Here is a 57,671-nt window from a genome sequence, read left to right as displayed (position 1 = left end):
CAAACTCACATGCTAAATTTAACCCCGATGCAGGTGGCCTATTGGGTCGGTCGAGAGGCGGATGGGATACTCGGAAAAGTTACGCCCCATCTTTACCTCGAGTTCGACGGGCAGGGATTTGACGCGCAAAAACTGGCCATTGCGGTCGAAAGGCTTTGCCGGCGTCACCCCATGCTGAGCCTCAGGATCGATGCGGAAGGGTGCCAATCCGTCGACCCCTTCGGCCGGCCACTCCGCCTTGATGTCGAAGACCTGACCGCTCTCGATTCGGAGGCGCTTGAGCACTGGCTCGAGGCAAAACGGCGGGACTGGAGCCATCGGCAGACCGATTTGCGTAATGCCTCGCCGGCGGCGATCTCGCTCAGCCTGCTGCCGCAGGGACACAGCCGGTTGCATGTGGATACCGACATGCTGGCGATTGATCCCGCCAGCATTCGGATCGTGATGGAGGATCTCGCCCGGCTTTACGAAGAGGCCGAAGGCAAAGACGAAGCCGCGCTTTCTGAAGGGGAGGCACCATCCTTTTTCGACTGGGTGGAGCGTCTTTCCTCCGATCCGGAGCAGAGGACCTTGCGTGATAGGGACCGATCGTGGTGGCGGCAGCATATTGCGGATATTCCCGATGCGCCGCCGCTGCCATTTTTGCCGGAAGACGCCACCCGCGCCGTTCACACGGATCGCTTTGCCACCACGCTTTCAGCGGCCGAACGAGGCAGTCTGGAACAGGCGGCGCGGCGTTGCTCGGTGACGACATCGGCCCTGCTGCTCGGCATTTTCGCCGTGGCGCTGTCGCAGGCGACACAGGCGCAAAAGTTCAGGCTGTCCGTGCCGGCTTTCTGGCGCGCGCCGCTGGTGGAAGGGGTGGATGGCATCGTCGGCGAATTTTCCAATGTGCTGGTGCTCGGCGTCGATATCAGGCCGGATGAAAGCCTCGAAGCGCTGCTCCGGCGGCTGTTTAACGAGATGAGCGACCTTCTTGCCCATCAATCCTATCCGGGCGTCAGCGTCATGCGTGACCTCTCCCGTCTGCGTGGCGGTTTGCAGAACTCGCCAGTCGTTTTTACCGCCGGTGTCGATCTGGCGGGAGGCGAGCTGTTTTCGGAAAAGGTTGGGCGGGTGTTCGGCCCCATGGTCCACACCGTCTCGCAAGGGCCGGGGGTCGCGCTGGATGCGCAGGTCGCGGCGCTCGATGGGGGTCTGCTGATCAACTGGGATGTGCGGCTCGATGCGCTGCCGGAAAGCTGGTTGCGCGCCCTGTTTGAAGCCTACACAGGCCTTCTTCGCCAGCTGGCGGATAGTCCCGATCTCGTTTCCGAAAGCGTAGAGCGATTTGGCGCACAGCAGCCGAAACCGGCAGCCGAGGCGAAAGGAAAACCGATGGAACGTCCTCTCTCACCCCTGCAACAGGCCTATCTTCTTGGTCGCGGCACCCATCTGCCTCTCAGCGGCGTGGCGATGCAGGAGTTTCGCGAATATCGCGGCAGCATCGACCCGACCCTGCTTCAATCACGTCTCGCAGCAATGGTGGAGCGACATGAGAGCCTGCGCACCCGCATCGATGAGCGACGTCTGGTGCAGGCCGTCAGCGACGAGTTGAAGATCAACCTTGATATTGTTGATCTTTCCGCTTTGTCTTCTATCGAGGCGGAAGCGCGGATGAACGCCGTGCGACGGGATTTTTCCCATGCCCATTTCGATCTTGCCGCCTCTCCCTGGCAGGTTACGCTCTTCCGCCTGCCGGATGTCGATCCGGCGGCGCAAAAAGTCGCGGTCTTCCTGCGTTTCGATGCGCTTATCCTAGACGGACGGGCCATCGCCAGTCTGGCGGCGGAACTTTTCGACGGCGTTCTGCCCTTGGAGACCGCCGCTGTGGCAGCCACGCCGCAGGCGGATATCGCGGCGGCTCGGGCAGAGGACGCCGCCTATTGGACGGAAAAGCTGAAAACTGCTGAAGTGCCGTCGCAGCTGCCGTGGAAAGCTCCGCTCGAAACCATCGCCGTCTCGCGTCACAGCCGTCGGAGCCTGACCGTTGAAAAACAGCGCTTTGCCGCCTTTTCGCGCATCGGCGCGAAAGAACGGCTGTTCAAGAATTCGGCGCTGACGGCGGTGATCCTCGATGTGCTGTCGCGCTGGTTGAATGAAGGTGCCCTCGTTGTCGGCATTCCTGTCGCCCCGCAGGTGGAAGGGGCCTTTGCCAATCGTTCGAGCTTCATTGCAGTCGAATGGAATGCGGCAAAAGGTGACTTTGCCGAGCGGGCCGCGGGGCTGCAAACGGATGTGCTGGAAGGCCTGAACCACCTTGCCTTTTCCGGCATCGATCTCAACCGCGTGCTTCTTAATGCCAATGCGGGCGGGCTCGCTTTGCCGGTGGTCATCACCAACGGCCTGAGCTGGCCGACGCTGTCGCCCGAATCGGCCATGCGCTGGACGGGCGGACTTACCCAGACGCCGCAGGTGGCGCTGGATTTCCGCTTTTCGCAAAATCCGCAGGGTGATCTCCTTCTCGATATCGACTATGCCGAAGAGGCGATCGATGCCGCGATGGTCGGGAATATTCTCGCGGCCATCGAGCGCACGATTGCCGCGATCACGGATAACGGCGTTTATGCTTTTAATGCACGGGATATTGTCGACCTGTCCCATTATCGGCTGAACGGCGACGAGCGGAGTTTCGTCTGCCCGCCATTTCTGGAACGGATCGCCGCGCATCTTTTCGAGGGTGATCCGTCGCGCACCGCGCTCGTCAGCGGTAAGCGGCGCATCTCTTACGGTGAACTCGGTGAGATGGTGGCCGGTGCGATGGCAGGCCTCAAGGCCCGTAATATAGGTCGAGGAGATGTGGTGGCGGTGTGCCTGCCGCGCAGCCCTGAACATACGGCCATCACGCTTGCCGCGGCACTGACAGGCGCCATCTGGGTGCCTGTTGATGCCGGCTCGCCGGAAGACCGGCTGCGCTATCTGCTGACCAATTGCCGCCCGGCCATCATCGTTGCCCGCAGCGTTCCGCAGGGCTTCGAGGCCGTCGATCCGGAGGTGCTTCTCGCCACGCCCGCACCGGCGGGAACGCCTGTTGCCATGGAGGAACTGGGGGCGCTGTCCCGCAGCGAAGAGCCGGCTTATTACCTCTACACGTCAGGCACCACCGGCAAGCCGAAATGCGTCGTGCTTTCCAACCGCGCCACCGCCAATGTCATTGGCAGTACGCTTGCGGAATGGGCGGTGACGGAAAAGGACGTGTTCATTTCGGTCACGCCGCTGCACCACGACATGTCGGTCTTCGATGTTCTCGGCGCGCTGGTCGCGGGCGCGACGCTGGTGCTGCCGGAACCGGGCGAAGAAAAGGATGCGGTGCGCTGGAACGAACTGGTGACCGAACATGGCGTGACACTCTGGTGCTCCGTGCCGGCCATCCTTGAAATGCTACTGTCCTGCCGCCGTGGCGACCAGCTTACCTCACTCCGGCTCGTGGCGCAGGGCGGCGACTACATCAAGCCTGTCATCATCGAGGACCTGCGTCGGCTGAAGCCCGATCTGCGGCTGATATCGCTCGGCGGCCCGACTGAAACGACGATCTGGAGCATCTGGCACGAGATCGTTGCGGAGGATGTCGCGTCCATCCCCTATGGCCATCCTCTTCCGGCCAATCGTTATTTCATCCTCAACGATCAGGGCCAGCATTGCCCGGCCGGTGTCGTTGGCCGCATCCATACGGTCGGCGTGAATGTAGCGATCGGTTATCTGGAGGACGGTGCCGTCACCCAGACGGATTTTGTCATGGTGGATGATCCCGAAGGCAAGCCGGTGCGCGCCTTTCGTACCGGTGACCGGGGCCGCTACCGGCCGGATGGCAAGATCATGTTTGCAAGCCGGGTCAATGGCTACGTCAAGGTGCGCGGTGTGCGTGTCTCGTTGCCGGATGTCGAAAACGAACTCATTCGCCATCCCGCCATCCAGCGGGTGCTGGTGGTGGACTATGGCATCGAGCAAAAGGGCGAGGCGGCCATTGGCGTGCTTTATGTCACCGCGCCCGGCCTTGAACTCTCCAGCGCTGATCTGCGCAATTTCGCCCGCGGCCATCTGCCGGAATCGCATGTGCCTGGCCGGTTCCTCAAGGTTGATGACCTGCCGCTTTCGGCCAATGGCAAGCCGGATCGCCGCCGGGCGCGGGAGTTGCTGATGGCTGCGGTGGGTGGCGTGGAACCGGTAAAAATCTCCGCACCTGCGGTTACCGCCGTCGATCAGGGCGACCGCCGGGTGCTGGATATCTATCTCGGCGTGCTGGGCAAAAAATCGGCGACGGTGGATGCAGGCAGCGACCTTCTCGCGCTTGGCCTCCTGCCATCGCATCTGAAGGCCGTTTCAGCGGAAATCCGCACCGCCTTCGGCGTTGAACTGACGCCGCAGCAGCTTCTGCGGTGCCGCAACGCCAGGCAGGTAACTTCGCTTCTGGCTGTGAAGGCGGCGTGATCCCAACCATTTCGGGCGGCGCCCGGCAACAGGAATAGTTCAAGGAAAAACAGATGGCGCATATCGATCCTGCCGGCGGCTGGCTTCCACTGACCCAGCCACAACTCGATTTCTGGGAGGAGTTCTCCTTCCACCCCGACGAGCCGGTTTCCACGGTCGCCCATTACATCGATCTTTCGGGGGCGGTGAACGAAAGCGCGCTCCTTCAGGCGATCACCCGCACGGTGCGCGAGTCCGAGGTTCTATCGATCCGTTTTCGCGTCGGTGAGGATGGCGAGACGCCGCAGCAATGCTGCGATGCCGGCTATGCCCCGGTGGTGGCGCTTGTCGATCTCCGCACGGACCCGGCGCCCTTTGAAGAGGCGCTGCGGCGCATGAACGCCGATGTGGAGGCGAGGCTGGACCTCAGAACCGACAGGCTTTCCGCGCAGCTGCTCTACCGCATCGCCGATGATCGTTATCTCTGGTACATCCGCGCCCATCACATCGTCGTGGATGGCTATGGGTTGACGCTGGTGGAGCAGCGTTGCGGCCAGCTTTACGGGCATTATTGCGGCAAGGGCGAAGCGGGACCGGATTTCCACCCCTTCGCCAGTTTCCTCGCCGAAGAGGACGCCTACAGGCAGAGCCGGCGTTTCGAAAAGGACCGCGATTTCTGGACGGCCTATCTTTCAGCATCCGCCGATCTGCCCGTGCTGGACAAGGATTGCGAAGATTACGGCGGCGGCGGCCTGCATGCCGATGCGGCCTTGCCGCAGGGTTTCAGCACACGGTTACAGCAGATAGCCGGCCGTCTGGAAATCGGCTGGCCTGATCTTCTGGTATTGCTGTCCGGACTTTATCTTCACCGGGTTTTGCCACGTCCGGACCGTGATGTGCTGACCTTGTGGCTGCCTTTCATGAGCCGCTGGGGCAGTGTCGGTGCGCATATGCCGGCCATGCTCGTCAATATCCTGCCCTTCCACCTCACGATCGAGCCGCAGGAAAGCGTCGGCGCATTTCTGGCGCGCAATGCCGCCAATCTGCGCCGCCAGCGCCTGCATGGCCGCTACCGCATCGAGCAGATCGCCGCCGACCGGGAAATACCGAAGGGCCGGCGCTTCTTCTTCTCGCCGCTCATCAATGTGCTGCCCTTCAGCGCGCCGGTCTTTGCCGGGCTCGGCGTCGCGCGGCACATTCTCGCCAATGGTCCCGGCGACGGCTTTAACCTCACCTTCCGTGGCGAAGATGACGGCAGCGACCTGAACCTGCATATCGATGCGGATTCGGCGCTGACGCAAGCGGAGGATTTCGCCCGTTACCGCGCGGAACTGCCATTGTTCCTCGATGCCATGCTGCGCGAAGAGGCGCTGACGCTTGTGGCGGCGGAGGCGTCTACGGCGTTCCGTCTGGCGGTCTGAGGGGAAGGCCGATAACGCTTCCCCTATACTCTACGTCATCCTCGGCCTTGTGCCGAGGATCTAATCACGTCCAATAAGTCGAGGCGTTGCAGATGCTCGGGACAGGCCCGAGCATGACGGAGGAGGGCTTTCAGGATTTTGCCAACAAATTGAACCCGGCTCCGCTAAGCGAAGCCGGGTTTTCCTTGCCCCAATTCCAGCTCAGGCGAGCGTTGTCAGCACGCGGCTCGAAGCGCCGGCTTCGGCAAAACGGCTGAAGACACCGCTGGTGGTGGTGCGAAGCCGCTCGACGTCGTTGGGTCCGTAACGGTCGGAACGGTAGCTCATCAGCACACGGATGGAGCGTTCACCGCCGATCATTTCTTCCATCACCTCGAATTGCAGCCCCAGCATGGATTCGTGTTTGTCGGGGTCGATCTGGCGAAACTCCACCGGTTTGCCATCTGCTCCGGCAAGCGTGCCATTCAGCTTGTTCCTGGCGTGAATCTGGATGAAGACCTCGAACAGATGGTCGCGGCCCGGCGTCATGCCCAGCGCTTCCTCGACGAGATCGATCGGGATTTCGCTGTGTTCCAGTGAGCCGTTGATGGTGTTCTTCACCGAAGAAATCAGCTCGCCAACGGTCATGTTCTCGCCGAAGCGCACGCGATGGGCGACGACCGTGGTGAAATAGCCGATAGTGTCGAAATAACCGCTATCCGTACGGCCCGAAGCCGAGGTGCCGACCACGAGATCGGTCAAGCCACCCAGATGGCGCAGCGATGCGGCGATTGCCGCATAGACCACGTTGAACAGCGAGGCGCTGTTCTGCTTGGCAATGGCGTAAAGTCCGTCGCTGACGTGCTTCTCGATCTTGAATTCGACCCAGCCGCCTGCCGGCGCCTCATCCTGCGATGCCTCGTGCGGGGTGCTATCCTGTCCGTTGAAGGCAAGGCCCTTCGGTGCATCCCGCAACATATCGGTCCAATAGGCAAGGTGGCCGGCGTTGATGCCTGAGGCGACCTGTTTTCTGGCAAATTCATGGAAGGGCGCAGGTTTGGTTGCAAAGATCGGGGCCTTGCCGGCCACTCTTGCCCGGTAGGCTTCGGTCAGTTCGTCCATCATCAGGTTCACCGACCATTCGTCCAGCACGATGTGGTGGAAGAGGAAGGACAGCACCTGCCGGCCGGTCTGTGCATCCCGCAGGAAGCGCAGCCGTATCGGCAATTCACGCGCAAGATCGAACCGCCAGCCGGCTTCCGAATGCCGGTCCACGCCTTGGCTTTCCTCGCTGGTCCAGAACCATTTATAGCCGGGCAGGTCATGCATTGGCACGATCTTCTGCAGCACCGTGTCGTTTTCGACGTAAAAATGGGTGCGCAGGCCGGGGTGGCGCTCGATGATGTCGAGGAAGGCGCATTCGAAAGCGTTTTCATCGACGGGATCGAGGAAGTCGAGTGCGAAGGGGATGTTGAATATCTCGCCGAAACCGAAGGCGGCATAGGCCTTCCAGAGCGACATCTGCGCCAGCGAAAGCGGCGCGGTCAGCGAGCCGTTTGCCGTTGCCTCGGCTTGCCCGGGCGCTGCGGTTTCCAGAAGCGTCGCCTGTGTGGCGAGCGAGGCGGCGGTGGGATAGCTGAACAGGTCGTTGAAGCGCAGCGCGATGCCGTGATTGCTGAGGAGACGCCCGATGATGCGGGTGGCGATCAGCGAATGACCGCCGAAATCGAAGAAATCGTCATCCGCTCCCATATCCGGTGCGGCGAGCGCTTCGCGGAATTCGGCAAGGATTGCCGCGGTAGTCCTGTCATTGCCGTGGCTGGCCGGCAGGTGAGCCGGCTGCTCCATTGCCTGGGGTGCGGTTTGGGGCAGGATGCCGGAAAAATCCGCGCCGCCTTCGAGATGGCTGACGAAACGCTCCAGCAGGAAGGCCGTCGCATGCGGAGATGTTTCCCTGCCGCCGGTCAGTTCAAGGCGGATATCGCCCGAAGCTGTCGGGCCGGCGGCCAGCGTGAGGCCAAGGCCGGATTGCAGCGAGGGCAGGGGCAGGTGTTCGAACTGGAGGCCATGCTCCGATACGGCCTGAACCGGCGCTGCCAGCGCATGCAGCGTGAAAGTGGCCGCTTCGCCATCATTGTCATTTCGCTGTTCCAGCCCCGCCAGCACGGCTTTTTCCGCCTGTTCGGGCGAGTGGCCGCGCGAAATCGATATCCGTGCGCCGGTCTCCGGCGAAAGCGGTGCGGTGGCGTCGGCGCCGGGCTGCCGGGGCAAACGCACCGTCACGGTCTCGGGACCGCCATTCGTTGACAGGAAAAGCGAAAACCGTGCGCCGGCACGGGCGAGAAGTGCGCTCATCGCGGTGGAACTGCTCAGGCCAAGCAGGGTGGCGGGAAGATCGACGCCATGGCTGTGGCTTGCCGGCCTTTCGGCCTTGTTCTGCCGCAGCGCCACGACGGTGGAGCCCGAGGCGGGCCGTTGCAGCCAGTGGAGCGGAAGCGGATCGACGCCGCCATTTTCGACCGTCCTCGGGGAAAGCGGCTTCGGTGCCTCACCGGCATAGGCGGCGGAAATGCCTTCCAGCAGGATCTGCGGCGAGAGGACTTCGCCGAGCAGGCCGTGGACCAGAAATGCCAGCAGGATTTCCCCTTCGCTCAAAAGCACGACGGCCTGAAAAGGCGGGTCGGTTTCGGCATCGAAGGGCCTTGCCTGCAGGTCGTGCAGCAGGGTGAGAGCCTCGTCCGCCGAGGGAACATGCAACAATTGCACGATGGATGCGGACGGGGCCTCGATGCTCTTGGCAAGAGTGCCATCCTCTCCGAAGGTAAAGCGTGCCCGAAGCGCGGGCCATGTCTCGCAGATCGTCTTCAGGGCCGCCGTCAGGCGCAACAGGTCGCATTCCTCGCCGATGCGATAGGCGAGAAGATGCCGGAAAACCTGATCGGGATCCTGAAACTGCCCGAACCAGACCCGCTCTTCGTATGGGCTCGGCGGAGCTGCGGCCTCTCTATCGAAGGTCTCGTCGATGCGACGTGCGAGCATACGTGTATTGTCTGCTGCCATGGTCCTCTCCTTGGAAATATTCGGGGTATCGCGCTCCAGCGCGAGAAGTGCTGTTTTGCGGGATCAATGTCCCGCACGTGACCGTTCGATCAGCGCCTGCCAGGCGGCGAGCGTGGGTTGCCGGGCCAGATCGTCATAATCGAGCCGAGCCCCGGCAAGCTGCGAAAGCGGCGGGATGAGGCGCATGAGGGCCAGTGAATGAAGCCCGTGGCCGAACAGATTGTCCCCCGGTTCGATATCGCGCACCTCATCTTCCAGAACCCCGGCAAGAAGGGTCTTGAGTTCCGTCATCATCGTTTCTGCCTGCAGCATGGCACCCGCCGTGATTGCCGGTTCATTCATCGAAGTGATCATGAACGCCGCTGGCGCCGCGTCGCCAGTAACCGGAAGCGCGTGTCCATTTGGGGTTTGCGCCGAACTCCCCGATCAGAAGGGCACGTACATCCTTTGCGGTTTTCGATTCGCAGGCGACCCAGCTGAAGAAATCACCATCAGGCAGATCGAGCTTGCGCAACGCGTCCGTCAATGCGTTGTGACCGGTCCCGTTTTCCGTCTTCTGCGTCACCCACACGATCGAGGCGTCAGCCTTCGTTACGATGTCCAGACGGTCGGCTTCCGTCTCGACCTCGATCAGCGCCACGGCGCGGGTCCCCCTGGGCATTTCCTCCAGCCGCCGCGCCAGCGCGGGAAGGCCGGTATCGTCGGCAATCAGCAGGTGCCAGTCATAGGTGAAAGGAACGGTGAAGGAACCGCGCGGACCGGCGATCCACGCCCGGTCGCCCACCTTTGCGGCTTTCGCCCAGTTGCTGGCGGGGCCGTCATGATGGGTGGCGAAATCGATGGCGAGTTCGCCCTTTTCGGCATCGAAACTGCGCGGTGTATAATCGCGCGCCAGCGGGCGCGGTGCGCCTTCCGGGAATTCAATGCCATTCGGCCCGATCACCGGCAGGCTCGGTTCTGTTTCGCCGGGCTGGGGGAAGAACATCTTGACGTGGTCATCGAAACCGAGGCTCGCAAAGCCCTCCAGTTCCGGTCCGGTCAGGACGATGCGGACCATGGACCGGCTGAGCTTTTCCACCCGCGCGACATCAAGGCAACGCAGCGTGACGGGGTAGCGATGGCGTTTGGGCGTACGGTCCGCAACCGTGGCGTCTAGGGTTTCTGGAGAGCTCATACTATTGTCTTTCCTGGGATTTTGCCGATGGAGCCGGCGGTCTCGCTGTCCCGGATCGGCATGCCGGACAATCGCGCATCGGGATTTTTCAGGCGAGCGATCCGGCATCGTTGCTTCAAGATGTGCGAACCATAACAGCCGGTTTCAGCTGCCGCAATATAACTTTCTTTAAAAACTCAAGTTTATGCCCGGCGCAGAAATGCGCCGGGATTTTCCGTTGTGGAGAAACTTAGCGGCGGCCCGCCCAGCTTTCGACAGCGTCCAGCGCATGCAGGGCACTCGGGATGGAGGGCGTCGTGACCCTGGTGGAATCGAGGAACACGATCCTGCCTTCGCGGGCGGGTTTCACGAAGCGCTCCCAGCCGGGAATGATCTTTTCCAGTGCCGCGCGCGTTCCATCCTCGCCGCGGGCCGGACTGTTATAGCTGTTCATCACCACCAGCAGATCGGGGTTGAGCTTGCCGAAAGCCTCGGCACCCAGCGGCATGGTAAGGGTTGAGCCAAGCCCGCCAGACGGAGCGGCGTTATCGATCTTCAACCTGATGTAACCGAGATCTTCCAGTGCCTGCACCGCGCCGGACATGTCGCCGACCGCATTGATCTGGTCGGTCAGCAGAATTGCCAGATACGTCTTGCCTTTGACATCCTCGCCCAGCGCCGTTTTGACGGCGGCGAGTTTGGTGTCATAGGCTTTCCGGCGCTCGGCGAAAATGTCGCTTCGTCCCACAAGGCCGGCAAGATTTTCTTCCACGTTGAAACCATAGGCATGGCCGGTGCTGACTTTTTGCAGATAGACGGGGGCCACGGTGGAAAGCTGTTCAGCCTTGCCGCCATCCATTTCCGTCGCCACGATCAGATCCGGTTGCAGCGCCCGCAGCTTTTCAAGGTCGATCTGGCCGACTGCGCCGAAACCACTGGGTTTCACATGGCCTTCGCCGAGAACCGTATCGATAAAATCGACGGCGGTGGCGAATTTGCCGTCGCTGTTGCGGCCATAGGCACCGACCACATTGGCGCCGAGATCCATCAGCGGCACGCCCAGGAGCGGTTCATGCATGACGACGATGCGCTGCGGCTTCTCCGGAACGGAAACGATGCGGCCGGCGGCGTCGGTCACGCTGCGCTCGGCGGCAAGGCTGGTTCCGGCCGCCAGAAAGGCGGCGATGAGGATGGCAATTCGCATGGCATTCCCTTTATTCGATGTCTTCAGTGACTGTTGGTTCTGCGCAGCGACTGCAGGCGCAGCGTGAGGATGAAAAGCGGCACGCCGATCAGCGTCAGCGCAAGGCCGATCGGCATCGGTGTGTCTGCTACAAGCCCGCGCGACAGCGTATCGGCGGTTACCACCAATATGCCGCCGGTGAGCCCCGACAGGAAAAGCCTGGCACGGCCGACGGCGGGCGAAACGAAGGTGGCGAGATGCGGGGCGATGACGCCGAGGAAGGTCAGCGGGCCAACCGCCGTAACGGAGGAGGCGCTGAGGATGACCGCGAAAACGATGACGAGCGGGCGCGAATGCCGGACGGTTTCGCCGAGCGCCATGGCCATTTCATTGCCGAGATCGAAGACGGCAAGCGCCCGTCCGATGAGGAAAATACCCACAAGGCTTGCGGCGAAGAGGGGCGCGAAAACGAGGATGGTCGACCAGCTTGCCTGAAACAGCGAACCCGCCATCCAGTCGGCCAGCGACAGCGAGGTTTCGGCCGGCGTGTAGAGCAGAAGCACCGAGGAAACGGAGGAAAGCGCCGATTCAATTGCGATGCCCATCAGCAATATGGCAAGGCCGCTCGAACGTTCACGCCCAACAAGCGCGATCAGGAGGAAGGCCACAGCCAGACCGCCGCCGACGGCCGCAAGCGCTACCATGGTTTTCGGCGCGGCCGGCACCAGCACCAGAAGCAGCATGATGGTGGTCATCGACCCCTGGCTCAGGCCGAAAAGGCCGGGATCGGCAAGCGGATTGCGAGCGACGGATTGCAGCATGGCGCCTGCCAGCGCCACACTCCAGCCGGCCATGAAACCGAGAAGGATGCGCGGCAGCCGCACCGTCCACAGCGCATAGGCCTGATCGTCATTAAGGTGCCCGCCGGCCAACCCGCGCAGGAGATCGGTGAGGCCCGTTTCGGTATTGCCGAGGCTGACGGACAGGGCGGCGAGCGCCAGCGCCAGTGCAAGCAAGGCAAGGCCGGCTTTGAGATTGCCGATGCCGATCTGCAGGCCGCTCGGCAGCCTGAGCACCGCTTTGCCGTCGGTGGCGAAATGCCGTTTCATGAAAGCCCCCTTCATGAAAGCCCCCTTGCCGAAGGCGAAAGATAAAAGCGCTTGACGATGACGATGAAGACGAGGCCGCCGAGCAGGTCCATGAACAGGCCGGTATTGACCACATAGGGTGCAAACAGGGTTTGCGCGCCAAGATCGGCCAGCACGCAAAGGCCCGCGCCGACCAGCGCGGAAGCCGGCAAAGCGAGCGTGAAATTCACGCCGACCAGCGGCCGGATCATATGCGGCACGATGAGGCCGACGAAACCGATCGGGCCGCAGATCGCCACGGCCGAGCCTGATGCCAGCATGGTGGCGAAGAGCGCGACCCGGGAAATATGCGTCACATTCACACCGGCGGAGGCGGCTTTTTCCGCGCCCAGCAGAACGAGCGTCAGCGGCCGTGCGACCGACAACAAGATCACCATCGCAATGGCGCCGATCCACCAGAAGTCGGTGAGCCGCTCGGCATAGACGTGATTGATATTGCCACCCACCCAGCTCAGGAATTCGGCGCGGCGTGTTGGGTTGGAAAGAAGCAGGGCGTTGGTGACGCCGATCAGCAGCATGGAAACCAGCGCGCCCGCAAGGATGAGCGACAGGCCGCGCGGATCGTTCGCCCGTCCGGCGAGACGCGCAACGAAAAAGCAGGCGATGAAACCGAAACCGGCACCCGCGAGTGCGGTAAGCCCCTGTATTTCGGGAGAGACATCAAACACCAGCGCGCCGGTGACCACAAAAAGCGTCGCACCGGCATTCAGCCCAAGGGTGGAGGGTGAGGCGAGGGGATTGCGGACAAGCCCCTGCAGCACGCAGCCGCTGACAGCCGTAGTCGCCCCCACATAGATTGCAATCAGCGAGCGCGGGATTTGCTGATAGAGAAGCACCGACTGCTCATAGGTTTCGGCCTCGCCGCGCCAGAGCGTTGCAAGTATTTCGGCAAGCGGCATGTCGCCGGTCATGACAAGCAGATTGATGGCGAGAATGGCGGCCAGCAGCAGTGCTGTGGCGAAAATCAGCGTTATTTTCGAGGTCATGCCGGAATGGCCTGTTCCTGCCGCTCCAGCTTGGGCACGCAGATGAGCCGACCCTGACGCGAGAAGATATCGGCTTCGAGATCGAAGACCTCGGCGACATTTTCGGGCGTGACGGTTTTTTGAACCGGCCCGGATGCCAGAACCCGCCCGGCTTTCAGCATGATGACATCATCGGCGAAAGTGGAGGCGAGGTTGAGATCGTGCAGCACGACGATCACGGTCTTGCCGTGCCTGTCGGTCAATTCGCGCACAAGGCCAAGAACGGCATATTGATATTTCATGTCGAGATGGTTGACCGGCTCGTCCATCAGGATCACGTCCGTATCCTGTGCCAGCACCATGGCGATGAAGGCGCGCTGCCGCTGCCCGCCGGACAGCGTGTTGACCTGCGCCTTCGCCTTGTCTTCCAGCCCGACGGTCTTCAGCGCGTCAGCGAAAAGCACCCGGTCGCGCTCTGTCGGGCCGCCGCCAAGCCCGTAACGGGCGTAACCGGCAAGCTCGATCAGCTCGCCAAGCGTCATATAGTCAGGGCAATGGCATTCCTGCGGCAGATAGGCGATACGGCGGGCGAGGTCCCGACGTGCGATCTCGCCGACTGAACGCTCACCAAGCCTTATCGCGCCTGATGACAAAGGCACGAAACCCATGATGGTCTTCAGCAGCGTCGACTTGCCGCAGCCATTGGGGCCGACCAGCGCCGTCACCCGGCCTGCTCGGAAACGGGCGGACAGTCCTCTCAAGACGGGAACATGTCCATAGCTGGCGTGAAGGTCCGTCGCGTCAAGCACCGGATACAACTCCTGTTATTCATGTGAGCATGCGTCGAGACGCCGCAATGGTATGGTAATACATTGATTTTAAACATCGAATTCGCAGAATTCAGGATTTGTTCCGGCGAGTGCGATGCTCTGATCTTGAAGCGACACTAAACTATAGTAAAACTCTCCACAAATCGAAATTTGCCGATTCAGCGCGCGGATTTCTTCCCGGTTATTTCAGTCGAGGTGCATCATGTCAGTCGCAGCCAAGCTCCATGTCGGCATGTCGCTGGCCCCAACCTGGCTCAGCGGCGAGGCGTGGCGGCGTGCGGACAGCGATATAAACGGGGTGTTTTCCAGCGATTATTTCGTCGATCTGGCGCAGCGCGCGGAGGCGGCGCATGTGGATTTCGTCTTCCGGCCCGATACGCTTTTCCTGCGCACCGAGGGGCTGGAAACCGGCGGCGGATTTGCCAGCATGGACCCGACCATGCTTCTCGCCGCAATTGCGCGGGAAACCAGCCATGTCGGCCTGTTGTCCACCGTATCGACCACATTTCTGCCGCCCTATGTGGTGGCCCGCCAGATTCAGTCGTTGAACTGGCTGAGCAACGGCCGCGCGGGGTGGAATATCGTCACGGCGCTGGAGGGGCACGAAAATTTCGGCCTTAAGGAAATGCCGTCGCCGCAGGAACGGTACGAGCGCGCCGCCGAATTCACACAGGTGGTGAAGGAACTGTGGGCAAGCTTTCCCCATGAGGCGCTGAAGCTCGACAGGGAAAACGGGCGGTTCGCCGATTCTTCGCTGGTGCGGCCGGTGGCTCACGAGGGCAGGCATTTCAGCGTCAAGGGCCCGCTTAACCTGCCGGCCCATGCCAGCCGCATTCCGCTGGTGCAGGCGGGCGCTTCTCCCGAGGGCCGTGATTTCGCCTCGTCGGTGGCGGACGCGGTTTTTGCCTCCACGCCGGATATGCAGGCGGCCATCGAGCTCAGGGCGGATTTGCGGCGGCGTGCCGAGGGGCATGGCCGCAACCCCGATAGCGTGAAGCTGATGCCGGGCCTCAGCCTCTATCTCGCCGACACCGGCAGGGAGGCGCTTGAACTCTTTGCGGAGACCCATTCCCGAGCCAACCGCGCCCGTGCCTTTGCCTCCATCCGCGATATGACCGGCCTTGATCTCGCCGACTGGCCGCTCACGCGGGTGGTGACAGCGTCTGACCTGCCGCCACCGCCGGAGACACCGAGAAGCCGCACCCACGCAAACCTGTTGCGACGGCTGATCGAGCGGGAGACGCTGAGCGTCGCGGATTTGCTGCGGCGTCCGGAGGTGATGGGATCCGGCCATTGGCAGATCATCGGCACGGTCGAGGATGCTGTCGAGACTATCCGCGAATGGGCGATGGCCGGTGCCATCGACGGTTTTGTTGCGGTGCCGGGTGGGTCGGTTGCCTCCATGCGGCTGGTGCTGGAGCGCCTGCTGCCAAGGCTTGCCGATGCCGGGCTGTTCCGCACGGCCTATTCCGGCCGCACCTTTGCGGAGCATCTGGCCGAATAAGCCTATGCTCCGCCGGATTCGGCTGTCGCCTTTTGGGCTGCTTCGATCAATCGGGAAAAATGCTGCTCCGTCTCGGCGGTGGCGACGAAGGATACGGTGGTGACGACACAACAGAGTTCGCCCTGCGCGTCGAAAACCGGTGCGGCCTTGCCAGTCAGGGCGGAGAACAGATGTTCATTGAGTTCCGCGCCACCGACCTCACGGATGGTTTCCAGAATGCCGGCTTCTGGCCGGGAGCCGCGAAAGGCGGCCGGTTGCAGCCTGCGCACGGCGGTTATCCTCTCCGGCGGAAGGTAAGCCTGAAAAACCAGCCCGCAGGCGCTGTTGTCCAGCGGCAGAACATCGCCCAGCGCCACGGTGCTGATGGAAAAACTGGCGCTTCTCGCCCATCGCACCACGGTCGGGCCGCGTTCGGTCCAGATCGCCACGCCGCAGCTGGCGCCGATCTCGGAGGCAAGCGCTTTCATCTGGCGTCCGGCGGTTTCGACCGGATTGATTCGCCTCAGCGCGCTGATACCGATCCCCAGCGCCGCAGGTCCGAGATCGTAACTGCCGCTTGCCGGGTCCTGTGTCACCAGCCCCTCGCGCACGAGGCTTTGCATGTAACGATGCGCGGTGGAGCGGCCGGTGCCGGCACGTTTGGCCAGTTCGCCAAGTGCCAGCGCCGTATCCGATCTGGCGAGGAGATTTAGAAAACGCGCCGCGATCGATACGGACTGGATGAGGGCCGAGCGCTTTTCGCCCTCGTTTTCCGGCAGGTCGTCCGCATCGTCATCCATGGTGCTCAAGCCGATTCCCCCCGTTCATGGCCTGACCATGCCTAACGCATCAGCCCACAAATCGGAATCGATTTCTGGCGGGAAAACGGGTGGTTCGGATGTGTTGCCTTTCACGCGGGGCAAAGGCGGTCGATAAACTTTGTTGTAAATATGGCACATCCCGCTGTGGAACCCTGTTTGTCCGCAATACGGAATGCATTCTCTATTGCGAAACAGATAACGCTTCCGTTACTTGAATATGACTTTAATACTCATGTTTATTAGGGGTGTGTGATGGGGTTTAGTTCTAACGGTCGTTTGATGAGCGGGGTCAGCGCTCTGACGCTGGCGACAATGTTTGTGACGCCGGTTCTCGGTCAGGATCAGCAGGCTGATGCGGCGGGCACCACCGTCTTGAAGCCGATTGTCGTGACCGGTGAAAAAGTGGCGCGCGACATGAAGAACACGGCATCGTCCGTGTCAGTCAAAACCGCTGAGGAAATCAAAAAGGAAAAGACCGGCGACCCGACCGTGTCGGAAGCGATCAAGGATATTCCGAACATCGTCTACACCGACAATGTCAGTGCACCCATCATTCGCGGACAGGATACGCAGGGGCCGAATACGGGCTCTATCGCCTTCTTCACCGGCACGGTGCCGCGCGCCACGATCAATGTCGATGGCCATTATCTCGGTTATAACGAGTTCATCTATGGTGCGAGTTCCATCTGGGACGTGGACAGCATCGAGGTCTTCCGTGGCCCGCAGACCACTTCTCAGGGTGCAAACGCCATTGCCGGCGCGATCCTCGTCAACACCAAGGACCCGACCTTTACGCCGGAAGCCAGCTATCAGGCGGAAATCGGCAACTATCACCAGAAGCGCGGTTCCTTCGCCTTTTCCGGTCCGCTGATCGAGGATGAGCTGGCGGCGCGCATGGCGATCGATTATTCCGGCCGCGATACCTTCATCGACTACATCAATTCCGCCTTCGCCCATGAGGGTACGGACCAGAACTTCAAGGAGTTCAACGGTCGCTTCAAGCTTCTGTGGGAACCGTCGGAAATCCCCGGTCTTTCGACCAAGCTGACCTATTCCTACAACGCCTCCAACCGGCCGAGCCAGGAAGCGGCGTCGCGTCCCTTCGAGGATCTCAACCACGTCACCACAACGATGCCGAATTTCAGCCAGTACACCAATACCGGCATTCTCGACATCAATTACGATTTCGAAAACGGCGTGAAACTGTTCAATCAGACACAGTTCTCCTCGTCCATCGCCAAACGCCGGGTCGGCATTGCGAATACGGGTGATGCCGATATCGACCTGAAGAACACCTCCCACGAGACGCGTGTGACATTCGGCGATCAGGAAGATGTGCTGAGCGGTGTCGCGGGTATTTATTACGCACATACGAAAGCCGACGAGATACTTTATCTGCGCGGAACCTCGCGCTTCAACGATACCAAGGACAATCTCGGTCTCTTCAGCGAGTTGAGCTATCGCCTGACCGACCAATGGACCCTGACGGGCGGCCTGCGTTACCAGCAGGACCAGATCCAGCGCTCCGGTTACCGGACGCTGAGTGCCACCAGCACCAGCTCGGTCGATTATGACGAAACCTTCTCGGAAATCCTGCCCAAGGCGTCGCTTGCCTATGCCATCAATGACGACTGGACGGTGGGCGGCCTGATCAGCCGCGGTTACAATCCCGGCGGCGTCGCATTCGACCTGACGACCAGCAAATGGCGCACCTTCGACAAGGAAACCATCTGGAACTATGAGCTCTTCACCCGCGCCAGCCTGCTGGACGATACGCTGACGGTGAACGGCAACCTGTTCTACATGGATATGAAGAATGCCCAGTTTAACGTGCCGGTCGTCGTCTCCACGGGCATCAGCGAATCCTACACGGTCAATGCCGAAGAGGCCCATGCTTACGGTCTGGAAATCAGCGCGGATTATCGGGTTCTCGACAATCTGACGCTGAAGGCCAGCGCCGGTCTGCTGAAGACGAAGATCGACGAGATTTCCAGCAATGCCGCCTATGTCGGCAAGGAATTCGCCAAGTCGCCGGGTTACAGCTTCACTGTCGGCGCAAGCTGGGACGTGACGGACAAGTTCACCGTCTCAGGCCAGGTGCGCCATCTCGACGGTTATTATTCCGACACGGATAACAAGGCCATTTATGCGATCGATCCCTATACGATCGCGGATGTGCGGGCGAGCTACAAGCTTCAGGACGAGCTTGAATTCTACGCCTACGTCAAGAACGTCTTCGACGAGCGCGCGCCGACGCTGATGAAGGAAAACCGCGGCATTGGCGGCATCGAGGCCAGCATGACCGAACCGCGCATGTTCGGCATCGGCGTGCGCGGCACGTTCTGAGCCGTCACCTGAGCTCGAAAAGAAAAAGGCCTTCGAAGCGATCTTCGGAGGCCTTTCTGTTTCAAGGGGTATTGCTCCCGATGATACGATTTGAGCTTGGCTCAGAGGGCTGGCTCACATTTGCCGGGGCGTCATGCACTCTCCCTCCGTCATTCCGGCTCAAGGCCGGAATGACGGTGAGAAGAAACGTCGCCGTTTGCTATGATCGACGCCATTCCCGCTCCGTCCACAAGCCTTAGAAGAACGCCTGAATGCCGGTCTGCGCCCGGCCGAGGATCAGCGCGTGGACGTCATGGGTGCCCTCATAGGTGTTGACCGTTTCAAGGTTCTGGGCGTGGCGCATGACGTGATATTCGATCTGGATGCCGTTGCCGCCATGCATGTCGCGGGCCTGACGGGCGATGTCCAGCGCCTTGCCGCAATTGTTGCGCTTGACGATGGAAATCATTTCCGGCGCCATTTTATGCTCGTCCATCAGCCGGCCGACGCGCAGCGATGCCTGAAGGCCAAGCGCGATTTCCGTCTGCATGTCGGCAAGCTTCTTCTGGTAAAGCTGCGTGCCGGCGAGCGGTTTGCCGAACTGCTTGCGGTCGAGGCCATATTGCCGGGCGCGGAACCAGCAATCTTCAGCGGCGCCCAGCACACCCCAGGAAATGCCGTAGCGGGCGCGGTTGAGGCAGCCGAACGGGCCTTTGAGGCCGGAAACATTCGGCAGCAGCGCGTCTTCGCCGACTTCGACACCATCCATGACGATTTCGCCTGTGATGGAGGCGCGCAGCGAAAGCTTGCCGCCGATCTTCGGGGCGGAGAGACCCTTCATGCCCTTTTCCAGCACGAAGCCCCTGATCTGGTTGTCATGCGCTTCCGATTTCGCCCAGACGACGAAGACATCGGCGATCGGCGCGTTGGAAATCCACATTTTCGAACCGCGCAGGCGATAACCGCCTTCGATCTTTTCCGCGCGGGTCTTCATGCCGCCGGGGTCGGAGCCGGCATCCGGCTCGGTAAGGCCGAAACAGCCGATCAGCTCGCCGGAAACGAGGCCGGGCAGGTATTTCTTCTTCTGCTCGTCCGAGCCGTAAGCGAAGATCGGGTGAATGACGAGCGAGGACTGCACGCTCATCATCGAGCGGTAACCGCTGTCGATCCGCTCCACCTCGCGGGCGACGAGACCATAGGCGACATAACTGGCATTGGCCGCGCCATATTCTTCCGGCAGGGTAACGCCGAGCAGGCCGGTGCGGCCCATCAGGCGGAACAGTTCCGGTTCGGTGGTCTCGGAAAGATAGGCTTCCTGAATGCGTGGCAGCAGTTCGGATTTGCCGAAGGCTTCGGCGCTGTCGCGGATCATCCGCTCGTCGTCGGTCAGTTGGTCTTCCAGCAGAAAAGGGTCCTGCCAATTGAATGCTGCGCGTTCGCTCACGTTTTCGCCTCCGGATTTGCTGGCCGGATTATTCGTATTCGAGCCGGATGGCACAAGCCATGTTTACTCATTTTTGCATTACATATAGTAATGGCTCATGACGTCTCTCAGCCGCAAACTCCTGCCCTCCACCAGCGCGCTCGCCGCCTTCGATTCCGTGGCGCGGCTCGGCAGTTTTTCCGCTGCCGCCGATGAGCTGGCGCTGACGCAGGGGGCGATCAGCCGGCAGGTTATGTCACTGGAAGAACAGCTTGGCGTGCGCCTCTTCGAGCGCGGTGCGCGCGGCGTGGCGCTGACGGCCGAAGGGCGGGTCTATGCGAAATCCATTGCTGCAGCCCTTGGCGAGATACGCTCCGCGTCCCTGCAGATCATGACCAAAACGCATGGCAATACGCTGAACCTCGCCATGCTGCCCACCTTCGGCACCCGCTGGCTTCTGCCGCGTATCCCGGATTTCGTGGCGAGCCACCCCGAAATCACCATCAATTTCGCCACCCGCATCGGCCAGTTCGACTTTGAGCGCGAGCAGCTGGATATGGCGATCCATATCGGCCAGGCCGACTGGCCGGGGGCGGAAAGCACATTCCTGATGCATGAAATGGTCGCGCCGGTGTGCAGCCCGCAATTCCTCAGCGCTCATCCCGTGGAAAAGGGAGAGGACATCGCCGCCCTGCCATTGCTCCACATGGCCTCGCGGCCGGGAGCGTGGGGCCACTGGTTCGAAAGCCTCGGCCTCTCGCTCGCCCTGCCGCAGGGCATGCGCTTCGAGCAGTTCTCCAGCGTGGCGCAGGCCTGCATCGCCGGGCTTGGCGTGGCGCTGATGCCGCTTTTCCTGATCGACAACGAGCTGAAATCGAAGCAACTGGTGAAAGCCTTCGATCATCAGGCCAAAAGCCCCAGTTCCTATTATGCCGTGGCGCCGCTTTCACGCGCCAACCATGTGCCGGTCGTGCTGTTTCGTGACTGGCTGGTGCGGCAGGTTGAGGCCTACAGGGCAGCCAACGCGCCAGCTGCGTAAAAATAATCGCTCGTTTTTCGGGCATTTAACGTTTGTGCCCAGCTTTTCGCCCCTTTTGCCACTCTCAGGACTCGACAGGGCGACCTAGCTCGATTATCGTGATTAAACGTTTAATCAGCCCTTCCGGACCATCATGGCGTCGTCACGGCCTGCCACCAATCTGAGCGCGATCGCAGCGGCACTCGGCGTGTCGGCGGCAACCGTGTCCAATGCGCTCTCCGGCAAGGGCCGTGTTTCGCCTGAGCTGGTGGAGCGCATCCGCAAGACGGCGAGCGAACTGGGTTATGTGCCGAGTTCGGCGGGCAGGGCGCTGCGCACCGGCAGGACCGGTGTTCTGGGGCTGGTTCTCCCCGATATCGCCAATCCGCTTTTCCCGCAGATCGCGCAGGCCATTGAAAAGGCGGCGGTCACCGCCGGTTACGGCGTGCTGATTGCCGACTCCCGCGGTGAGATCGCCATGCAGACGGACGCCATCAACCGGCTGATCGAGCGTGGCGTGGACGGCATGGTGATTGTTCCCCGGCGCGGCACCCGCATTTCCGATGTCGATTGTCCCGTCGCGGTGATCGACAGCCCCTCGACACCGGGCAATACTGTTGCCGCCGACCACTGGGACGGCGGCCGGCAGGTCGGCGAATATCTGGCGGGGCTTGGCCATCGCAAGGTGGTGCTGGTGGGCAAGAACCGCGATTCCAACGTTCAGAACGACCGTCTTGGCGGCATTCGCGATGGTCTCGGCAAGGCGTGCCTGACACAGACGGTGTGGATAGATGGCATTGAAAAGGCAGGTGGCGCGGGCTGCCGGCTTGGTCTTGCAGAGAAGGTTGCCGAAGGTTTCACCGCCTTTGCGGCCGTTTCCGACCTGCATGCGCTGCGCGTGCTCACCGAATTGCAGCGCGAGGGCATCGAGGTGCCGGAAGAGGCGAGCGTCACCGGTTTTGACGATCTCATCTTTTCCGCCGTGGTTACCCCGCCGCTGACGACCATGCGCATGGATATGGGCCGTATCGCCGATCTCGCGGTCGGCGCGCTGCTGCGCGCGATCGATGGCGCGGGCGAAAATGGCGTCGCCATCGACGTGACGGCGGATATTTCGAAAGTACCGATGGCGCTGATCATGCGCGGCTCCACCGGCAAGGCAAAGCATGATGCGATTGAAGCCAAAAACACGACAGCAGGAGAACTCACACCATGAAAAAGATCATTTTTGCATCGGGCACCGCCCTGATGCTGACGATGGGAGCGGCGCAGGCCCAGGACAAGACGCTGACGATTTCCGTCTACGCCTTCGCGCAGGATGAATTCAAGGAACTGGTCTATACGCCCTTTGAGCAGAAATGCGGCTGCAAGCTGGTGGTCGAGACCGGCAACAGCGTCGAGCGTCTGGCCAAGATGGAGGCCAACAAGGCCAATCCGGTGGTCGATCTCGCCATCGTCTCCATGGCCGATGCGCTTTCCGCCACCCGCAAGGATCTGATCCAGAAGATCGATGCTTCCAAGGTTCCGAATATCGAAAAGCTCTATGACATCGCCAAGGATCCGAATGGCGACGGCATGAGCGTCGGCGTCAATTTCTACGCCACGTCGATCGTTTACCGCACCGACAAGATGAAGATCGACAGCTGGGCAGATCTTTTGAAGGACGGCATTGTCGACCACGTCGCCTTCCCGAATGTCACCACCAATCAGGGCCCGCCGGCGCTTTATATGCTCGGCAAGGCCATCGGCAAGGACACGCCTGATCTTTCCGGCGCCATCGAGGCCGTGGGCGAAAAGAAGGACGATATCGTCACCTTCTACGTCAAATCCTCGCAGCTGGTGCAGCTCATGCAGCAGGAAGAAATCTGGGCGGCGCCGATTGGCCGCTTCTCCTGGGCGCCTTTCACCAAGCTTGACCTGCCGCTCGCCTGGGCAACGCCCAAGGAAGGCCAGACCGGCGGCATGAACGTGCTCGTGGTGCCGAAGGGCACCAAGAACGAGGATCTTGCGCTGCAATTCATGGATTTCTGGCTATCGACCGACGTCCAGAAGGCGCTGGCCGAAAAGCTGGTGGACAGCCCGACCAACAGCCAGGTCAAGGTATCCGACGAGGTGGCGAACAACATCACCTATGGTGATGAAACCGCCCGCAGCCTGCAGCTCATTCCATCCGACGTGACGCTCGATAATCGCGACAAGTGGCTGTCGGAGTGGAATTCCAAGGTCGGCCAGTAAGTCCTTCACCCTTTGGAATGGGGCATTGAACGTCCGTCAGGGCAGCTCCATTCCCGGAAAAGCGGTTCGGTCGTCCCCTGACCGCTTTTCCACCTTCCAATTTCGCAGGCCGGTGCATCCGGCTGCCTTAACAACCGGCCCTCAGGCCGCTCAGGGAATAAACCCATGTTTCAGAACCGGGCCGAAGCGCTGGCGCTTGCCTTGCCCGCCGCGATTTTTGCGGCGGCGGTCTTTCTTGTGCCGGTCTTCATGCTTCTGTCGGAGGGCTTTCGCACCACTGACGGCTGGACATTGTCCGCCTATGCCGATTTCTTCTCCGATCCGCTGAACCAGACGGTTTTCCTGCGCACGCTGAAGCTTGGCGCGCTCGTCACCGTCGTTTCGGCGGTGGTCGGCTATGCGGCGGCTTTCGCCATCGTCAACCTGTCGCCGGGCAAGAAGGGCCATGTGGTCAATCTCGTCGTGCTGCCGCTGATGATTTCGCCGGTCGCGAGAACCTATGCCTGGATCGTCATTCTCGGCAGAACCGGCATCATCAATCAGGCGCTGCAGGCGGTGGGCCTCAGCGACGCGCCGATCCGCATCCTGTTTTCCGAAACGGCCGTTTTCATCGGCCTTCTGCAACTGTTCCTGCCGCTGATGATCATCTCCCTCATCAGCGCGCTGGAAAACATGCCGAAGGATACGATCGCGGCTGCCCGCGTGCTCGGCGCAAGCTGGCTGCAGGTGTTCTGGAAAGTCATCCTGCCGCTCACCAAGGAAGGGCTGGTCGTCGGCGGCACGCTGGTCTTCACCGGTTCGCTGACGGCCTATATCACGCCGGCCATCCTCGGCGGTTCCAAGGTGCTGATGCTGGAAACCCTGCTTTACCAGCAGGTCACGGTTTCCAACAATTTCGTCGCCGCCAGCGTCATCGCCTTCATCCTGATCGTCATGAGCTTTGCCGCCAATATCCTGCTGAAGCGCATCGCCACCGCAAGGAACAAGAAATGACCCGGCAGCTCTTCATTCCGCTCACGCTTCTCCTCGTTGTCGGTTTCCTCATCGGGCCGTTCCTCATCATTGTTGCGGCCTCGTTTTCGGCCGGCGATACGCTCGCCTTTCCGCCGCAGGGCTTTTCGCTGAAATGGATCGCCAAGGTCTTCACCGTGGAAAGTTTTCGCGAGAGCTTTGCCATGTCGATGTTCCTTGCCATCGGCGGCACGTTCACGGCGCTCATCCTCGGCATTCCGGCTTCCTACGCCATGTCGCGCTACAAGCTGCCCTTTGCCGAAACGGTGCGGACCATCGTTTCCGCGCCCATCATCGTGCCCGGCATCATCGTCGGTCTGGCGCTGCTGCGTTACTTCGTGGTGCCGTTCGGCATCGGTATCACGCTTGCCCTGTTTCTTGCCCACACCGCGCTCATCCTGCCCTATGCGGTGCGGGTGGTGTCGGCCAGCCTCAACAATCTGCGCTCGGATATTGAGGAGGCTGCGGTGCTGCTCGGTTCGTCGCGGGTGGGGGCGTTTTTCCGGGTGGTGCTGCCGAATATTCGCGGCGGCATTCTCTCTGCCTTCATTCTCGGTTTCGTGACGAGCTTTAACCAGGTGCCGGTATCGCTGTTCCTGTCCGGTCCCGGCGTGCGCACGCTGCCCATCGACATGCTGGGTTATATGGAAATCGTTTTCGATCCTTCCGTGGCCGCACTTTCCTCGCTGCTCGCCTTCCTTTCCATCGGCATCGTCTTCATGGCCGAACGTTTTCTGGGGTTCTCCCGTTATGTCTGACGCAAATTACCTTTCGCTCAAAAAAGTCTCGCTCGCCTATGGCGGCAATGTTGCCGTCAAGGACCTCGATCTCGATATCCGCAAGGGAGAGCTGCTCGCGCTTCTCGGGCCTTCCGGCTGCGGCAAGACCACGACGATGCGCGCCATTGCCGGGCTGATGCCGGTGGCGGGTGGAAGCATCGATCTCGATGGCGCAGACATTACCCGGGTGGCCGCCAACAAGCGCGCCGTCGGGCTGGTGTTCCAGTCCTACGCGCTCTTCCCGCATCTGACGGTTTACGAAAACGTCGCCTTCGGCCTGAAACTCAAGGGCATGAGCGGCAAGCCGCTGGAGGACAAGGTCGCCTCCGGCCTGAAGTCTGTCGGATTGTCGAACTTCGCCTCGCGCAAGCCGGCGGAACTATCAGGCGGCCAGCAGCAGCGCGTGGCCCTGGCGCGTTCCATGGTCATGGAGCCCAAAGTGCTGCTGCTCGATGAGCCGCTTTCCAATCTCGATGCCCGCCTGCGCCTTGAAATGCGCACCGAATTGCAGCGCGTGCAGAAGGAAACCGGCGTGACGATGATCTTCGTCACCCACGACCAGATCGAGGCGCTCGCGCTCGCCGACCGCATTGTCGTCATGAAGGGCGGCAAGATTGAACAGATCGGCACGCCGGAGGAGATCTACAACGCGCCGGTTTCGTCCTTCGTGGCGGATTTCGTCGGCTTTGAAAACATCTTCGCGCTGGAAGGCGGCGCGTTGAAAACCGCAAACGGCACAACACCGCTTCCCGGACCAGTCCTTTCAGCATCCGGACTGGCCTGGCGGCCGCGCATGGTCACCCTCGGTTCAGGTCCTTTCCAGGGAACCGTGCGCGGCACCTCCTTTGCCGGCAACAGCCGCGAATATCTGCTGGATACGCCGCTTGGCCCCATCAAGGCGGAAACGGACGCCGCCCTGACCTCCCACGCGATCGGCGATACGCTTGCCTTTGATCTGCCGGTCGAAAAGGCGGCGAGCCTCAAGGTGTTCAACTGACCATGGGCGTGTGGATCGATACCGATATGGGCTTTGACGATATCGCCGCCATCATGGTGGTGCAATCGGCAGGCCTTGCCATCGACGGCATCTCGCTGGTCTTCGGCAATGCAACGCTTCAGGCGGTTTGCCGCAATGCCGCCGGAGCCGTCTCAGCCTTTGGCTGGTCGATGCCGATCCATCAGGGCCGCGCCATGCCGGTGCTCGGCGCGCTCGAAACCGCGCAATGTATTCTGGGCGATAGCGGCATTCCGACCGTTGGCCAAAGCCTGCCGGACGCGCCGGCCTTACCGAAAAGCGATGCCTTTGCCGCGCTCTGCAACTGGCTGGAGGGAGCAGGCGAGAAGCGCATACTCGCGCTTGGACCGCTTACCAATATCGCCGCACTCTGCCTCGCCCGGCCCGATCTTGCCGCAAAAATCTCCGATCTCACCTGGATGGGGGGCGGCGTGACCAGCGGCAACCATACCGCCTCGGCCGAATTCAACGCCTTTGCCGATCCGGAAGCGCTGGCCATCGTGCTTTCCCACGGACTGCCGCTGCGCATGGTCGATCTGGACGCCTGCCGCAAGGTTATGGCCTCGCCGGACGATGTGCTGCCGATCCGTAATGCCGGCGGCAACAATGCCGGGCTGATCGCCGATCTGCTGGAAGGCTTCATCGGCATTGCCACCAGCCGTGGCAGGGCGGCCATGGCGCTTTATGATCCCGTCGCCGCCATTGCCTTCACCTCCGGCCTCATTGGCTGGCGGCAGGCGCGGATTGATGTGGAGCTTCATTCCGCCTTGACCCGGGGCAGAACGGTGGTCGAGCTGCGTGCCGGCAAGGTTGAAGCCTTTAATGCGCATTTTGCCGAAACCGTTGAAGCGGAGGGCGCGAAGGCGGCTGTGCTGGAGGCATTGCGCCAGGAGGCTGCCCGATGAGCGCGAACCCCACGACACGCGAGCCTGCCGATCTCACCGATGATGCGCTGCGCATCCGTGCGGTTGCCGCCGCACGCGGCGATGCGCCTTTTGATGTTCTCGTCACCGGCGGAACGCTGGTCGATGTGGTGACGGGTGAGCTTCGCGCCGCCGATATCGGCATTGTCGGCCCGCTGATCGCCAGTGTGCACGAACCGGCAAGCCGCAGCGACACTGCGCGGACCATCGATGCGGCGGGCGCCTATGTCTCGCCCGGTCTCATCGATACGCACATGCATATCGAAAGTTCGATGGTCACACCGGCCGCCTATGCGGCGGCGGTGGTTGCCCGTGGCGTTACCACCATCGTCTGGGACCCGCATGAATTCGGCAATGTGCATGGTGTCGACGGTGTTCGATGGGCGGCGAAGGCCATCGAGAACCTGCCCCTGCGCGCCATTCTGCTTGCCCCTTCCTGCGTTCCTTCCGCACCGGGGCTGGAGCGCGGCGGGGCGGATTTCGACGCCGCCATTCTTGCCGATCTCCTGTCATGGCCCGAAATCGGCGGCATTGCGGAAATCATGAACATGCGTGGCGTCATCGAGCGCGATCCGCGTATGAGCGGCATCGTGCAGGCCGGGCTTGTCTCGGAAAAGCTGGTCTGTGGCCATGCACGCGGCCTGAAGGATGCCGATCTCAACGCTTTCATGGCGGCGGGCGTCTCTTCCGATCATGAACTGGTCTCGGGCGAAGACCTGATGGCGAAACTGCGGGCAGGAATGACCATCGAACTGCGCGGCTCGCACGATCACCTGCTGCCGGAATTCGTGGAGGCTCTGAACGCGCTCGGCCACCTGCCGCAGACGGTGACGCTGTGCACCGACGATGTGTTCCCTGACGATCTGTTGCAGGGCGGTGGGCTTGACGATGTGGTGCGCCGTCTTGTCCGTTATGGCCTGAAGCCAGAATGGGCGCTGCGCGCGGCAACGCTGAACGCCGCGCAAAGGCTCGGCCGTGCCGATCTCGGCCTCATCGCCGCCGGCCGTCGCGCCGATATTGTCGTCTTCGAGGATTTGAGCGGTTTTGCCGCCCGCCACGTTCTGGCCTCGGGCAGGGTGGTTGCGGAAGGCGGACAAATGCTCGTCGATGTTCCGGCCTGTGATGTGGCGGCGCTCGAAGGCTCGATGAAGCTGCCGCTGCGCGTAGCCGATGATTTCCGGGTTGCCTCCGAAGGCGTGAAGGTGCGCCTCGCCACCATCGACCGCCCGCGCTTCACGCAATGGGGTGAGGCGGAAGCCGAGGTGAAGAACGGTTTTGTCGTTCCGCCCGAAGGCGCGACGATGATTTCCGTCACCCATCGTCACGGCAGGGCCGGGCCGGTCACCAGAACCGGCTTCCTCACTGGCTGGGGAAACTGGAACGGCGCCTTTGCCACCACGGTCTCGCATGACAGTCACAACCTCACCGTTTTCGGCGGCAATGCCGAGGACATGGCACTCGCCGCCAATGCGGTGATCGCCACGGGCGGCGGCATGGCTGTCGCCTCAGAGGGCAAGGTTACCGCGCTGCTCCCGCTGCCGCTCTCCGGCCTTGTATCCGATGCGCCGCTTGAAGATGTCGCACGGGCTTTCGAGGAATTGCGCGAAGCCGTCGGCAAGGTGGTGGAATGGCAGCCGCCCTATCTCGTCTTCAAGGCCTGTTTCGGCGCCACGCTCGCCTGCAATATCGGCCCCCACCAGACGGATATGGGTATCGCCGACGTTCTGACGGGCAGGGTGATGGAAAGCCCGGTGATCGCCGTTCTCAAATAGCGGGCGGCCTGCCTCTCCGCGTCGCGGTTACTCGCCCTGCGGTAATGGCAGGCCTTGTGTTTCACGCGCGGCAGTGCGGGCTGCGACCACGAAGTTCTTCACCACGGGGGATGTCGTTCCGCGCCGGTAGGCGAGCGATATGGAAAGCCGTGGCGGCGGGCCGCTGGAGGGCAGCAGGACGATATTCTGCATTTTCACCTGCGCCACGGATTCCGGAACGAGGGAGACGCCGAGTTCGGCCGCGACCAGCGACAGGATGGAGACGATATGGGGTGCGGCCGGCCCCAGGCGGGGTGTGAAGCCGGCATCCTCGCAGGCCTTTATCGATGCATCGTGAAGGCTGGTCCCGATGCTGCGCGGGGTGAGGATAAACGGGTCGTCACGCAATTCCGGAAGGTCGATCATGGTGCCGCGCCGGGCGAGGGGATGCGACACAGGCAGCGCCACCAGAAGCGGTTCGTCGGCAAGCACTTCCTCGTATAGCGCCTCGGGATCGGACTGGGACGGTCGCAGAAGCGCCACGTCCAGCCGGTCTTCGAGCAGGGCCGGCGTCAGCAACAGGGCGTTTGCCTCCATCACCTGAAGCTCGACGTCGGGATATTTGTTTCTGTAGGCGCGTATGCATGCCGGGACGAGAGGGTTGAGCGCCGCCGTGCCGGTAACGCCTATTCTCAATATGCCGGTCTCGCCGGCCGCTGCCCTTCGCGCAAGCCTGACGCCTTCGCTCACCTGATGCGGAATATGGCTGACGGCGGTGCGAAAAGCCTGCCCCGCCGATGTCAGCTCCGCCCCATGTGCGAGACGCCGGAACAGCCGCACGCCGATTTCCTGCTCCAGAAGTTTTATCTGCTGGCTTAGCGGCGGCTGGGCGATGCCGAGCTGCTCCGCTGCCCGTGTGAAGCTGCCCTCACTGGCGATGGCCAGAAAATAACGGATGTGCCGCAGTTCCATGATATTAGATCCAGATATAACATTCGCGCATTCCATATATTAGAATGAAAGTCAGGGCTGCGCTATAGCTGGTGGCGAAAAGGACAAGCCGATGCGCCAGCTCAACAGACAGGATTTCACGCCACCGATCGTCATGACGGCGGACCCGCCTGACGTGCTCTGGATCAGACATGGAAGCCGCCAGTTTCGCAGGGCGAGTGCCGCGCTTTTTCTCGCCGGCTTTGCCAGCTTCTCGTTGATCTACTGCGTTCAGCCGCTTCTGCCGGAATTCCCGGCGGAATTCGGCATCAACCCTGCGACCGCGTCGCTCGCCCTGTCCCTGACGACGGGCACGCTTGCTTTCGCCATCCTTCTCAGCGGCGCTTTTGCGCAGCTTTTCACCCGCAGAAACCTGATGTTCGTGTCGATGATGATGGCCGCCATCGCCAATATCATTGCGGCGAGCACGCAGGGCTGGTTGTGGCTTCTTGCCGCCAGGGCGCTGGAAGGCTTCGTTCTCGGTGGCGTTCCGGCCGTCGCCATGGCCTATCTCGCAGAGGAGATCGAACCTTCCAGCCTCGGCAAGGCGATGGGGCTTTATGTCGGCGGAACGGCCTTCGGTTCCATGGCCGGGCGCGTCGGCATGGGGCTGGTTTCGGCTTACACCTCGTGGCAGGTGGCGATGTATGCGCTGGGTGCGGTCTGTGTTGTCGCAGCCATCGGCTTTCTCCTGCTGCTTCCGCCGTCACGCAACTTCCGGCCGCAGCATATGCCGGTGAAAACCCATTTGGGAATATGGGCGCAACATCTCAAGAACCCTGAGCTGCGGCGGTTCTATTTCGTCGGCGCGATGTTGACGAGCGTGTTCACCACCGTCTTCAACTATTGCGCCTTCCGTCTGGTGGCGCCGCCCTACGAGCTGGGCCGGACCGCTGTCAGCATGATTTTCCTTACCTTCGCCCTGGGGATCGTCGCATCCTCCTATGGCGGGGCGCTGGTCGACCGTTTCAGCCGGCGGATCATGCTGACCGTTGCCTTTTCGACAATTCTTGCCGGCATCCTGCTGACATTTGCGTCCAGCGTCATTCTCATCGTGGTTGGAATTGCGGCAATCACGGTCGGATTTTTTATTGGCCATTCGGCGGCAAGCAGCGGTGTCGGCGCCCATGCAGGTGCTGCCAAAAGCCACGCTTCCGCCCTCTACCTGCTGTTTTATTATTGTGGGGCAAGCATCACCGGCTGGGCCGGCGGCTGGTTCTGGATCCATGCCGGCTGGCCGGGCATCATGGCCATCACGGCCAGCTGCGCGTTTGCCGGCATCGTCGCCAGCCTTTATCGCTCTGGCGCACGGCCGGTCCGGACCGATTGAAGGCCAGGCGCGTTTAACCCATACGGTCGAGCGGGGCGTTACTCCGCCGCCAGCTCCTGCTCCACCAGCGTGCTCCAGAAAGCGACGCCCGGCACGATGGCCGCGTCGTTGAAGTCATAGGAGGTGTTGTGGTGCAGCGCGCCATCCACCGCCGGGCCGTTGCCGAGCCAGACATAGCAGCCGGGGGCTTCGCCCGCGAAGAAGGCGAAGTCGTCGCCGGCGGTCGAGGGCGGGAAGGTGGTGCGGGTTTTGTTGCCGAACACCGTTTTTGCGGCCCTCAGCGCCCGTTTTGTCGCCTCCGCTTCGTTGATGACGGGCGGAATGCGGCGGATGAATTCATAATCCGCCTCGATGCCGAACATCGCCGCCGTGCCCTTTGCCAGCCTGCCGATTTCGGCTTCCAGCTGGTCGCGCACATCGGGCGCATAGGCACGCGCCGTGCCGCCGATTTCGACGAGATCGGGAATGACGTTGAGCGCCTTCGGATCGCCCGCTTGCACTGAACAGGCGCTGACCACGGCGGGCTGCAGCGGATCGACCACGCGGCCGACGATGGTTTGCAGCGAAGCAAGGAAGGTGCCCGCCGCCGTCACCGGATCGCGGCCGAGATGCGGTTTGGCGCCATGGGTGCCGATGCCCCTGAAGGTGACGCGCCAGCTGTCGGACGAGGCGAGCTGCGGGCCTTCGACCACGGCCATTTCATCGATACCAAGCCCCGGCATATTGTGCAGCCCATAGACCGCATCGCAGGGGAACAGGTCGAACAGCCCGTCTTCCACCATCTTTTTCGCGCCGCCGCGGCCTTCTTCGGCCGGCTGGAAAATGAAATGCACGGTGCCGGAAAAATCGCGGGTCTTTGCGAGATAACGTGCGGCACCCAGCAACATGGCGGTGTGGCCATCATGGCCGCAGGCATGCATCTTGCCCGGAAATTTCGATTTATAGGGCCGGTCGGGAACCTCAGGCATGGCAAGCGCATCCATGTCGGCACGCAGGCCAATGCTGCGGGTGCCGTTGCCCACCTGCAGCGTGGCGACCACGCCGGTGCCGCCGAGACCGCGATGCACCTTCAGTCCCGCCCTTTCGAGGAGATCGGCGACGATGGCGCTGGTTCTTTCCTCTTCAAAGCCCAGTTCGGGATGCGCGTGCAGGTCGTGGCGAAGCTCCGTCAGGAATGGCAGGTCCTCACCGATCCGGTCCAGCAGTCTCATGGGCAGCTTGTCCTTGAATATGGGAAAAACCCGCGTCATAGGTGGGTTCATCCGAATGCCTGTTGCTTTTTTCTCTTCTAGAGCATTTCCAGCAAAAGTGTGTAGCGGTTTTGCGTTCGGAAATGCGTAAAACAAAGAGCTAGGATATTTCCGTGTTTCGGAGAAAACGGAAATATCCTAACGGAAAAAGCCAATGAAATGAACCCGCAGCGTCTCTGTGGTTGCTGAAATGACAAATCTGCCGAACGGGATTGGCGCGGCCGAAAACCGCCTCCGCCTAGCACCATCCCGGTTCTGAAAGGAAAAACCGATGCCATCACCCGCGTCGCCTGCCACCCCGTCTCCCGCCGCGCCGCACGAGTTCTGGCAGGAGATACATCCGCCCCGCACCTTTGAAACGGCAGGCCCGCATTCCACCTTCTTTCCGGCGGCACTGGATGACGGCCGGCAGATATGCCTGCCGATAAGGCCGCTGGCGGATGGCGAACATGCGCTGGCCTCGCTCATCGTCAATCAGGCCTCTTTTGAGGTGCTCGAGGCGCTGGCGGCCGATCTTGCCGCAAAGCTTCTTCCCTTCAAACCGGATGTCGTCATCGGCCTGCCGACGCTGGGGCTGACGCTTGCCGCCGCCGTTGCCCGGCATCTCGGCCATTCCCGTTACGTGCCGCTCGGCACCTCGCGCAAATTCTGGTATCTGGAGGAATTGTCGGTGCCGATGTCCTCCATCACCACGAGGCAGGAAAAACGGCTTTATATCGATCCGCGCATGCTGCCGCTCATCGAGGGCAGGCGCGTAGCGCTGGTGGATGATGTGATCTCCAGCGGCAGTTCCATCATATCGGGTCTTTCGCTGCTCGCCGCCTCCGGCATTCGGCCCGCCGTCATCGGTGCGGCCATGCTGCAATCGGATCGCTGGCGGGAAAAAATCGCCGCTTTCGGGCCGGAATGGCCGGAGCGGGTGAGGGGCGTTTTTTCAACGCCGCTGCTCACGAAAACGGAAGGCGGCTGGCGCGCTTGACGTTGCGCAAGTTCCGGCAAAAGGCAAGTGGTGATAATTTCACCGCTGCCTAATTTGTGTCTTGCGAAGCTCGGAGAGATCGTCCTAAGATCGTCTTCGACAGACAATAGCGGTCGGTGAATAATACGCCGGTTTGCTTGCGCGCGGTGTCATTCCGGCGTCTGCCTACCCCCGTTTGTTCTTTCCGATGACTGGAATTTCTTCCCATGCATGCAGTATTCGACGGTCATAATGATGTGCTGCTTCGGTTGTGGCGCAACAGCAAGGCCGGTGCCGATCCGGTTGCGGAATTCAAAAACGGCACGCGCGAAGGCCATATTGACGGGCCACGGGCCAGGGCCGGCGGTCTCGGCGGCGGCATCTGCGCCATCTACATTCCATCAGGCGATCTGATCCTGCAGGAGCCGGATGCGAACGGCCATTACGATACGCCGCTCGCGGCTCCGCTTGAGCGTCAACCCTCACTCGACATCGCCATGGAAAAAGCCGCGATCGCGCTCAGGCTCGATCGCGCCGGCGCATGGCGGCTGTGCCGTTCCACAGCCGATATCCGCAAGGCCTTCGCCGAGGATATTTTCGCCGCCGTGCTGCATATGGAAGGCTGCGAGGCGATCGGCGCCGATCTCGACGCGCTGGAGGTGTTTCACGCCGCCGGCCTGCGCTCGCTTGGCCCGGTCTGGAGCCGGCACAATATCTTCGGCCACGGCGTTCCCTTTTCCTATCCGATGTCGCCCGACACCGCGCCCGGTCTGACCGATGCCGGTTTCGCGCTGGTGAAGGAGTGCAACCGGCTCGGCATCCTCATCGATCTCGCGCATATAACCGAAAAAGGCTTCTGGGATGTGGCGAAGACCACCAACCAGCCGCTGATCGCCAGCCATTCCAACGCGCATGCGCTTACCCCCGTTGCCCGCAATCTCACCGACCGGCAGATGGATGCCATCAAGGAAAGCGGCGGGCTGGTGGGCCTCAACTATGCCGTGACCATGCTCAGGTCCGATGCGCGTGACATTGCCGATACGCCGCTTTCCGACATGGTGCGCCATATCGACTACATGGTGGAGCGTATGGGCATCGATTGCGTGGCGCTTGGATCGGATTTCGATGGCGCGACGGTACCCGTCGGCATCGCCGATGCCAGCGGCAACCACAATCTGGTTGCGGCGCTGAAATCGGCGGGCTACGGTGATGGAGAACTTGCTAAAATATGCCGGGAAAACTGGCTGCGCGTTTTGTCCGAGGCCTGGCACGAGGCGGCCTGAAGACGGCTAATCACGAGTGAAATCAATCTTATAACAAAAGGGGAGATCCTATGATCAAATCGCTCAACAAATCCATGCGTATCCTCAGCACCAGCGCCGCCTTGTCGCTGATGATGCTGTCGGCGCCGCACGCTTTCGCTGCCACCCCGGCCGATACGCTGGTCGAAGGTTTCGCCATCGATGACATCATCACGCTCGATCCGGGCGAGGCTTTCGAGCTGTCTGCCGCCGAAGTTACCGGCAATACCTATAGCAAGCTCGTCTCCATCGATCTCAACGACACTTCCAAGGTGACCGGTGATCTGGCGGAGAGCTGGACGACCTCCGAGGATGGCCTGACCTATACGTTCAAGCTGAAATCCGGTCTTAAATTCGCCTCCGGCAACCCGGTCACGGCTGAAGACGTGGCCTTCTCCTTCGAGCGGGCGGTGAAGCTCGACAAGTCGCCGGCATTCCTGCTGACGCAGTTCGGCCTCAGCGGTGACAACGTCAACGAAAAGGCCAAGGCTGCCGACGAACACACCTTCGTGCTGACGGTCGACAAGCCCTATGCGCCGAGCTTCGTGCTGAACGTGCTCACCGCCACCGTTGCTTCGGTGGTCGACAAGAAGCTCATCACCGAAAAGGCGAAGTCGGTCACGCCGAGCGCCGATTACAAATACGACACGGATTTCGGCAACGAGTTCCTGAAGACCGGTTATGCCGGTTCCGGCCCCTACAAGATTCTTGGCTGGAAGGCCAACGAGGCCGTCATCCTCGAAGCCAATCCGAATTATTACGGTGAGAAGCCGAAGCTGAAGCGCGTCGTCTATCGCCACATGAAGGAAAGCTCCGGCCAGCGCCTGGCGCTTGAAAACGGCGATATCGATGTTGCCCGTAACCTCGAGCCGGGTGACATGGAAGCCGTTTCCAAGAAGGAAGGCCTTGCCGTCACCTCCGCGCCCAAGGGCACGGTCTATTACTTCAGCCTCAACCAGAAGAACGAGAACCTGAAGAAGCCAGAGGTCATCGAGGCGTTCAAATATTTGGTCGACTATGACGCCATCGGCGCGACGATCATCAAGGGTATCGGCGAAATCCACCAGACCTTCCTGCCGAAGGGCCAGCTCGGCGCGCTTGACGAGAACCCCTACAAGCTCGACGTCGCCAAGGCGAAGGAGCTTCTCGAAAAGGCCGGACTGAAGGACGGCTTCACCGTGACCATGGATGTGCGCAACACCCAGCCGGTGACCGGCATTGCCGAAAGCGTGCAGCAGACGCTGGCGCAGGCCGGCATCAAGCTGGAAATCATTCCGGGTGACGGCAAGCAGACGCTGACCAAATACCGCGCCCGCACCCATGATATCTACATCGGTCAGTGGGGTTCGGACTATTTCGACCCGAACTCGAATGCGGAAACCTTCACCATCAACTACGACAATTCCGATGAGGGCAAGAACAAGACGCTCGCATGGCGCAATGCCTGGGACGTTCCTGATCTGACCAAGGAAACCCAGTCGGCACTTTTGGAGAAGGACAACGCCAAGCGTGCCGCCATCTATGAAAACCTGCAGAAGGAAGTTCTGGCAAAGGGTCCCTTCGTCATCATCTTCCAGCAGACCGAAGTGGCCGGATATTCCGCCAAGCTGAAGGGCCTGAAGCTCGGCCCGAGCTTCGACACCAACTACGTCTACACCATCTCCAAGGAATGATCCGGAAGGATCGGTCTCTTGAGCATGGTTGAAGCAAACAGCAGGGCGAGGCACGGCAAACGCCGTGCCAATGCCCGCGTGAAAGCCGTTCTCGGCTTCGCCGTCACCGTCATCACCACCTTTCTGGGGCTGATGGCGGTCACATTTTTCATTGGCCGCGTCGTGCCGATCGATCCCGCACTGGCGATCGTCGGTGACCGTGCGCCCGCACATGTGGTCGAGCGGGTGCGTGAGCAGCTCGGCCTCAACCTGCCGCTATGGCAGCAGTTTTTCCTTTATCTGAAACAGGCGCTTTCGGGCGATTTCGGCACCTCCGTCCTCACCACCAATCCTGTCATGGAGGACATCAAGCGGGTGTTTCCGGCAACGATCGAGCTTGCCACGATCGGCACGGTCATCGGCGCCGTCTTCGGCATTCCGCTCGGCGTGCTTGCCGCCGTCAAGCGCGGCAGCATCGCCGACCAGATCGTGCGCGTCATCGGCCTCATCGGCTATTCCGTGCCGATCTTCTGGCTCGGCCTGCTCGCGCTGCTCGTCTTTTACGCTCGGCTGCAATGGGTCGCTTATCCCGGCCGCATGGATATCGTCTATGAATTCACTTTCACGCCGGTCACGGGTTTCTTCCTGATCGATGCGATCTGGCAGCGGCAATGGGACGTGTTGTGGGATCTCTTCCGCCACATCATCCTGCCCGCCTCTCTGCTCGGTTATTTTTCGCTGGCCTATATCAGCCGCATGACGCGCTCCTTCATGCTGAACGAGCTCGCCCAGGAATATATCGTCGCGGCCCGCGCCAAGGGGCTTTCGGAAACCCGCATCATCTGGTTCCACGCGCTGCGTAATGCCGCCGTGCCGCTGGTGACCGTGATTGCGCTCTCCTATGCCGGTCTGCTCGAAGGTTCGGTGTTGACCGAAACCATCTTCGCCTGGCCGGGGCTCGGCCTCTACATCACCAATTCCCTGCAGAATGCGGATATGAATGCCGTTCTCGGCGGCACGATCGTGATCGGCGCCATTTTCGTCGGCATCAATCTCTTCTCCGATCTGCTTTACCGGACGCTCGATCCAAGGACGCGCAGCCGATGACGATTTCGACAGATACGATCAAACCCTATAGCCGCGAATGGCTGCTCTCCGACCGACCGGCCTCGCGCAAGCAGGCACGGCTTGGCCGCGCTTATGTCATCTGGCGGCGGTTTTCGGAAAACCGGCTGGCGCTGCTTGGGCTGGCCATCATCATCGCGCTGCTGTTCGTTGCGCTGTTTGCCGATGTGCTGGCCCCGCATAACCCTGTGCAGGGCGACCTGCGCAATGCGCGGCTTTTGCCGCCCGGCACGGAAGGTTACCTGCTCGGCACTGACGATCAGGGCCGCGATATTCTCTCGCGCCTCATCCACGGTTCGCGGCTGACGCTGTTCGTGGTGCTTTTGGTCGCCATCATCGCAGCGCCCGTCGGCCTCATCGTCGGCACGGTTTCCGGTTATGCCGGCGGCTGGGTGGATGCGGTCCTGATGCGGATCACCGATATCTTCCTTGCCTTTCCGAAGCTCGTTCTGGCGCTGGCGCTGGTCGCAGCACTCGGGCCGGGCATCGAGAATGCGGTGCTCGCCATCGCGCTCACCTCATGGCCGCCCTATGCGCGCATCGCCCGCGCCGAAACCATGACCTTCCGCAATTCCGATTTCATCGCTGCGGTCAAGCTCATGGGCGCGTCGCCCTTCCGCATCGTCTTGAAACACGTCATGCCGCTCTGCCTGTCGTCGCTCATCGTGCGTGTGACGCTGGATATGGCGGGCATCATCCTCACCGCTGCCGGTCTCGGTTTCCTCGGTCTTGGCGCCCAACCGCCGCTGCCGGAATGGGGGGCGATGATCGCGTCGGGCCGCCGCTTCATCCTCGATCAATGGTGGGTTGCGGCCATGCCGGGCGTGGCGATCCTCATCGTCAGCCTCGGTTTCAACCTGCTGGGCGACGGTCTGCGCGATGCGCTGGACCCCAAGGAGGCGGGCCAATGAGTGTGCCGCTTCTGACCGTTCAGAATCTCCGCGTGTCTTTCCCCACCCGCACCGGGCTGGTGGAGGCGGTGCGCGGCGTTTCGTTCACGCTTGGGCGCGAACGCCTCGGTATCGTTGGTGAATCCGGCTCAGGCAAGTCGCAGACGGGCCGCGCCATCATGGGGCTGACCCCGAAAAGCGCACGCATCGAGGCGGATGCGCTGCGCTTCGGTGATATCGATCTGCTCAAGGCGTCTGCAAAGGAACGGCGGATCATGCGCGGCAAGCGCATGGCCATGATCCTGCAGGACCCGAAATATTCGCTGAACCCGGTGATGACCATCGGCCGCCAGATCATGGAAACCTTGCGGACCCACGAAAAGATCGGCAGCGGCGAGGCGCGCCAGCGCACGCTAGTGATGCTTGAGGCCGTGCAGATCCGCGACCCGGAACGCGTGTTCGATCTTTACCCGCACGAGGTGTCCGGCGGCATGGGCCAGCGCGTCATGATTGCCATGATGCTGGTCTGCGGCCCGGAGTTGCTGATCGCCGACGAACCGACTTCGGCGCTCGACGTGACGGTTCAGCTGGAAGTACTCGATATTCTCGACAAGCTGGTGCGCGACCGTGGCATGGGGCTGATCTTCGTCAGTCACGATCTCAGGCTCGTCTCCTCCTTCTGCGACCGTGTTCTTGTCATGTATGCCGGCAAGGTGGTGGAGGAGCTGTCTTCCGCCAATCTGAAGGAAGCCAAACACCCCTATACGCAGGGCCTGCTGAACTGCCTGCCGGAAATCGGTGGCCACCGGCATCCGCTGCCGGTTCTGGAACGCAAGCCGGAGTGGCGCGCATGAGTTCAGTTCTTTCCGTCCGCGACATGGTGGTGGATTTCGACGGTTACATCGCGCTCGACAGCGTCAGCATCGATGTGGCCGAGGGCGAATCTTTCGGTATTGTCGGCGAGTCCGGTTCCGGCAAATCGACGCTGCTGCGCGCCATTGCCGGCCTCAACCATTTCGATGAAGGCTCCTTGACGGTGGCCGGACGCTCCTATGCCGGCAAGCGCCGGGACAAGAGCTTCTATAGCGACGTGCAGATGGTGTTTCAGGACCCCTATGGTTCCCTTCACCCGCGCCAGACGGTGGATGCGCTGCTGCTTGAGCCGCTGGTCATCCACGGTCTCGACAATCGCGAGCAGCGCATTGCCCGGGCGCTGGACGAGGTGGGCCTCGGTTCCGGCTTCCGCTTCCGCTATTCGCACCAGCTTTCCGGTGGCCAGCGCCAGCGCATCGCCATTGCGCGTGCGCTGATCGTCGAGCCGAAAATCCTGCTGCTGGACGAACCGACCTCGGCGCTTGACGCCTCTATTCAGGCCGAAATCCTCAACCTTCTGGAACAGGCCCGCAAGGACCGTAACCTTACCTTCGTCATGGTCAGCCACGATCTCGGCGTCATCAGCCATATGTGTGATCGGCTCGCGGTGATGAAAAGCGGCAAGGTGGTGGAAATGCTGGAGGCGGAAGCGCTGGAAAGCCGCGAGTTCAGCGCGGATTATACAAGGCAGCTGCTGGTGGCGAGCGAGGGTTTCAAACGCGCTTGAGGAGTGCGACGCTGCCGCCCGTTTTTTCTCCCCGGTGGGAGAAGATGCCCCGAACGGGGCGGATGAGGGGACAAGCTCTCCGCATCTCTCCACCGTCGCCCCCTCATCCGTCGCTGCGCGCCACCTTCTCCCCGGCGGGGAGAAGAAACAAGCGGCGAGCTTTGCTTTCACAAGCGATCTTTCCGGGTGAAGTATTCTCTCGCGCCGCCACGATGATATGCTGGCCCGCCACACCGGCCCACCCGAACAAGGTCTCCACCCCATGCAACTGCGCGCATTGATGTATTTCGACGAACTGGTCCGCACCAATTCCATGCGCGCCGCGGCGGAAAACCTGAATGTGGCGCCAACGGCGGTCAGCCGGCAGATCGAAAATCTCGAATATTATTTCGGCTCGCCACTGGTGGAGCGATCCAGCCGTGGCGTGAAGTTGACGGCGGCAGGTGAACTGCTCGCTGCCCGCGCCGGCAAGACGCTGCGCGAACTCGACCATGTTCACCAGCTGATCGATGACCTGAAAGGGCTGCAGCGCGGCCGCGTCACGGTCTATGCCAATGGCGCGACGGTGGCCAACCTTCTGGCGCCGGTGCTGGCGCAGTTCAGCCTGAAATACCCAAAACTGCGTTTCGAGGTGCATATTACCAGCGCCCGGCAGGCGATGGAGGCATTGGGCGCGGCGGAGGCCGATCTGGTCGTCAGCCTGTTCGCGCCGAAGCTTTCGGGTGTGAAGGTGCGTTCGCGCACCCGCATCAGCTATGATGTCATCTTCCCGGCCGGTCACGCGCTCGCCGCCCAACCGGAAGTCTCTCTGAAGGAACTGGCCGGGCTGCCGCTTGCCCTGCCGGACAAGAGTTTTGCCGCGCGGCAGGCATTCGACACGCTGTTTGCCGATGCCGGCATCGAGCTTGATCCCGTCTTCATCACCAGCTCTCTGGAAATGCTGAAGGAGCTGGTGCTGGGCCATGCCGCCGCCACGCTGTTGCCGGCGCTTTCGGTGGCGCGGGAAATCCGCAGCGGCCAGATGGTCGCCGTTCCGCTGGCCGGCAAGAAGGGTATCCACACCCAGATCGATCTCTGTGTTGCCCCGGATCGGCAATTGTCCTTCGCTGCTTCAAAGCTTGCCGATTTCATCGAGCGCTTCATGCGCGAGGCGACGGCGGGGTAAGCGAGACGGCTGGCGATCTGCCCGGAAGGTTGATTTCCATCTGCATTTCCGTGTAGCCATTTCAGCTACACGGAGCACACAAAAATCGAGATTGTGTGTGCGCCTGCAACATGACACTCTTTTTGCAACGGGTGGTCTTCGGAAGGGCAAAAATGCCCCGGCCGCCAGACAGGGGACTAAGGATGCCACGCACTTATCTTTCGCAGGCGGCAACGCTTTCGCGCCGCACCGCGCTGACCCTCGCATTGGGCACGGCGCTCTGGCTGCCGCTTTCGGCAACGGTTGCCGAGGCCGCGCCGAAAAACGCGCTGACGCTTGGCATGGCCGTTGAGCCGGCCGGTCTCGATCCGACCATTGCCGCTCCCGTCGCCATCGGCCAGGTAACCTGGCAGAATGTCTTTGAAGGCCTGGTGACGATCGACCGCGACGGCAAGGTGAAGCCGCAGCTTGCCGAAAGCTGGGAAATTGCGCCTGACGGCAAGACCTACACATTCAAGCTGCGCAAGGGCGTCACCTTCCACGATGGCGAGGCTTTCGATTCCGCCGTGGCCAAATTTTCGCTGGATCGGGCGCGCGGTGAAAGCTCGGTCAATCCGCAGAAACGTTTCTTCGCCGCCATCGACAGTATCGAGACGCCGGATGCCGCAACGCTGGTGCTGAAGCTGAAGCAGCCGGCCGGCAGCCTTCTTTACTGGCTCGGCTGGCCTGCCTCCGTGATGGTGGCGCCGAAAAGCGCTGAGGGTAACCGTACCACGCCTGTGGGCACCGGCCCGTTCAAATTCGTGAACTGGGCCAAGGGCGACAAGGTGGAACTGGAAAAGAACACCGCCTATTGGGACAAGGCCGTGGCGGTGAAACTCGACAGGGCGACCTTCCGCTTCGTGTCCGATCCGCAGGCGCAGGCGGCGGCCCTGAAATCCGGCGATATCGATGCCTTCCCGGAATTCGGCGCGCCGGAACTGATGACCTCCTTCGATGGCGACAAGCGCCTCGGCACCTTCGTCGGCAATACCGAGCTGAAGGTCGTGGCCGGCATGAACAATGCCCGCAAACCCTTTGACGACAAGCGCGTGCGACAGGCGCTGATGATGGCGGTGGATCGTGGCACTGTCATCGAAGGTGCATGGTCCGGCTTCGGCACGGCCATCGGCAGCCATTACACCCCGAATGACCGCGGTTACATCGATACGACAGGGGTGCACCCTTACGATGTCGACAAGGCGAGGGCGCTGCTTGCCGAAGCGGGTTATGCTGATGGTTTCAGCTTCACCATCAAGGCGCCGCAGATGGCCTATGCCCAGCGCACCTCGCAGATCCTGCAGGCGATGCTGGCAGAAATCGGTGTGACGATGACCATCGAGACCACCGAATTTCCGGCCAAATGGGTGGCGGATGTTCTGAAGGGTGCGGATTACGACATGACCATCGTCGCCCATGCCGAGCCGATGGATATCGATATCTATTCGCGCGATCCCTATTATTTCAACTACAGGAACCCGACCTTCAATGAGGTCATCGCCAGCGTCGAAAAGACGGCGGATGCCGGGGAGCAGGAAAAGCTTTATGGTGACGCCCAGAAAATCCTCGCCGAAGATGTGCCGGCTCTCTTTCTGTTCGTGATGCCGAAGCTTGGCGTCTGGGACAGGAAGGTGAAGGGGCTGTGGGAAAACGAGCCCATTCCCTCGAATGTGCTGACAGATGTGCATTGGGAAGAGTGACGTTTGTCGATAGCCGTTTCTTCCGTCATGCAGGATCAGGTCCGGCATCCAGCCAGCCCAAGCCCTTGGGCTGAAAGGGTTCTCTCCGCCGCGCAGACGCGCGTCGGCTGGATTCCGGCTCAGGGCCGGAATGACGGAAGAAGGATAACTGGACGCTCGACCGCAGGTGAAACGAAGCAAGGAGAAGATGCCAGATGTTAGCCGTCTTCATCCGGCGTCTCGTCAGTCTCGTCATCACGCTGTTTGCCGTTTCCCTCATCATCTATGTCGTCATGGGCCTGCTGCCGGGCGATCCGGCCGCCATCATGCTCGGCACTTCGGCAAGCCCCGATACGCTGGCTGCCCTGCAGAAGCAGATGGGCCTCGATCAGCCGCTGCCGCTGCGTTACCTCCACTGGCTGGCCGGTGTCTTCCGGGGTGATCTCGGGCAATCCTATACCTATGGCGTGCCCGTGGCGGGCCTGATTGTCGAGCGGCTGGCCGTTACCCTGCCGCTCGCCCTGCTTGCGGTTTGCCTGTCCGTTGCCATTGCCATTCCTCTCGGCGTGGCGGCGGCGCGGAACCGCAACGGGGCGCTGGATTTTGCGGCCGGGCTGTTTTCGCATGTGGGCATTGCCGTGCCGGGCTTCTGGGTCGGGCTGCTGCTCATCATCGTTTTTTCCACCACGCTCGGCTGGATGCCATCAGGTGGTTTTCCCGGCTGGACGCCGAGCTTTTCGGCAGGGCTTGTGGCGCTGGTGCTGCCGGCAATCGCCCTGGCGCTGTCGCAGGCCGGGGTTCTCACCCGTGTCTGCCGTTCCGCCGTGCTGGAAGTGATGAATGAGGATTTCGTGCGCACCGCCCGCGCCAAGGGCCTGAGCGAGCGGGTGGCGCTGTGGCGGCATGCGGTTCCGAATGCGATGATCCCCGTTGTCACCATGATCGGCCTGCAATTCACCTTTCTGATTGCCGGCGCGGTGCTTGTCGAGAATGTCTTCAACCTGCCTGGCCTCGGGCGGCTTGCCTATCAGGCGCTGACCCAGCGCGACATCGTCGTCATGCAATCTGTCGTGCTGTTCTTCTCGGCGCTGGTCATCATCATGAATTTCGTGGTCGACATCGCCTATCTCTTCATCGATCCGAGACTGCGGGCAGGTGCGCGATGATGCGATTTATCCGCCGCCGCCCGGCCTTCGTCGTCGGCATCGCCGTCACCGCCTTCCTCGTTGCCCTTGCCCTTCTGTCGCTGGTCTGGACGCCGGTTTCGCCGACCAAGATGCAGATCGTCCAGAAGCTGAAATCGCCATTCGTTTATGGCGGTCTCGGCACGGATCATTTTGGCCGCGATGTGCTGTCCATGCTGATGGCCGGCGCGTGGAATTCACTCTCCACCGCCATCGCCGCCGTCGCCATCGGCGCGTCTGTCGGCACGGCGATTGGCGTTGCGGTTGCGGCCCTGCGTGGTGTCACCGAAACCGTGGTCATGCGCGTCTGCGATATCATCTTCGCCGTGCCGCCCATCCTTTCGGCCATGATGCTCGGCGCTTTCATCGGCACGGGGCGCTTCACCGCCATCATTGCCATCGCCACCTTCATGGTGCCGGTGTTTGCGCGGCTGACGCTGGGGGCCGCACTGCAGATATGGGCGCGGGAATACATAACCGCCGCCACCAGCATCGGCCAGAACCGCGCCAAGATCACGCTTTTCCATATCGTGCCGAATATTTCCAACCAGATCATCGTGCAGGTGACGATCCAGCTCGGTCTTGCGATATTGACGGAAGCGGGCCTTTCATTCCTCGGTCTCGGCATGCCGCCACCCGCCGCCACCTGGGGGCGAATGCTCGCCGATGCCCAGACCTACCTTGGCGCGGCACCCTGGCTTGCCATCATGCCCGGCCTTGCAATTGCGCTTGCCGTCTTCGGCCTCAATCTTCTCGGCGATGGCCTGCGTGACCTGCTCGACCCGCGCGATACCAGCTGACCGTTTCAAGCCGATATCGCCCCTATTTCCTGTTTTTCTGACGAGACGATGCCATGACCGATCTCATAGACCTCAACACGCTCGAAATTCTGGCGCTTTACCGGGAGAGGAAACTCTCGCCATCGGAATATTGGCAGGCCGTGGAAGTGCGCATCGATGCTTTCGAACCGGTGGTGAACGCGCTTTACGCCTATGATCCGGAAGATGCTCGCAGGCAGGCGCTGGCCTCGACGGAACGTTGGCAAAAAGGCGAAACGCTCGGGGCCCTCGATGGAATTCCGGTCTCGCTGAAGGAACTCATCGCCACGAAGGGCCACCCGGTGCCCCTTGGCACAAAGGCGGTGGAACTGGTGCCTGCGGCTGAAGACGCGCCGGTGGCAGCCCGATGCCGGGAAGATGGCGCGATCCTCTATGCCAAGACGACCTGCCCGGATTACGGCATGTTATCGTCAGGCCTTTCCAGCTTCCACAAGCTCAGCCGCAACCCGTGGGACCCCACCCAGAACCCCGGCGGCTCCAGCGCTGGCGCGGCTTCAGCAGGCGCTGCGGGTTATGGTACGCTGCATATCGGCACGGATATTGGCGGCTCGGTGCGGCTCCCGGCCGGGTGGACCGGGCTCTTCGGCTTCAAGCCGAGCCAGGGCCGCATCCCGGTCGATCCCTATTATACCGGCCGCTGCGCCGGGCCGATGACCCGCACCGTTGTTGATGCCGCCTATGCCATGGCGACGCTTTCGCTGCCCGACTGGCGCGACGGCACATCACTGCCGCCGAACAATATAGACTGGATGGACCTCGATATCGATGTGAAGGGTTTGAGGATCGGCCTGATGCTGGATGCCGGCTGCGGCCTGCCGCTGGATGAAGAGGTACGAGATGCCGTGCTTTCCGCCGCGAAACTGTTCGAGGCGGCCGGCGCTATCGTCATTCCGGTTGAGCCAGTGTTGACGCGCGAGATGCTGGACGGGCTGGATGATTTCTGGCGGGCGAAGTTCTGGGGCGATATGGCGGCGTTGAGCGATGAGCGCCGTGCGGTGATCCTCCCCTATATCCTTGAATGGGCGGAGAAAGGAGCGGAGGTTAGCGGTTCCCGTGCGGTCTTCGGTTTCAATCAGACGATGGAAATGCGCAAGACCTGCGGGCGGCTGATGCAGACAGTGGATGCGGTTATCTCGCCCACCAATCCCATCGTCTCCTACCCGGCCGACTGGGCCTCGCCCACCAATGACCCCTCGCGACCCTTTGAACATATCGCTTTCACGGTGCCGTGGAACATGTCGGAACAGCCGGCATCCTCGATCAATTGCGGCTTTTCGACATCCGGCATGCCGATCGGCCTGCAGATCGTCGGTCCCCGTTACGAGGATCTGTTCGTGCTCAAACTGTCCAGGGCCTTCGAGGACTGGAGCGGTGGTGTGCGGCGCTGGCCGAAGCCACCGCAGGCCGGCTGATCCCATCTTTATCGGCCATGTAGTATTGCCATAATACCCGCATCTCGATCCTGCCTGTTAGGGTGCCCAAAGGCATTCGAAAACGGGAGGAGCAGACATGCCGAAGAAGATTTTGATGATCACCGGCGATTTCGCCGAGGATTATGAGACCATGGTGCCGTTTCAGACGCTGCTCGCTGTCGGCCACACGGTTCATGCCGTCTGCCCCGGCAAGAAGGCGGGCCAGACCATTGCCACTGCTATTCATGATTTCGAGGGCGACCAGACCTATTCGGAAAAACGTGGCCATAATTTCGCGCTCAACGCTACCTTCGCCGATATAAAGGTTGCCGATTACGATGCGCTGGTCATTCCCGGCGGCCGCGCGCCGGAATATCTGCGGCTCAATGCGGATGTGCTCTCGGCGGTGAAACATTTCTTCGAGGCCGACAAGCCGGTGGCCGCCGTCTGCCACGGTGCGCAATTGCTGGCGGCTGCCGGTGTGTTGAAGGGACGCACCTGCTCGGCCTATCCCGCCTGCCGTCCCGAGGTCGAGCTTGCGGGCGGCAACTATGCCGATATCGCCATCGATGCGGCCGTTACCGATGGCAAGCTGGTGACGGCGCCCGCATGGCCGGCGCATCCGGCCTGGCTTTCGCAATTCATGGCCGTGCTCGGCAAATAAGGCTCGCGAAACGGGGCTTTTTCCGGCCCCGTTTTCCGCCTATCTTTCAGGCGTGGTGAGGGAGGAAACCATGTGCAAGCTTTTCATCAAGGCAGACCCCACGCTTTGGGAAAGCCATACGCGGTCGCTCAGGATCGACGGCATGGTAACAAGTGTGCGGCTTGAGAACTTCTTCTGGACGACGCTGGACGAGATCGCGCGCCGCGATGGCATGAACAGCGTGCAGCTCATCGCCAAGCTTTATAATGAATCGATTGATGCCGGGCACGACCTCGGTAATTTCACCTCGTTCCTGCGGGTCTGTTGCGGGCGGTATCTCGCGCTGCAGCTTTCCGGCGATATTCCGGCGCGGGCGGATATTCCGATTGCGGCGCTGGATGCGGACAGTATTCTCGATGCGGAGAAGGTGAATTACCACTAGGGCGCATCCCACTCTTTGTGCCGCGATACCCTCCACCTCATTCCTGTGCTTGTCACAGGAATCCAGCCGACGCGCGTCTGCGCGACGGGGAGAGTCCTTTCAGCCCAAGGACTTGGGCTGGCTGGATCCCTGTGACAAGCACAGGGATGAGGGAAGGGGAGCACTCAGCTCTTCAGCGCCCGCGGATCGAGCGCATCGCGCACCGCATCGCCGATGTAATTCACACTCAGAACCGTCAGTGAAATCGCCAGCCCCGGCCACAACACACGTGACGGCGTCAGTTGCAGGAAGTTGGCACCATCGAACAGCAGCCGTCCCCAGGTCGGAAAGTCGGAGGGGAAGCCGAGACCGAGGAAGGAGAGCGCCGATTCCGTGATGATGGCGGCGGCAATACCGAGCGTGGCCGAGACCATGATCGAACTCAGCACATTCGGCAGGATGTGCCTCAGAATGATGCGATATTCGCGCATGCCGCTCGATTTCGCCGCCATGATGAATTCCTGGCTTTTGATCGTCAGCACATCGCCGCGCACGATACGGGCGGTGTGCATCCAGCTGGTTATCCCGATCACGAAGACGATCAGGATGAAGATGCCGGTTTCCGGACCGAAGGCCGCGCGCAAGGTATCGCGAAACAGCATCAGGATGACGAGCAGCAGCGGCAGAAGTGGCAGGGCGAGGAACAGGTCGGTCAGCCGCATCAGCGGCCCGTCGAGCCTGCGGAAATAACCTGACAGCACCCCCACCAGCGTGCCGAGAAACAGCGCCAGCAGCATGGCGGTGATGCCGACGGCAAGCGAGATGCGCCCGCCGGCCAGCACCTGCGCCAGCATGTCCTTGCCGAGATTGTCGGTGCCGAAGGGATGCGCAAGCGATGGCCACTGGTTGCGTTCCTTCACATTGATGGCGTTCGGCGCGACGGTGTGGATATAGGGGCCGACATAGACCGCAAGCAGGATGAAGACGAAGACGAAGAGCCCGGCCACCCCGCCCTTGTGAACGCGGAACTGTTTCCAGATATCGGCAAGGGCGGATTGCGTGGGGGTGGCCGCAACCGTCGGCGCTGCGATGGTGGCGTCAGTCATAGCGGATCCTCGGGTCGAGAATGCCGTACAACACGTCGGCAATCAGGTTGAAGAGCACGATCAGCACCGCGAAAATGAAGGTCAGCGTCTGCACCAGCGGAATATCCGCGCCCTGAACCGCTGTTATCAGCAATTGGCCAAGCCCGTTCACGCGGAAGATTTGCTCGGTGATGATGGCGCCGGAAAAGATGGTCGGCACGCCGAGTGCAATCACGGTCACAACAGGGATCAGGCTGTTGCGCAGCACATGGACGAGCAGGACGGATTTTTCCTTCACGCCTTTTGCCCGCGCGGTGCGCACATAATCCTGATGCAGATTATCGAGCATGGAGGCGCGCACGAAGCGGCTGATCTGCGAGACATTGTAGAGCGTCAGCACCAGCACCGGCAGAAACATCTGCTTCACCTGCGCCACGAAGCTTGCCCAGTCCGAGACCCTCAGATTGGTGTCGTAAACAGAAGGGAACCATTGCAGATAGGAGCTGAAGATGACGACCAGCAGCACGCCGGTGAAGAAGGTCGGAACCGAATAACCGACCATGGAAACGAAGGTGCCGATCTGGTCGAAGATCGAATATTGCTTATAGGCGGAGATGACGCCGATCGGGATCGCCAGCAACGCGCCGAAGAGATAGGCGAGGCCCACCACCCACAGCGTCTGCGGCATGCGCTGAATGACGAGATCAACCACCGGGCTGCGGGTGGCCCAGGAAAGCACCCGCATGCGGCTGCCATCGCCGATCTGCCAGCCGGTCAGCTTTTCGAAGAGGTTCAAAGGTTCGTTGATGAAGAACTGCTGCAGCCACATCAGGTAACGGATGAAGAAGGGCTGGTCGAGGCCAAGCGAGGCGCGGATCTGCTCGCGCACTTCAGGCGGTATGGTCAGCGGCAGGTCGCCGGTCGGGTCGTTAGGCGCAAGATCGAGCAGCGCGAAGATGACGAAGCTGATGACGAGCAACGTCGGTACGGCAAAGGCAAGCCGCCGGAGCGTAAAGGTAAACATCTGAAACTCTCCAGACCCAGAGCGCGGCCGGACGAAAATTGGGAACGTTTTCGCCTTGGCGCGGCAAATGTGTCTTCAGATCATGGTCCAGGGGCATGCAGAAGGCCGGCCCCTTGCAAAGAGGCCGGCGCATCTGCGTGTTACTTCTTGCGGGACCAGTCCGCGACGTTCCAGAGTTCCGAATCCCAGGCATTCATGCGAACGCCTTCCAGCGTCAGCGAATGCGAGGAAACGCTGCCGCGGTGGATGAGTGGAATATGCGCACCTTCCTCCGTCAGCATGTCATTGAGCTGCTTGGAAATCTCTCCGCGCTTGGCAAGGTCGGCGGTCTTGGAGAGGTCACCCACCAGCTTGTCGAATTCCGGGTTGCAATAACGCGGAATGTTCTGGCCCTGCCAGCCATTTTCAGGGGCCGGGATTTTGTCGCACAGCCACTCCGCCAGATATTTTTCCGGGTCCGTGCCGTCGAAGTTGTTGGTGTACATTTCGACGTCGGCATAGAACTTCTGGAAGGTATCCGGGCTTGCCGGATCGCCGCCGAAGAAGACCGAGGCGCTGACATTGCGCAGTTCGGAGGCAACGCCGATCTGCGACCACATGTCCTTCACCAGTTCCTGTGTGGCCTGGCGAACCGAGTTGGTGGAGGTCTGGTAGAGGAAAGAGAGCTTCACGCCATCCTTGGCGCGGATGCCATCGCCACCCTTCACCCAGCCGGCATCGTCCAGCAGCTTGTTTGCGCCTTCCACATCCTGCTTCAGGCACCAGCTGTCATTCTTGGTGGAAGCGAAGGCTTCCGGAGCCGGCACGATGTTGCAGGTCGGCTTGCCCGCTTCGCCATAACCCGCTTCGTCGATGATATCGCGGTCGATGGCGAGCGACAATGCACGGCGCACGGCGGGATCGGAAAGGGCCGGGTGCGGGCCGCCCTGCTTGGTGGAGCGCTTGTCGCCCAGCGAAGGATCGGGATTGTACCAGTTGAGATTGATACGCTCGACCTGGGTGCCGAAGGCGGTTTCCAGCTTACCCTTGCCGGCGGCCACCATGGTGGCGAGGATTTCCGGCTCCACCTGCATGTTCCAGGCATAGTCGAATTCGCCGGTTTCCAGCACGGCGCGCGCGGCGGAAGCGGCATCGCCGCCGCCCTTCAGGGTCGCCGTGGCGAAGGCCGGCTTGGCGGGGTCGCGATAATTGGTGTTGGCGACGAAGCTGATCACGTCATTCGGCTTGAAATCCTTGACCACGAAGGGGCCGGTGCCGATGGGACCGAAATTGGCGGATGTGCAGCCGGGTGCGGCAGCGCCGACGCAGTTTTCAAACTGCTTCTTCTGGATGACCGGCGACTGTGCGCCGACGAATGCGGAATAGGGGTAAGGTTTCGGTTCGGTGAAGCTGATCTTGACGGTGTGGGCGTCGACGGCCTCGACATTTTTTACGCCCTCATATTGCGCCGCCTGTGCGCAGCCGCCATCCGGTGCGAGGCAATATTTCCAGGTGAAAATGACGTCCTCGGCGGTGAACGGTGTGCCATCCGACCATTTCACGTCGCTTTTCAGCTTCCAGGTCATGCTGAGCAGATCCTTCGCGACGCCGCCATTGTCGATCGTCGGAATTTCGGTGACCAGCATCGGCACCAGTTCGCCCTTTTCGTCGTAACGCGCCAGCGGCTCAATCACCATGGACGAGCTGTAGACTTCCTTCGTGCCAGCGGAAAGGTAAGGGTTAAGTGTCGATACGGCCTGCCAGAACAGGATTTTCAGTTCGCCGTCACTGCCGCGCTCGGCATGGGCGGCAGAGCCTGCGAGAGCCATGGCCGCCACCGTGCTGGCAAAGAGAACGCTGCGCTTCTTCATCGTGGTTTTTCCCCTTTTTGGATTTTATCTGTTTGAATGTTTGACGCTTTTCCTGTCGTCATATGCAAGGTCTTTTATTATAAGTATTTGACTTTGCTAAGGAATACTCCTCCATTCCAGATGATGCTATTGTCAGTTTTTTTGAAAAGCAAGCCCCAAACTCTTATTGATGAACAAAATTTGAGCCATTCGGCTTTCGGCCTATTTTTCGCTCATGCAGCAAAATTCATGCTTGCAAAACGAGAAATTCCAGACGCAATATGGCGTCCGACAACCCGGCGGGGAACAAAAAAGGGAAAAAGAGAATGCCGATATTGAACCGTGTGGCTGAAATGCAGGAAGAAGTTGCCGGCTGGAGGCGCCATCTGCATGAACACCCGGAACTGCTCTACGATGTCTACGAAACATCGAAATTCGTAGCCGAAAAACTGAAATCCTTCGGCTGCGACGCAGTCGAGACCGGCATCGGCAAGACCGGTGTGGTCGGCATCATCAAGGGCCGCCATGGCGATGGCCCGACCATCGGTTTCCGCTCCGACATGGATGCGCTGCCGATCCTCGAGACCAGCGGCAAGCCCTGGGCTTCGAAGACGCCGGGCAAGGCCCATTCCTGTGGCCATGACGGGCACACCGCCATGCTTCTGGGTGCGGCGCAATATCTGGCCGAGACCCGCAATTTCAAGGGTTCCGTGGCCGTGATCTTCCAACCCGCCGAAGAGGGCGGTGCGGGTGCGCTCGCCATGTTGAATGACGGCATGATGGAGAAATTCGGCATCTCGCAGGTCTATGGCATGCATAACGAGCCGGGCATTCCCGTCGGGCAATTCGCCATCCGCAAGGGTTCGACCATGGCGGCGGCGGATAGTTTCGAGATCGTCATCACCGGCAAGGGCAGCCATGCGGCCGCCCCGCATCTCTCCATCGATCCGGTGCTGACCTCGGCGCATGTCATCATCGCTTTGCAATCCATCGTCTCGCGGGAGACGGACCCGCTGAAATCGCTGGTCGTCACCGTCGCCACCACCCATGGCGGCACAGCCGTCAATGTCATTCCCGGTGCGGTGACGCTGACGGGAACGGTGCGCACTTTGCTGCCGGAAACCCGCGATTTCGCCGAAAAGCGCCTGAAGGAAGTGGCGACCGCCACCGCCATGGCGCATGGCGCGACCGTAGAGGTGAAATATCATCGCGGTTATCCCGTCACCTTCAACCACAGTGATGAGACTGAATTTGCGACCGGCGTGGCCATGGGCGTGGCGGGTGCGAACGCCGTCAACACCAATCCCAACCCGCATATGGGTGCCGAGGATTTCTCCTACATGCTGGAAGCCCGCCCCGGCGCCTTCATCTTCATCGGCAATGGCGATACCGCCGGGCTGCATAATGCGGCCTATGATTTCAACGACGATGCGCTGCCTTACGGCATCAGCTACTGGGTTTCGATGGCCGAAAAGGCACTTGCTGCGTAAGACATCCGGCGGCCCTCGTGGCCGCCTTCTGCTTTTCAGGAGATCGGCATGCTTTTGGCGGCGACATCAATGGAACAGACCGGCGGTTCAGTCAGCCCGGTTTTATCGGTTCAGAATCTCACCACATCCTTCCGCGTCGATGGCGGCTGGAAATCCGTGGTCCGCAATATGAGTTTCGAGATCGCGCCGCGCGAAACGGTGGCGATCGTCGGTGAGAGCGGCTCGGGCAAAAGCGTCACCTCGCTCTCCATCATGCGCCTGCTCGATAAAAAGACGAGCCGCATCGAAGGCAAGGTCATGCTCGGCGGGCGCGACCTGCTGGCGCTGCCGGAAGAAGAGATGCGCAAGGTTCGCGGCAAGGACATTTCGATGATCTTCCAGGAACCGATGACTAGCCTCAATCCGATCTTCCCGATCGGCAAGCAGATCGCCGAAGCGTTGACCGTGCATCAGGATATTTCCTCGTCGGCCGCCAAGGCTGAGGTCATCCGTCTGCTGGAGAAGGTTCGTATTCCCAATGCGAAGAACCGTTTCGACGATTATCCGCACCAGTTTTCAGGCGGCATGCGCCAGCGCGTGATGATCGCCATGGCGCTCGCCTCCAAACCGAAGCTGCTGATCGCCGACGAGCCCACAACGGCGCTGGATGTGACCATCCAGGGCCAGATTCTCGACCTCATCAAGCAATTGCAGGAAGAGGAGGGCATGTCGGTCCTGTTCATCACCCATGATATGGGTGTGGTGGCGGAAGTGGCGGACCGTACCATCGTCATGTTCCGTGGTGATGTCGTGGAAACCGGCACCACCGACGATATCTTCCATCGCGGCCACCATCCCTATACGCGTGCTTTGCTTTCGGCGGTGCCGAAGCTCGGTTCGATGAAGGAAAGGGCGCTCCCGGCGCGTTTCCCGATCATCGATATCAAGACCGGCGAGAGCCAGCCTGTGGTCGAGGTCAAGGACACTGTTTCCGGCGGCCGCACGCCCATTCTCTCGGTCAGGGACCTGACGACCCGTTTCGATATCCGCTCCGGTCTTTTCGGCCGTAAATCCGGCGCCGTACATGCGGTGGAAAAAGTCTCCTTCGATCTGGCCGAGGGCGAGACGCTGTCGCTGGTCGGTGAATCCGGTTGCGGCAAATCCACGACGGGGCGGTCGATCACCCGGCTGATCGAACCGACATCCGGCAATGTCATGCTTGACGGTTACGAGGTGCTGAAGCTCGACAAGACGACGCTGCGCACCATGCGCCGCAGCGTGCAGATGATCTTTCAGGACCCCTTCGCATCGCTCGATCCGCGCATGAGCATCGGCACGGCGATCATGGAACCCTTTATCGAGCATCGCCTAGGAACCAAGCAGCAGGCGCGCGAAAAGGCGGCAGACCTGATGGAAAAGGTTGGTCTCAACCCGGATATGATGCGGCGTTTTCCGCATGAGTTCTCCGGCGGCCAGCGCCAGCGCATCGCCATTGCCCGCTCGCTGATGCTCGATCCCAAGGTCATCGTCGCCGACGAGGCGGTCTCTGCGCTCGATGTCTCGATCAAGGCGCAGGTCTGCAACCTGCTGCTCGACCTGCAACAGAGCCTCAACCTCGCTTTCCTGTTCATCAGCCATGATATGGCGGTGGTGGAGCGCGTCAGTCATCGTGTGGCGGTGATGTATCTTGGCGAGATCGTCGAGATCGGCCCGCGTGCGGCGGTTTTCGACAATCCGCAGCATCCCTATACGAAAAAGCTGATGTCCGCCGTTCCGGTGCCGGACCCGGCGCGGCGGCAGATCCGGCGCAATATGGCGACCGACGAGATCAAAAGCCCGATCCGACCGGTGGATTATGTGCCGCCGCAGCGCCATTACCGCGAGGTTTCAGCTGGGCATCTGGTGCAGGAAGCGGCGTGATTGAGGGTACGGGCATAAACCCAGCATCGTCACCCCGGACTTGATCCGGGGTCCAGCGCGATCAAGTCCTTGATCGCGAAAGACTCTTCTCACGGCGCAGACGCGCCGTGGCTGGATTCCGGCTCAAGGCCGGAATGACGGAAAAATAACGACACGGACGTATAAGCCGTCAGTCACTGATCCACCGTTCCTCATCCGCCGTTTGACAGCCGCCGCAAAAAAATGCCAGCAAATGCTCAAGCATAATTCTGAGAGGGCAGCGGCATGGCCAGACGAAACGACGCACATGGACGGCTGGACGATGCGGCCCGTGCCGGCTGGCTTTATTATGTCGCCGGCCGCACACAGGATGAGATCGCCGCCGCCATGGGTATTTCCCGGCAGTCGGCACAGCGGCTGGTGTCGCTCGCCGTGGCCGAGCGGCTGATCAAGGTCCGGCTCGATCACCCCATCGCCGCGTGTCTGGAAAAAGCCGAACGTCTGAAAGAGAAATTCGACCTTAGATATATCGAGGTGGTGCCGAGCGATCCTGCCGGCGTCTCCTCGACCGTCGGCATTGCCGAGGCCGGGGCGGCGGAGATCGAGCGCTGGCTGAAAAATGCCGATCCCATCGTGCTCGCCATTGGCACCGGCCGTACCTTGAAGGCCGCTGTCGACCAGCTGCCGCCGATGGAATGCCCGCAGCACCGTATCGTGTCGCTGACGGGCAATATCGGCCCGGATGGATCGGCCGCCTATTATAACGTCATCTTCAGCATGGCCGATGCCATCAAGGCCCGGCATTTTCCGATGCCGCTGCCGGTCCTGTGTTCTTCTGCGGAAGAGCGCGAATTGCTGCACGACCAGTCCATGGTGCGCTCCACGCTGGCGCTGGGGTCCGCCGCCAATGTCACCTTTGTCGGGGTCGGTGAACTCGGCGAAAACGCGCCGCTCTGCGTCGATGGTTTTCTGGGTGTCGATGAGATGAAGGCCCTGATGGCCAGCGGTGCAGTCGGCGAGATCTGCGGCTGGATGTATGATGCCAATGGCCGCATTCTTGAGCACTCCGTCAACGAGCGGGTCGCCTCCGTTCCCATCCCTTCAAGAGACACCTGCACGGTCATCGGCATGGCGCAGGGTGTCCGCAAGCACGCCTCGATTCTGGCGGCGCTGAGGGGTGGTCTGCTGAACGGCCTCATCACCGATGAAGTGACGAGCGAATTTTTGCTCACCCATTGAGCAAAAATTAATCCAATAAAATCAGTCGGTTGATTTTTCCATGTGCGTCGCAGCACAGGATGTCGCTTGACTTTTTTGCTCGTGAGGTGAGTAAATGCCCCAGAGCAAAGCGAATGCTCATCATTTTTCTTCTGGGAGGAAGATATGACATTGAAGACCATTTTGCTGGGCGCATGCTCGGCCCTCGCCTTTACCACCCTTGCTTCCGCTGAAACGCTGACCATCGCCACCGTCAACAACGGCGATATGATCCGCATGCAGGGGCTGACCTCCGACTTCACGGCAAAGAACCCGGACATCAAGGTCGAATGGGTAACGCTTGAGGAAAACGTCCTGCGCGAGCGCGTGACGACCGATATCGCCACCAATGGCGGCCAATACGACATCATGACCATCGGTAACTACGAAGTGCCGATCTGGGCCAAGCAGGGCTGGCTGCTGCCACTCGAAAAGCTCGGCGACAAATACGATGTCGATGACATCCTGCCGGCCATCCGTGGCGGTCTTTCCGCCGAGGGCAAGCTTTACGCAGCACCCTTCTACGGCGAATCCGCCATGATCATGTATCGCAAGGACCTGTTTGAAAAAGCCGGCCTGAAGATGCCTGAGAACCCGACCTGGGAATTCATCGGCGACGCCGCCCGCAAGATTACCGACCGCAAGGCCGATATCAACGGCATGTGCCTGCGCGGCAAGGCCGGCTGGGGCGAAAACATGGCGTTCATCAGCGCGCTCACCAACTCCTTCGGTGGCCGCTGGTTCGATGAGAACTGGAAACCGCAGTTCGATCAGCCGGAATGGAAGAGCGCGTTGCAGTTCTATGTCGATCTGATGAAGGATGCCGGTCCGTCGGGCGCTTCCTCCAACGGCTTCAACGAAAACCTGACGCTGTTCCAGCAGGGCAAATGCGGCATGTGGATCGATGCCACGGTCGCTGCCTCCTTCGTGTCAAACCCGAAGGATTCGACCGTTGCCGACAAGGTCGGTTATGCGCTCTTCCCGACGCATGGCGAACTGAAGAACCACGGCAACTGGTTGTGGTCCTGGAACCTTGCCATCCCGAAGAGCTCGCAGAAGGCGGAAGCTGCCGAGAAGTTCATCGCCTGGGCAACCAGCAAGGACTACACCACGCTCGTCGCTTCCAAGGAAGGCTGGGCAAACGTGCCTCCGGGCACCCGCACCTCGCTTTACAAGAACGCCGACTATGAAAAGGCCGCAGCCTTCGCCAAGCCGACGCTTGCCGCCATGGATGCTGCCGACATTACCAAGCCGACTGTAAAGCCCGTGCCTTACACCGGCGGTCAGTTTGTGGCGATCCCTGAATTCCAGGCGCTCGGCACCACTGTCGGTCAGCTGTTCTCGGCGGTCGTTGCCGGTCAGTCCAGCGTTGATGATGCGCTTGCGGGCGCCCAGTCGACTGCGACGCGTGAAATGACCCGCGCCGGTTACATCAAGTAATCCTCCCGAAGATCGCTGTCCGGCTCCCGTGCCGGGCAGCGAACACTCCGGGTCGGAAGCCGCCAGGCGGCTCTAATGCCTTTCAAATCAAAATAAGAATGAGTCGGTTCTTCCGGATATGCCGGGCGCATGTCGTGACGCCTGTACCCAAGGGGAGGTGAGTGCAATGGCAACTCGAAACACGAGCGGTCTGGCGCGGGTGATGCTTGCGCCATCGGTGCTGTTATTGCTGGTGTGGATGA

General features: G+C 61.1%; 45 protein-coding genes. 31 read left to right on the top strand and 14 right to left on the bottom strand.

Annotation, left to right across the window (positions count from 1 at the left end; genetic code table 11):
- The first annotated feature begins 9 nt into the window (after positions 1 to 9).
- A complete protein-coding gene (locus JZX88_RS18825) occupies positions 10 to 4,467 on the top strand; it encodes an amino acid adenylation domain-containing protein (RefSeq protein WP_206914416.1) in 4,458 nt (1,485 codons plus the stop codon).
- Between the two features lie 53 nt (positions 4,468 to 4,520).
- Complete coding sequence (locus JZX88_RS18820; protein ID WP_206914415.1) at positions 4,521 to 5,867, top strand: condensation domain-containing protein; 1,347 nt, start codon at positions 4,521 to 4,523, stop codon at positions 5,865 to 5,867.
- Positions 5,868 to 6,068: 201 nt separating this feature from the next.
- On the opposite strand, the gene JZX88_RS18815 is transcribed toward JZX88_RS18820, so the two are convergent.
- The 7 genes from JZX88_RS18815 to JZX88_RS18785 all read right to left on the bottom strand — a co-directional run bounded on the left by JZX88_RS18815 (position 6,069) and on the right by JZX88_RS18785 (position 14,173).
- Positions 6,069 to 8,906, bottom strand: a complete 2,838-nt coding sequence (locus tag JZX88_RS18815) for a condensation domain-containing protein (protein ID WP_206914414.1) — start codon at positions 8,904 to 8,906, stop codon at positions 6,069 to 6,071.
- A gap of 63 nt (positions 8,907 to 8,969) precedes the next feature.
- The gene (locus JZX88_RS18810) at positions 8,970 to 9,248 is read right to left on the bottom strand and encodes a phosphopantetheine-binding protein (protein ID WP_206914413.1); all 279 of its coding nucleotides are present in this window, start codon (positions 9,246 to 9,248) and stop codon (positions 8,970 to 8,972) included.
- Positions 9,241 to 10,080, bottom strand: coding sequence for a siderophore-interacting protein (locus tag JZX88_RS18805; protein WP_206914412.1), 840 nt, complete (start codon positions 10,078 to 10,080; stop codon positions 9,241 to 9,243). The genes JZX88_RS18810 and JZX88_RS18805 overlap by 8 nt, the downstream gene beginning before the upstream one ends.
- A 229-nt stretch (positions 10,081 to 10,309) precedes the next feature.
- Positions 10,310 to 11,263 carry an ABC transporter substrate-binding protein gene (locus JZX88_RS18800; protein WP_206914411.1) on the bottom strand — a complete coding sequence of 318 codons (954 nt, stop codon included), beginning with the start codon at positions 11,261 to 11,263 and terminating at the stop codon, positions 10,310 to 10,312.
- Positions 11,264 to 11,286: 23 nt separating this feature from the next.
- Positions 11,287 to 12,351, bottom strand: coding sequence for an iron ABC transporter permease (locus JZX88_RS18795; protein WP_206914410.1), 1,065 nt, complete (start codon positions 12,349 to 12,351; stop codon positions 11,287 to 11,289).
- Positions 12,352 to 12,362: 11 nt separating this feature from the next.
- Complete coding sequence (locus JZX88_RS18790) at positions 12,363 to 13,376, bottom strand: iron ABC transporter permease (RefSeq protein WP_206914409.1); 1,014 nt, start codon at positions 13,374 to 13,376, stop codon at positions 12,363 to 12,365.
- Positions 13,373 to 14,173: an ABC transporter ATP-binding protein gene (locus JZX88_RS18785; protein WP_206914408.1), complete on the bottom strand. Its 801-nt coding sequence runs from the start codon at positions 14,171 to 14,173 to the stop codon at positions 13,373 to 13,375. The genes JZX88_RS18790 and JZX88_RS18785 overlap by 4 nt, the downstream gene beginning before the upstream one ends.
- Before the next feature lie 214 nt (positions 14,174 to 14,387).
- On the opposite strand from JZX88_RS18785, the gene JZX88_RS18780 reads away from it, so the two are divergent.
- On the top strand, positions 14,388 to 15,689 hold the full coding sequence (locus tag JZX88_RS18780) for an NtaA/DmoA family FMN-dependent monooxygenase (protein ID WP_206914407.1): 1,302 nt from the start codon (positions 14,388 to 14,390) through the stop codon (positions 15,687 to 15,689).
- Between the two features lie 2 nt (positions 15,690 to 15,691).
- Here JZX88_RS18780 and JZX88_RS18775 read toward each other — a convergent pair whose 3' ends face one another.
- Entirely contained in the window at positions 15,692 to 16,468 is a 777-nt protein-coding gene (locus JZX88_RS18775; RefSeq protein ID WP_065117736.1) for an IclR family transcriptional regulator, read from the bottom strand.
- A gap of 300 nt (positions 16,469 to 16,768) precedes the next feature.
- Here JZX88_RS18775 and JZX88_RS18770 point away from each other — a divergent pair, with 300 nt between their 5' ends.
- Entirely contained in the window at positions 16,769 to 18,835 is a 2,067-nt protein-coding gene (locus JZX88_RS18770; RefSeq protein ID WP_077767902.1) for a TonB-dependent receptor, read from the top strand.
- A 235-nt stretch (positions 18,836 to 19,070) separates the two neighbouring features.
- Here JZX88_RS18770 and JZX88_RS18765 read toward each other — a convergent pair whose 3' ends face one another.
- Complete coding sequence (locus JZX88_RS18765; RefSeq protein ID WP_065117937.1) at positions 19,071 to 20,258, bottom strand: acyl-CoA dehydrogenase; 1,188 nt, start codon at positions 20,256 to 20,258, stop codon at positions 19,071 to 19,073.
- A gap of 97 nt (positions 20,259 to 20,355) precedes the next feature.
- Between JZX88_RS18765 and JZX88_RS18760 the strand changes: the two genes are divergently transcribed.
- The 8 genes from JZX88_RS18760 (at position 20,356) to JZX88_RS18725 (ending at position 28,990) form a co-directional block, all read left to right on the top strand.
- Positions 20,356 to 21,276, top strand: a complete 921-nt coding sequence (locus tag JZX88_RS18760) for a LysR family transcriptional regulator (protein WP_174033240.1) — start codon at positions 20,356 to 20,358, stop codon at positions 21,274 to 21,276.
- 133 nt (positions 21,277 to 21,409) lie between these two features.
- Positions 21,410 to 22,471 carry a LacI family DNA-binding transcriptional regulator gene (locus JZX88_RS18755; RefSeq protein ID WP_206914406.1) on the top strand — a complete coding sequence of 354 codons (1,062 nt, stop codon included), beginning with the start codon at positions 21,410 to 21,412 and terminating at the stop codon, positions 22,469 to 22,471.
- The gene (locus JZX88_RS18750) at positions 22,468 to 23,490 is read left to right on the top strand and encodes an ABC transporter substrate-binding protein (protein WP_065117732.1); all 1,023 of its coding nucleotides are present in this window, start codon (positions 22,468 to 22,470) and stop codon (positions 23,488 to 23,490) included. Before JZX88_RS18755 ends, JZX88_RS18750 begins: the two co-directional genes overlap by 4 nt.
- A gap of 165 nt (positions 23,491 to 23,655) precedes the next feature.
- The gene (locus tag JZX88_RS18745; protein ID WP_206914405.1) at positions 23,656 to 24,483 is read left to right on the top strand and encodes an ABC transporter permease; all 828 of its coding nucleotides are present in this window, start codon (positions 23,656 to 23,658) and stop codon (positions 24,481 to 24,483) included.
- Positions 24,480 to 25,259 carry an ABC transporter permease gene (locus JZX88_RS18740; RefSeq protein WP_125146475.1) on the top strand — a complete coding sequence of 260 codons (780 nt, stop codon included), beginning with the start codon at positions 24,480 to 24,482 and terminating at the stop codon, positions 25,257 to 25,259. The genes JZX88_RS18745 and JZX88_RS18740 overlap by 4 nt, the downstream gene beginning before the upstream one ends.
- The gene (locus JZX88_RS18735; protein ID WP_206914404.1) at positions 25,252 to 26,277 is read left to right on the top strand and encodes an ABC transporter ATP-binding protein; all 1,026 of its coding nucleotides are present in this window, start codon (positions 25,252 to 25,254) and stop codon (positions 26,275 to 26,277) included. Before JZX88_RS18740 ends, JZX88_RS18735 begins: the two co-directional genes overlap by 8 nt.
- A gap of 2 nt (positions 26,278 to 26,279) precedes the next feature.
- A complete protein-coding gene (locus JZX88_RS18730; RefSeq protein ID WP_206914403.1) occupies positions 26,280 to 27,200 on the top strand; it encodes a nucleoside hydrolase in 921 nt (306 codons plus the stop codon).
- Positions 27,197 to 28,990 carry an adenine deaminase gene (locus JZX88_RS18725; protein WP_206914402.1) on the top strand — a complete coding sequence of 598 codons (1,794 nt, stop codon included), beginning with the start codon at positions 27,197 to 27,199 and terminating at the stop codon, positions 28,988 to 28,990. The genes JZX88_RS18730 and JZX88_RS18725 overlap by 4 nt, the downstream gene beginning before the upstream one ends.
- A gap of 27 nt (positions 28,991 to 29,017) precedes the next feature.
- Here the strand turns inward: JZX88_RS18725 and JZX88_RS18720 are convergent, their stop codons facing one another.
- Complete coding sequence (locus tag JZX88_RS18720; protein ID WP_206914401.1) at positions 29,018 to 29,941, bottom strand: LysR family transcriptional regulator; 924 nt, start codon at positions 29,939 to 29,941, stop codon at positions 29,018 to 29,020.
- 91 nt (positions 29,942 to 30,032) lie between these two features.
- Here JZX88_RS18720 and JZX88_RS18715 point away from each other — a divergent pair, with 91 nt between their 5' ends.
- Positions 30,033 to 31,289, top strand: coding sequence for an MFS transporter (locus JZX88_RS18715; protein WP_065117725.1), 1,257 nt, complete (start codon positions 30,033 to 30,035; stop codon positions 31,287 to 31,289).
- Positions 31,290 to 31,327: 38 nt separating this feature from the next.
- Here the strand turns inward: JZX88_RS18715 and JZX88_RS18710 are convergent, their stop codons facing one another.
- The gene (locus tag JZX88_RS18710) at positions 31,328 to 32,500 is read right to left on the bottom strand and encodes a M20 aminoacylase family protein (protein ID WP_174033259.1); all 1,173 of its coding nucleotides are present in this window, start codon (positions 32,498 to 32,500) and stop codon (positions 31,328 to 31,330) included.
- A 310-nt stretch (positions 32,501 to 32,810) separates the two neighbouring features.
- On the opposite strand from JZX88_RS18710, the gene JZX88_RS18705 reads away from it, so the two are divergent.
- From JZX88_RS18705 to JZX88_RS18640, 14 genes are all read left to right on the top strand, one after another.
- Positions 32,811 to 33,518, top strand: a complete 708-nt coding sequence (locus tag JZX88_RS18705) for a phosphoribosyltransferase (RefSeq protein ID WP_206914400.1) — start codon at positions 32,811 to 32,813, stop codon at positions 33,516 to 33,518.
- A gap of 206 nt (positions 33,519 to 33,724) precedes the next feature.
- Entirely contained in the window at positions 33,725 to 34,780 is a 1,056-nt protein-coding gene (locus tag JZX88_RS18700; RefSeq protein WP_065117723.1) for a dipeptidase, read from the top strand.
- Positions 34,781 to 34,830: 50 nt separating this feature from the next.
- On the top strand, positions 34,831 to 36,471 hold the full coding sequence (locus tag JZX88_RS18695) for an ABC transporter substrate-binding protein (RefSeq protein ID WP_065117722.1): 1,641 nt from the start codon (positions 34,831 to 34,833) through the stop codon (positions 36,469 to 36,471).
- Positions 36,472 to 36,489: 18 nt separating this feature from the next.
- Positions 36,490 to 37,557 carry an ABC transporter permease gene (locus JZX88_RS18690; RefSeq protein ID WP_065117721.1) on the top strand — a complete coding sequence of 356 codons (1,068 nt, stop codon included), beginning with the start codon at positions 36,490 to 36,492 and terminating at the stop codon, positions 37,555 to 37,557.
- Positions 37,554 to 38,486, top strand: coding sequence for an ABC transporter permease (locus tag JZX88_RS18685; protein WP_110758399.1), 933 nt, complete (start codon positions 37,554 to 37,556; stop codon positions 38,484 to 38,486). Before JZX88_RS18690 ends, JZX88_RS18685 begins: the two co-directional genes overlap by 4 nt.
- Positions 38,483 to 39,319, top strand: coding sequence for an ABC transporter ATP-binding protein (locus tag JZX88_RS18680; protein WP_206914399.1), 837 nt, complete (start codon positions 38,483 to 38,485; stop codon positions 39,317 to 39,319). Before JZX88_RS18685 ends, JZX88_RS18680 begins: the two co-directional genes overlap by 4 nt.
- On the top strand, positions 39,316 to 40,065 hold the full coding sequence (locus JZX88_RS18675; RefSeq protein ID WP_065117718.1) for an ABC transporter ATP-binding protein: 750 nt from the start codon (positions 39,316 to 39,318) through the stop codon (positions 40,063 to 40,065). The genes JZX88_RS18680 and JZX88_RS18675 overlap by 4 nt, the downstream gene beginning before the upstream one ends.
- Positions 40,066 to 40,327: 262 nt before the next feature.
- Positions 40,328 to 41,230: a LysR substrate-binding domain-containing protein gene (locus JZX88_RS18670; protein WP_065117717.1), complete on the top strand. Its 903-nt coding sequence runs from the start codon at positions 40,328 to 40,330 to the stop codon at positions 41,228 to 41,230.
- A 182-nt stretch (positions 41,231 to 41,412) separates the two neighbouring features.
- Complete coding sequence (locus JZX88_RS18665; RefSeq protein WP_206914398.1) at positions 41,413 to 42,948, top strand: ABC transporter substrate-binding protein; 1,536 nt, start codon at positions 41,413 to 41,415, stop codon at positions 42,946 to 42,948.
- Between the two features lie 194 nt (positions 42,949 to 43,142).
- On the top strand, positions 43,143 to 44,093 hold the full coding sequence (locus JZX88_RS18660; protein WP_206914397.1) for an ABC transporter permease: 951 nt from the start codon (positions 43,143 to 43,145) through the stop codon (positions 44,091 to 44,093).
- On the top strand, positions 44,090 to 44,911 hold the full coding sequence (locus tag JZX88_RS18655) for an ABC transporter permease (RefSeq protein ID WP_206914396.1): 822 nt from the start codon (positions 44,090 to 44,092) through the stop codon (positions 44,909 to 44,911). The genes JZX88_RS18660 and JZX88_RS18655 overlap by 4 nt, the downstream gene beginning before the upstream one ends.
- 53 nt (positions 44,912 to 44,964) lie before the next feature.
- The gene (locus JZX88_RS18650) at positions 44,965 to 46,362 is read left to right on the top strand and encodes an amidase (RefSeq protein ID WP_206914395.1); all 1,398 of its coding nucleotides are present in this window, start codon (positions 44,965 to 44,967) and stop codon (positions 46,360 to 46,362) included.
- A gap of 97 nt (positions 46,363 to 46,459) precedes the next feature.
- A complete protein-coding gene (locus tag JZX88_RS18645; RefSeq protein WP_206914394.1) occupies positions 46,460 to 47,026 on the top strand; it encodes a DJ-1/PfpI family protein in 567 nt (188 codons plus the stop codon).
- Positions 47,027 to 47,096: 70 nt separating this feature from the next.
- On the top strand, positions 47,097 to 47,447 hold the full coding sequence (locus JZX88_RS18640; RefSeq protein ID WP_206914393.1) for a ribbon-helix-helix domain-containing protein: 351 nt from the start codon (positions 47,097 to 47,099) through the stop codon (positions 47,445 to 47,447).
- Between the two features lie 164 nt (positions 47,448 to 47,611).
- On the opposite strand, the gene JZX88_RS18635 is transcribed toward JZX88_RS18640, so the two are convergent.
- The 3 genes from JZX88_RS18635 to JZX88_RS18625 all read right to left on the bottom strand — a co-directional run bounded on the left by JZX88_RS18635 (position 47,612) and on the right by JZX88_RS18625 (position 51,385).
- A complete protein-coding gene (locus tag JZX88_RS18635; protein ID WP_142842834.1) occupies positions 47,612 to 48,532 on the bottom strand; it encodes an ABC transporter permease in 921 nt (306 codons plus the stop codon).
- Positions 48,525 to 49,535, bottom strand: a complete 1,011-nt coding sequence (locus tag JZX88_RS18630) for an ABC transporter permease (RefSeq protein WP_174032583.1) — start codon at positions 49,533 to 49,535, stop codon at positions 48,525 to 48,527. Before JZX88_RS18630 ends, JZX88_RS18635 begins: the two co-directional genes overlap by 8 nt.
- Positions 49,536 to 49,675: 140 nt before the next feature.
- Entirely contained in the window at positions 49,676 to 51,385 is a 1,710-nt protein-coding gene (locus JZX88_RS18625) for a peptide ABC transporter substrate-binding protein (RefSeq protein ID WP_206914392.1), read from the bottom strand.
- 305 nt (positions 51,386 to 51,690) lie between these two features.
- On the opposite strand from JZX88_RS18625, the gene JZX88_RS18620 reads away from it, so the two are divergent.
- The 4 genes from JZX88_RS18620 (at position 51,691) to JZX88_RS18605 (ending at position 57,429) form a co-directional block, all read left to right on the top strand.
- Positions 51,691 to 52,854, top strand: coding sequence for a M20 aminoacylase family protein (locus tag JZX88_RS18620; RefSeq protein ID WP_110758383.1), 1,164 nt, complete (start codon positions 51,691 to 51,693; stop codon positions 52,852 to 52,854).
- A 48-nt stretch (positions 52,855 to 52,902) separates the two neighbouring features.
- Entirely contained in the window at positions 52,903 to 54,753 is a 1,851-nt protein-coding gene (locus JZX88_RS18615) for an ABC transporter ATP-binding protein (protein ID WP_142859068.1), read from the top strand.
- Between the two features lie 264 nt (positions 54,754 to 55,017).
- Positions 55,018 to 55,971, top strand: coding sequence for a sugar-binding transcriptional regulator (locus JZX88_RS18610; protein WP_206914391.1), 954 nt, complete (start codon positions 55,018 to 55,020; stop codon positions 55,969 to 55,971).
- Positions 55,972 to 56,115: 144 nt separating this feature from the next.
- Positions 56,116 to 57,429 carry a sugar ABC transporter substrate-binding protein gene (locus tag JZX88_RS18605; protein WP_113083493.1) on the top strand — a complete coding sequence of 438 codons (1,314 nt, stop codon included), beginning with the start codon at positions 56,116 to 56,118 and terminating at the stop codon, positions 57,427 to 57,429.
- Positions 57,430 to 57,671 lie beyond the last annotated feature (242 nt).

Source organism: Agrobacterium sp. OT33, from assembly GCF_017313365.1.
Lineage (GTDB): Bacteria > Pseudomonadota > Alphaproteobacteria > Rhizobiales > Rhizobiaceae > Agrobacterium > Agrobacterium rhizogenes_A.
The sequence above is the reverse complement of the archived record's forward strand: the minus strand, read 5'-3'. Positions and strand labels throughout refer to the sequence as shown.

Coding starts and splice junctions, on each gene's coding strand:
- JZX88_RS18825 (WP_206914416.1), top strand. CDS start 10: ATGCTAAATTTAACCCCGATGCAGGTGGCCTATTGGGTCGGTCGAGAG.
- JZX88_RS18820 (WP_206914415.1), top strand. CDS start 4,521: ATGGCGCATATCGATCCTGCCGGCGGCTGGCTTCCACTGACCCAGCCA.
- JZX88_RS18815 (WP_206914414.1), bottom strand. CDS start 8,906: ATGGCAGCAGACAATACACGTATGCTCGCACGTCGCATCGACGAGACC.
- JZX88_RS18810 (WP_206914413.1), bottom strand. CDS start 9,248: ATGAATGAACCGGCAATCACGGCGGGTGCCATGCTGCAGGCAGAAACG.
- JZX88_RS18805 (WP_206914412.1), bottom strand. CDS start 10,080: ATGAGCTCTCCAGAAACCCTAGACGCCACGGTTGCGGACCGTACGCCC.
- JZX88_RS18800 (WP_206914411.1), bottom strand. CDS start 11,263: ATGCGAATTGCCATCCTCATCGCCGCCTTTCTGGCGGCCGGAACCAGC.
- JZX88_RS18795 (WP_206914410.1), bottom strand. CDS start 12,351: ATGAAACGGCATTTCGCCACCGACGGCAAAGCGGTGCTCAGGCTGCCG.
- JZX88_RS18790 (WP_206914409.1), bottom strand. CDS start 13,376: ATGACCTCGAAAATAACGCTGATTTTCGCCACAGCACTGCTGCTGGCC.
- JZX88_RS18780 (WP_206914407.1), top strand. CDS start 14,388: ATGTCAGTCGCAGCCAAGCTCCATGTCGGCATGTCGCTGGCCCCAACC.
- JZX88_RS18775 (WP_065117736.1), bottom strand. CDS start 16,468: ATGGATGACGATGCGGACGACCTGCCGGAAAACGAGGGCGAAAAGCGC.
- JZX88_RS18770 (WP_077767902.1), top strand. CDS start 16,769: ATGAGCGGGGTCAGCGCTCTGACGCTGGCGACAATGTTTGTGACGCCG.
- JZX88_RS18760 (WP_174033240.1), top strand. CDS start 20,356: ATGACGTCTCTCAGCCGCAAACTCCTGCCCTCCACCAGCGCGCTCGCC.
- JZX88_RS18755 (WP_206914406.1), top strand. CDS start 21,410: ATGGCGTCGTCACGGCCTGCCACCAATCTGAGCGCGATCGCAGCGGCA.
- JZX88_RS18750 (WP_065117732.1), top strand. CDS start 22,468: ATGAAAAAGATCATTTTTGCATCGGGCACCGCCCTGATGCTGACGATG.
- JZX88_RS18745 (WP_206914405.1), top strand. CDS start 23,656: ATGTTTCAGAACCGGGCCGAAGCGCTGGCGCTTGCCTTGCCCGCCGCG.
- JZX88_RS18740 (WP_125146475.1), top strand. CDS start 24,480: ATGACCCGGCAGCTCTTCATTCCGCTCACGCTTCTCCTCGTTGTCGGT.
- JZX88_RS18735 (WP_206914404.1), top strand. CDS start 25,252: ATGTCTGACGCAAATTACCTTTCGCTCAAAAAAGTCTCGCTCGCCTAT.
- JZX88_RS18730 (WP_206914403.1), top strand. CDS start 26,280: ATGGGCGTGTGGATCGATACCGATATGGGCTTTGACGATATCGCCGCC.
- JZX88_RS18725 (WP_206914402.1), top strand. CDS start 27,197: ATGAGCGCGAACCCCACGACACGCGAGCCTGCCGATCTCACCGATGAT.
- JZX88_RS18720 (WP_206914401.1), bottom strand. CDS start 29,941: ATGGAACTGCGGCACATCCGTTATTTTCTGGCCATCGCCAGTGAGGGC.
- JZX88_RS18715 (WP_065117725.1), top strand. CDS start 30,033: ATGCGCCAGCTCAACAGACAGGATTTCACGCCACCGATCGTCATGACG.
- JZX88_RS18710 (WP_174033259.1), bottom strand. CDS start 32,500: ATGAGACTGCTGGACCGGATCGGTGAGGACCTGCCATTCCTGACGGAG.
- JZX88_RS18705 (WP_206914400.1), top strand. CDS start 32,811: ATGCCATCACCCGCGTCGCCTGCCACCCCGTCTCCCGCCGCGCCGCAC.
- JZX88_RS18700 (WP_065117723.1), top strand. CDS start 33,725: ATGCATGCAGTATTCGACGGTCATAATGATGTGCTGCTTCGGTTGTGG.
- JZX88_RS18695 (WP_065117722.1), top strand. CDS start 34,831: ATGATCAAATCGCTCAACAAATCCATGCGTATCCTCAGCACCAGCGCC.
- JZX88_RS18685 (WP_110758399.1), top strand. CDS start 37,554: ATGACGATTTCGACAGATACGATCAAACCCTATAGCCGCGAATGGCTG.
- JZX88_RS18680 (WP_206914399.1), top strand. CDS start 38,483: ATGAGTGTGCCGCTTCTGACCGTTCAGAATCTCCGCGTGTCTTTCCCC.
- JZX88_RS18675 (WP_065117718.1), top strand. CDS start 39,316: ATGAGTTCAGTTCTTTCCGTCCGCGACATGGTGGTGGATTTCGACGGT.
- JZX88_RS18670 (WP_065117717.1), top strand. CDS start 40,328: ATGCAACTGCGCGCATTGATGTATTTCGACGAACTGGTCCGCACCAAT.
- JZX88_RS18665 (WP_206914398.1), top strand. CDS start 41,413: ATGCCACGCACTTATCTTTCGCAGGCGGCAACGCTTTCGCGCCGCACC.
- JZX88_RS18660 (WP_206914397.1), top strand. CDS start 43,143: ATGTTAGCCGTCTTCATCCGGCGTCTCGTCAGTCTCGTCATCACGCTG.
- JZX88_RS18655 (WP_206914396.1), top strand. CDS start 44,090: ATGATGCGATTTATCCGCCGCCGCCCGGCCTTCGTCGTCGGCATCGCC.
- JZX88_RS18650 (WP_206914395.1), top strand. CDS start 44,965: ATGACCGATCTCATAGACCTCAACACGCTCGAAATTCTGGCGCTTTAC.
- JZX88_RS18645 (WP_206914394.1), top strand. CDS start 46,460: ATGCCGAAGAAGATTTTGATGATCACCGGCGATTTCGCCGAGGATTAT.
- JZX88_RS18640 (WP_206914393.1), top strand. CDS start 47,097: ATGTGCAAGCTTTTCATCAAGGCAGACCCCACGCTTTGGGAAAGCCAT.
- JZX88_RS18635 (WP_142842834.1), bottom strand. CDS start 48,532: ATGACTGACGCCACCATCGCAGCGCCGACGGTTGCGGCCACCCCCACG.
- JZX88_RS18630 (WP_174032583.1), bottom strand. CDS start 49,535: ATGTTTACCTTTACGCTCCGGCGGCTTGCCTTTGCCGTACCGACGTTG.
- JZX88_RS18625 (WP_206914392.1), bottom strand. CDS start 51,385: ATGAAGAAGCGCAGCGTTCTCTTTGCCAGCACGGTGGCGGCCATGGCT.
- JZX88_RS18620 (WP_110758383.1), top strand. CDS start 51,691: ATGCCGATATTGAACCGTGTGGCTGAAATGCAGGAAGAAGTTGCCGGC.
- JZX88_RS18615 (WP_142859068.1), top strand. CDS start 52,903: ATGCTTTTGGCGGCGACATCAATGGAACAGACCGGCGGTTCAGTCAGC.
- JZX88_RS18610 (WP_206914391.1), top strand. CDS start 55,018: ATGGCCAGACGAAACGACGCACATGGACGGCTGGACGATGCGGCCCGT.
- JZX88_RS18605 (WP_113083493.1), top strand. CDS start 56,116: ATGACATTGAAGACCATTTTGCTGGGCGCATGCTCGGCCCTCGCCTTT.